General features: G+C 45.5%; 50 protein-coding genes and 2 pseudogenes. 33 read left to right on the top strand and 19 right to left on the bottom strand.

The genetic code is table 11. From position 1 onward, the window contains the following. Positions 1-410: 410 nt before the first annotated feature. The 3 genes from AB4503_RS19105 to AB4503_RS19095 all read left to right on the top strand — a co-directional run bounded on the left by AB4503_RS19105 (position 411) and on the right by AB4503_RS19095 (position 4,222). Positions 411-2,303 carry a PTS mannitol transporter subunit IICBA gene (locus AB4503_RS19105; RefSeq protein WP_017066361.1) on the top strand — a complete coding sequence of 631 codons (1,893 nt, stop codon included), beginning with the start codon at positions 411-413 and terminating at the stop codon, positions 2,301-2,303. A gap of 183 nt (positions 2,304-2,486) precedes the next feature. After that, positions 2,487-3,635, top strand: a complete 1,149-nt coding sequence (locus tag AB4503_RS19100) for a mannitol-1-phosphate 5-dehydrogenase (protein ID WP_372115569.1) — start codon at positions 2,487-2,489, stop codon at positions 3,633-3,635. Positions 3,636-3,685: 50 nt separating this feature from the next. Beyond that, positions 3,686-4,222, top strand: a complete 537-nt coding sequence (locus AB4503_RS19095) for an MltR family transcriptional regulator (RefSeq protein WP_372115568.1) — start codon at positions 3,686-3,688, stop codon at positions 4,220-4,222. A 261-nt stretch (positions 4,223-4,483) separates the two neighbouring features. Here the strand turns inward: AB4503_RS19095 and nagB are convergent, their stop codons facing one another. Both nagB and AB4503_RS19085 read right to left on the bottom strand, forming a co-directional pair. Continuing rightward, on the bottom strand, positions 4,484-5,284 hold the full coding sequence (gene nagB, locus AB4503_RS19090) for a glucosamine-6-phosphate deaminase (RefSeq protein ID WP_017057618.1): 801 nt from the start codon (positions 5,282-5,284) through the stop codon (positions 4,484-4,486). Between the two features lie 606 nt (positions 5,285-5,890). Then, positions 5,891-6,244 carry a DUF413 domain-containing protein gene (locus tag AB4503_RS19085; protein ID WP_017061517.1) on the bottom strand — a complete coding sequence of 118 codons (354 nt, stop codon included), beginning with the start codon at positions 6,242-6,244 and terminating at the stop codon, positions 5,891-5,893. Between the two features lie 154 nt (positions 6,245-6,398). On the opposite strand from AB4503_RS19085, the gene AB4503_RS19080 reads away from it, so the two are divergent. Further along, positions 6,399-7,289, top strand: coding sequence for a LysR family transcriptional regulator (locus AB4503_RS19080; RefSeq protein ID WP_017061518.1), 891 nt, complete (start codon positions 6,399-6,401; stop codon positions 7,287-7,289). Positions 7,290-7,472: 183 nt separating this feature from the next. Here the strand turns inward: AB4503_RS19080 and AB4503_RS19075 are convergent, their stop codons facing one another. Further along, complete coding sequence (locus AB4503_RS19075) at positions 7,473-7,676, bottom strand: hypothetical protein (protein WP_017061519.1); 204 nt, start codon at positions 7,674-7,676, stop codon at positions 7,473-7,475. Positions 7,677-7,912: 236 nt separating this feature from the next. Between AB4503_RS19075 and AB4503_RS19070 the strand changes: the two genes are divergently transcribed. The 3 genes from AB4503_RS19070 (at position 7,913) to AB4503_RS19060 (ending at position 10,355) form a co-directional block, all read left to right on the top strand. After that, positions 7,913-9,289: an AlkA N-terminal domain-containing protein gene (locus AB4503_RS19070; protein WP_372115567.1), complete on the top strand. Its 1,377-nt coding sequence runs from the start codon at positions 7,913-7,915 to the stop codon at positions 9,287-9,289. 25 nt (positions 9,290-9,314) lie between these two features. Further along, a complete protein-coding gene (locus tag AB4503_RS19065; protein WP_017061521.1) occupies positions 9,315-9,797 on the top strand; it encodes a methylated-DNA--[protein]-cysteine S-methyltransferase in 483 nt (160 codons plus the stop codon). A gap of 171 nt (positions 9,798-9,968) precedes the next feature. Then, the gene (locus tag AB4503_RS19060; RefSeq protein WP_017061522.1) at positions 9,969-10,355 is read left to right on the top strand and encodes a hypothetical protein; all 387 of its coding nucleotides are present in this window, start codon (positions 9,969-9,971) and stop codon (positions 10,353-10,355) included. A 14-nt stretch (positions 10,356-10,369) separates the two neighbouring features. On the opposite strand, the gene nhaD is transcribed toward AB4503_RS19060, so the two are convergent. Then, complete coding sequence (gene nhaD, locus AB4503_RS19055) at positions 10,370-11,809, bottom strand: sodium:proton antiporter NhaD (protein ID WP_017061523.1); 1,440 nt, start codon at positions 11,807-11,809, stop codon at positions 10,370-10,372. A gap of 109 nt (positions 11,810-11,918) precedes the next feature. Here nhaD and AB4503_RS19050 point away from each other — a divergent pair. From AB4503_RS19050 to AB4503_RS19040, 3 genes and pseudogenes are all read left to right on the top strand, one after another. Then, positions 11,919-12,145: pseudogene (locus AB4503_RS19050) on the top strand (YjiH family protein); the annotation flags it as partial. A gap of 744 nt (positions 12,146-12,889) precedes the next feature. After that, the gene (locus tag AB4503_RS19045) at positions 12,890-13,276 is read left to right on the top strand and encodes an MAPEG family protein (protein ID WP_017061526.1); all 387 of its coding nucleotides are present in this window, start codon (positions 12,890-12,892) and stop codon (positions 13,274-13,276) included. Positions 13,277-13,284: 8 nt separating this feature from the next. Further along, complete coding sequence (locus AB4503_RS19040) at positions 13,285-13,809, top strand: hypothetical protein (protein WP_017067247.1); 525 nt, start codon at positions 13,285-13,287, stop codon at positions 13,807-13,809. A gap of 42 nt (positions 13,810-13,851) precedes the next feature. Here the strand turns inward: AB4503_RS19040 and AB4503_RS19035 are convergent, their stop codons facing one another. Further along, a complete protein-coding gene (locus tag AB4503_RS19035) occupies positions 13,852-14,487 on the bottom strand; it encodes an START domain-containing protein (RefSeq protein WP_372115566.1) in 636 nt (211 codons plus the stop codon). 49 nt (positions 14,488-14,536) lie between these two features. On the opposite strand from AB4503_RS19035, the gene AB4503_RS19030 reads away from it, so the two are divergent. Then, positions 14,537-14,659 carry a hypothetical protein gene (locus AB4503_RS19030; protein ID WP_017061529.1) on the top strand — a complete coding sequence of 41 codons (123 nt, stop codon included), beginning with the start codon at positions 14,537-14,539 and terminating at the stop codon, positions 14,657-14,659. Here AB4503_RS19030 and AB4503_RS19025 read toward each other — a convergent pair. Beyond that, a complete protein-coding gene (locus AB4503_RS19025; RefSeq protein ID WP_017067245.1) occupies positions 14,656-15,132 on the bottom strand; it encodes a YHS domain-containing (seleno)protein in 477 nt (158 codons plus the stop codon). The two genes, AB4503_RS19030 and AB4503_RS19025, sit on opposite strands and share 4 nt — an antisense overlap. A 110-nt stretch (positions 15,133-15,242) precedes the next feature. On the opposite strand from AB4503_RS19025, the pseudogene AB4503_RS19020 reads away from it, so the two are divergent. Beyond that, positions 15,243-15,697 (top strand): annotated as a pseudogene (locus AB4503_RS19020) (helix-turn-helix domain-containing protein). A gap of 232 nt (positions 15,698-15,929) precedes the next feature. Further along, positions 15,930-16,808, top strand: a complete 879-nt coding sequence (locus AB4503_RS19015; RefSeq protein WP_372115565.1) for a 6-pyruvoyl tetrahydropterin synthase family protein — start codon at positions 15,930-15,932, stop codon at positions 16,806-16,808. Positions 16,809-16,933: 125 nt separating this feature from the next. On the opposite strand, the gene AB4503_RS19010 is transcribed toward AB4503_RS19015, so the two are convergent. Continuing rightward, the gene (locus AB4503_RS19010; protein WP_372115564.1) at positions 16,934-17,974 is read right to left on the bottom strand and encodes an acyltransferase; all 1,041 of its coding nucleotides are present in this window, start codon (positions 17,972-17,974) and stop codon (positions 16,934-16,936) included. A gap of 122 nt (positions 17,975-18,096) precedes the next feature. After that, a complete protein-coding gene (locus AB4503_RS19005; RefSeq protein ID WP_048610304.1) occupies positions 18,097-19,053 on the bottom strand; it encodes an AEC family transporter in 957 nt (318 codons plus the stop codon). 176 nt (positions 19,054-19,229) lie between these two features. Here AB4503_RS19005 and AB4503_RS19000 point away from each other — a divergent pair, with 176 nt between their 5' ends. Both AB4503_RS19000 and AB4503_RS18995 read left to right on the top strand, forming a co-directional pair. Continuing rightward, positions 19,230-19,823, top strand: coding sequence for a TetR/AcrR family transcriptional regulator (locus AB4503_RS19000; RefSeq protein ID WP_029235279.1), 594 nt, complete (start codon positions 19,230-19,232; stop codon positions 19,821-19,823). 192 nt (positions 19,824-20,015) lie between these two features. Further along, entirely contained in the window at positions 20,016-20,864 is an 849-nt protein-coding gene (locus tag AB4503_RS18995) for an alpha/beta hydrolase (RefSeq protein WP_136974025.1), read from the top strand. Between the two features lie 319 nt (positions 20,865-21,183). Here AB4503_RS18995 and AB4503_RS18990 read toward each other — a convergent pair whose 3' ends face one another. Together AB4503_RS18990 and AB4503_RS18985 are read right to left on the bottom strand one after the other, a co-directional pair. Continuing rightward, positions 21,184-23,724, bottom strand: a complete 2,541-nt coding sequence (locus AB4503_RS18990) for a glycosyl hydrolase family 18 protein (RefSeq protein WP_372115563.1) — start codon at positions 23,722-23,724, stop codon at positions 21,184-21,186. A gap of 398 nt (positions 23,725-24,122) precedes the next feature. After that, on the bottom strand, positions 24,123-24,587 hold the full coding sequence (locus AB4503_RS18985) for a DUF2850 domain-containing protein (protein WP_372115562.1): 465 nt from the start codon (positions 24,585-24,587) through the stop codon (positions 24,123-24,125). A gap of 307 nt (positions 24,588-24,894) precedes the next feature. Here AB4503_RS18985 and AB4503_RS18980 point away from each other — a divergent pair, with 307 nt between their 5' ends. Beyond that, the gene (locus AB4503_RS18980; RefSeq protein ID WP_004732754.1) at positions 24,895-25,176 is read left to right on the top strand and encodes a pyrimidine/purine nucleoside phosphorylase; all 282 of its coding nucleotides are present in this window, start codon (positions 24,895-24,897) and stop codon (positions 25,174-25,176) included. Positions 25,177-25,404: 228 nt separating this feature from the next. Here the strand turns inward: AB4503_RS18980 and AB4503_RS18975 are convergent, their stop codons facing one another. After that, complete coding sequence (locus tag AB4503_RS18975) at positions 25,405-26,277, bottom strand: pirin family protein (RefSeq protein ID WP_372115561.1); 873 nt, start codon at positions 26,275-26,277, stop codon at positions 25,405-25,407. A 157-nt stretch (positions 26,278-26,434) separates the two neighbouring features. Between AB4503_RS18975 and AB4503_RS18970 the strand changes: the two genes are divergently transcribed. Beyond that, positions 26,435-26,719, top strand: coding sequence for a hypothetical protein (locus AB4503_RS18970; protein WP_017061541.1), 285 nt, complete (start codon positions 26,435-26,437; stop codon positions 26,717-26,719). 25 nt (positions 26,720-26,744) lie between these two features. Here AB4503_RS18970 and AB4503_RS18965 read toward each other — a convergent pair whose 3' ends face one another. Continuing rightward, a complete protein-coding gene (locus AB4503_RS18965; protein WP_102321386.1) occupies positions 26,745-27,935 on the bottom strand; it encodes a GGDEF domain-containing protein in 1,191 nt (396 codons plus the stop codon). Positions 27,936-28,250: 315 nt separating this feature from the next. Here AB4503_RS18965 and AB4503_RS18960 point away from each other — a divergent pair, with 315 nt between their 5' ends. The 6 genes from AB4503_RS18960 (at position 28,251) to manA (ending at position 35,488) form a co-directional block, all read left to right on the top strand. Further along, entirely contained in the window at positions 28,251-28,589 is a 339-nt protein-coding gene (locus AB4503_RS18960) for a DUF1840 domain-containing protein (protein WP_017061543.1), read from the top strand. A 406-nt stretch (positions 28,590-28,995) separates the two neighbouring features. Further along, entirely contained in the window at positions 28,996-30,390 is a 1,395-nt protein-coding gene (uhpT, locus tag AB4503_RS18955; RefSeq protein WP_171733551.1) for a hexose-6-phosphate:phosphate antiporter, read from the top strand. Between the two features lie 147 nt (positions 30,391-30,537). Continuing rightward, positions 30,538-31,146, top strand: coding sequence for a transcriptional regulator UhpA (gene uhpA, locus AB4503_RS18950; protein ID WP_017061545.1), 609 nt, complete (start codon positions 30,538-30,540; stop codon positions 31,144-31,146). Continuing rightward, positions 31,146-32,642, top strand: coding sequence for a signal transduction histidine-protein kinase/phosphatase UhpB (gene uhpB / locus AB4503_RS18945; protein ID WP_017065060.1), 1,497 nt, complete (start codon positions 31,146-31,148; stop codon positions 32,640-32,642). Before uhpA ends, uhpB begins: the two co-directional genes overlap by 1 nt. Before the next feature lie 8 nt (positions 32,643-32,650). Beyond that, entirely contained in the window at positions 32,651-33,991 is a 1,341-nt protein-coding gene (locus tag AB4503_RS18940) for an MFS transporter (RefSeq protein WP_372115560.1), read from the top strand. A gap of 291 nt (positions 33,992-34,282) precedes the next feature. Next, entirely contained in the window at positions 34,283-35,488 is a 1,206-nt protein-coding gene (manA, locus tag AB4503_RS18935; RefSeq protein WP_372115559.1) for a mannose-6-phosphate isomerase, class I, read from the top strand. Here the strand turns inward: manA and AB4503_RS18930 are convergent. The 4 genes from AB4503_RS18930 to AB4503_RS18915 all read right to left on the bottom strand — a co-directional run bounded on the left by AB4503_RS18930 (position 35,485) and on the right by AB4503_RS18915 (position 38,965). Continuing rightward, a complete protein-coding gene (locus tag AB4503_RS18930) occupies positions 35,485-36,009 on the bottom strand; it encodes an N-acetyltransferase (RefSeq protein WP_065583568.1) in 525 nt (174 codons plus the stop codon). The two genes, manA and AB4503_RS18930, sit on opposite strands and share 4 nt — an antisense overlap. 96 nt (positions 36,010-36,105) lie before the next feature. Further along, a complete protein-coding gene (locus AB4503_RS18925) occupies positions 36,106-36,363 on the bottom strand; it encodes a YdcH family protein (protein ID WP_009846137.1) in 258 nt (85 codons plus the stop codon). 201 nt (positions 36,364-36,564) lie between these two features. Next, positions 36,565-37,554 (bottom strand): rhodanese-related sulfurtransferase, encoded by a 990-nt coding sequence (locus tag AB4503_RS18920; RefSeq protein WP_017065056.1) that lies wholly within the window; start codon positions 37,552-37,554, stop codon positions 36,565-36,567. Positions 37,555-37,816: 262 nt separating this feature from the next. Then, on the bottom strand, positions 37,817-38,965 hold the full coding sequence (locus AB4503_RS18915; RefSeq protein WP_372115558.1) for a PLP-dependent aminotransferase family protein: 1,149 nt from the start codon (positions 38,963-38,965) through the stop codon (positions 37,817-37,819). Between the two features lie 115 nt (positions 38,966-39,080). Here AB4503_RS18915 and AB4503_RS18910 point away from each other — a divergent pair, with 115 nt between their 5' ends. The 7 genes from AB4503_RS18910 (at position 39,081) to AB4503_RS18880 (ending at position 47,071) form a co-directional block, all read left to right on the top strand. Continuing rightward, positions 39,081-39,950 (top strand): GyrI-like domain-containing protein, encoded by an 870-nt coding sequence (locus AB4503_RS18910; RefSeq protein WP_017077027.1) that lies wholly within the window; start codon positions 39,081-39,083, stop codon positions 39,948-39,950. A 246-nt stretch (positions 39,951-40,196) separates the two neighbouring features. After that, a complete protein-coding gene (locus tag AB4503_RS18905) occupies positions 40,197-41,534 on the top strand; it encodes an MATE family efflux transporter (RefSeq protein WP_102393066.1) in 1,338 nt (445 codons plus the stop codon). Positions 41,535-41,754: 220 nt separating this feature from the next. Beyond that, positions 41,755-42,513 (top strand): ATP-binding cassette domain-containing protein, encoded by a 759-nt coding sequence (locus AB4503_RS18900; RefSeq protein WP_017061554.1) that lies wholly within the window; start codon positions 41,755-41,757, stop codon positions 42,511-42,513. Beyond that, complete coding sequence (locus AB4503_RS18895) at positions 42,510-43,361, top strand: ABC transporter ATP-binding protein (protein WP_372057731.1); 852 nt, start codon at positions 42,510-42,512, stop codon at positions 43,359-43,361. The genes AB4503_RS18900 and AB4503_RS18895 overlap by 4 nt, the downstream gene beginning before the upstream one ends. A gap of 48 nt (positions 43,362-43,409) precedes the next feature. Further along, positions 43,410-44,912 carry an ABC transporter substrate-binding protein gene (locus AB4503_RS18890; RefSeq protein WP_372115557.1) on the top strand — a complete coding sequence of 501 codons (1,503 nt, stop codon included), beginning with the start codon at positions 43,410-43,412 and terminating at the stop codon, positions 44,910-44,912. 13 nt (positions 44,913-44,925) lie between these two features. Then, positions 44,926-46,662, top strand: a complete 1,737-nt coding sequence (locus tag AB4503_RS18885; RefSeq protein ID WP_372115556.1) for an ABC transporter permease subunit — start codon at positions 44,926-44,928, stop codon at positions 46,660-46,662. 160 nt (positions 46,663-46,822) lie between these two features. Then, positions 46,823-47,071, top strand: a complete 249-nt coding sequence (locus AB4503_RS18880) for a hypothetical protein (RefSeq protein ID WP_372115555.1) — start codon at positions 46,823-46,825, stop codon at positions 47,069-47,071. A gap of 99 nt (positions 47,072-47,170) precedes the next feature. Here the strand turns inward: AB4503_RS18880 and AB4503_RS18875 are convergent, their stop codons facing one another. The 3 genes from AB4503_RS18875 to AB4503_RS18865 form a co-directional block, all read right to left on the bottom strand. Beyond that, positions 47,171-50,026: an FAD-binding and (Fe-S)-binding domain-containing protein gene (locus tag AB4503_RS18875; protein ID WP_372115554.1), complete on the bottom strand. Its 2,856-nt coding sequence runs from the start codon at positions 50,024-50,026 to the stop codon at positions 47,171-47,173. Positions 50,027-50,442: 416 nt separating this feature from the next. Continuing rightward, complete coding sequence (gene lldD / locus AB4503_RS18870; protein WP_065583579.1) at positions 50,443-51,582, bottom strand: FMN-dependent L-lactate dehydrogenase LldD; 1,140 nt, start codon at positions 51,580-51,582, stop codon at positions 50,443-50,445. A gap of 201 nt (positions 51,583-51,783) precedes the next feature. Continuing rightward, positions 51,784-53,478, bottom strand: coding sequence for an L-lactate permease (locus tag AB4503_RS18865; RefSeq protein WP_372115553.1), 1,695 nt, complete (start codon positions 53,476-53,478; stop codon positions 51,784-51,786). A gap of 233 nt (positions 53,479-53,711) precedes the next feature. Here AB4503_RS18865 and AB4503_RS18860 point away from each other — a divergent pair, with 233 nt between their 5' ends. From AB4503_RS18860 to AB4503_RS18850, 3 genes are all read left to right on the top strand, one after another. Further along, on the top strand, positions 53,712-54,629 hold the full coding sequence (locus AB4503_RS18860) for a LysR family transcriptional regulator (RefSeq protein ID WP_372115552.1): 918 nt from the start codon (positions 53,712-53,714) through the stop codon (positions 54,627-54,629). An 11-nt stretch (positions 54,630-54,640) separates the two neighbouring features. Next, positions 54,641-56,701 carry a prolyl oligopeptidase family protein gene (locus tag AB4503_RS18855; protein WP_372115551.1) on the top strand — a complete coding sequence of 687 codons (2,061 nt, stop codon included), beginning with the start codon at positions 54,641-54,643 and terminating at the stop codon, positions 56,699-56,701. Positions 56,702-57,073: 372 nt separating this feature from the next. Then, a complete protein-coding gene (locus AB4503_RS18850) occupies positions 57,074-57,493 on the top strand; it encodes a substrate-binding domain-containing protein (protein WP_371722282.1) in 420 nt (139 codons plus the stop codon). Positions 57,494-57,671 lie beyond the last annotated feature (178 nt).

The following is a 57,671-nucleotide window of genomic DNA, read 5'->3' as shown; positions in this document are numbered from 1 at the left end:
ATGTAGCTCAACCTGTAATTAAATTACAGGTATCGCGATTTTGCTCATCTGGGTGCATATTTTATATACGTGACACGATGTTCTTTTATACGGTTTATATAGATCTTAGATGCTATATTTTATTAAATGTGACTTCAATCACTATTTATTTTTAAGTATTACAAAATAAAGTGTGATCTAGATCGTGTGTTGATGATATCTATTCTCATTAACTTGGCTTTGTAATTTAAATTCATGGTGTTTTTGTGATCTAAGGTGTGCTTGTTAACCCGAAAGTGTTTTTCGTGTGTGATGGCTATCACGAAAGTTGGGCTAAGGTGCATTTTGGAAATGTTGTGATACATTTTAATCGACTTTTGAGTACACACTTTCGGTCATTTGACCAACCAATACATTACGGGGTTCTACCTATGTTATCACCAGAAGCAAAGATTAAGGTTCAAAACTTTGGTCGTTTCTTATCCAATATGGTAATGCCAAACATCGGCGCATTTATTGCGTGGGGTTTCATTACTGCACTATTCATCCCAACGGGTTGGTGGCCTAACGAAACGTTAGCATCAATGGTTGGTCCTATGATTACATACCTACTGCCACTATTGATTGGTTACACCGGTGGTAAAATGGTTGGTGGTGACCGCGGTGCGGTAGTGGGCGCTATCACAACAATGGGTGTTATCGTTGGTACTGATATCCCAATGTTCATGGGTGCAATGATTGTAGGTCCACTAGGTGGTATCGCAATTAAGAAATTCGATGAAGCTGTTCACGGTAAAGTGAAGAGTGGTTTCGAAATGCTAGTGAACAACTTCTCTGCGGGTATCATCGGCATGATCTGTGCGATCATCGCGTTCATCGTGATTGGTCCTGCGGTTAAGATTCTGTCTGGCGGACTTGCGGCTGGCGTAAACGCAATGGTAGAAGCGGGTGCACTACCTCTAGCATCTATTTTTGTTGAACCTGCGAAAATTCTATTCCTAAATAACGCAATCAACCACGGTATCTTCTCTCCACTAGGTATCCAGCAATCTGAAGAGATGGGTCGCTCTATCTTCTTCCTAATCGAAGCAAACCCAGGTCCTGGTTTTGGTCTTCTACTTGCTTACATGGTGTTTGGTAAAGGTAGCGCGAAGCAATCTGCTGCTGGTGCATCTATCATCCACTTCCTAGGGGGTATCCACGAAATTTACTTCCCTTACGTTCTAATGAACCCACGTCTAATTCTTGCGGTAATCGCAGGTGGTATGGCGGGTGTATTCACTAACGTAATGTTCGATTCTGGCCTTATCTCTCCAGCATCTCCAGGTTCTATCTTCGCAGTCTTACTGATGACGCCAAAAGGCTCTTACATCGGCGTGATTCTATCTGTTATCGCAGCAACGGCAGTATCGTTTGTTGTAGCGTCAATCCTTCTTAAAACATCAGCGCAAGATGATGAGGAAGATTCACTAGAGAAAGCTTCTGCACAAATGAAAGACATGAAAGCGTCTTCTAAAGGTGCAGCAGCAGAAGCAAACGTAAACCTAGCGGATGTAAAAGCAGTTTATGTAGCGTGTGATGCGGGTATGGGTTCAAGTGCAATGGGTGCAGGTCTACTACGTAAGAAAGTAGCAACAGCTGGCCTAGACATTGAAGTAACCAACTACGCAATCAACAACCTACCGGCTGATTCGCAAATCGTTATTACGCATAAAGACCTAACAGACCGTGCTCGTAGCACTGTGCCAGGTGCGATGCATATGTCTCTAAGCAACTTCCTAGACGGCGGCGTATACGACCAACTAGTTGCCGAGCTTGTCGATGCTCAAAGTGGTGAAGCGAAAGTAGAAGCTCCGGCTCCTGCAGCAGCTCCAGCGCAAGAAGGCAACAAGCTTGCACTCACTGACGACAGCATCTTCCTTGGCCTTAAAGCGACTCAAAAAGAAGACGCAATCAAGTTTGCTGGCGAACAATTAGTAAAACTTGGCAACGTATCACCAGAATACGTAGATGGCATGTTTGCTCGTGAAGAGCTTGTGTCTACTTACCTAGGTGAGTCTATCGCAGTACCACACGGCACAATCGAAGCGAAACAGTACGTACAAAAAACCGGCATCGTTTTCTGTCAGTACCCTGAAGGTATTCAGTGGGGCGAAGATGAAGATGATATCGCGAAGATGGTTATCGGTATTGCCGCACAAGGCGATGAGCACAACATGGTGCTGATGGCGATTACCAATTCACTCGATGATGAAGAAGCTGTGGAATGCCTACAGAACACAACAAACCCTGCTGATGTTCTACGTATTCTCAACGGAAACTAAAAAGCTCTAGTCAAGCTCCTGAGTGAAGGAGGCCGGTATCCCCCTACTGGCCTCATTTTCGGTCTTAATCTTTCTAACAAGATTCAGTCTGAATAGCTTACTGCTTAATGCCTAGGGCACATCGTCAAGGCATGTTGTTGAGCAGTTAGCTATCTAGATTCAAATATTTATAAGGTCAAAATTATGAAAGCGTTACATTTTGGTGCAGGTAATATCGGTCGTGGTTTCATTGGTAAGCTTCTTTCTGATGCTGGTATGAAGGTTACGTTTGCTGACGTAAATGAAACGGTTGTAAATGCGTTAATTGAACGCCAAGAATACCCAGTTAAGATTGTTGGCGAAGAGTGTGTTGTCGAAGTTGTTAAGAACGTGACAGCAGTAAACTCAGCAACAAGCGAAGTAGTAGATTGCATTGCTGAGTCTGATCTTGTGACGACTGCAGTGGGCCCTACGGTTCTTAAAATCATCTCTAAGTCTATCGCTCAAGGCATTGAAAAGCGTGCAGCAGCAAACAACACTGCACCAATGAACATCATCGCGGCAGAGAACATGGTTCGCGGTACTAGCCAGTTAAAAGCAGCCGTGTTAGAGCACCTTTCTGATGAAATGAAAGCGTTCACTGAAGAGCACATTGGTTTTGTTGATTCTGCGGTTGACCGTATTGTTCCACCGGCAGAAGCGGGCGAAACAGATCCTCTAGCGGTAACGGTTGAAACGTTCAGCGAGTGGATCGTAGACCAAACACAATTCAAAGGTGAGATTCCAAACATCCCAGGTATGGAATGCACTGACAACCTAATGGCTTTCGTTGAGCGTAAACTGTTCACGCTAAACACAGGTCACTTGGTAACGGCATACCTTGGTGTCCTTGCAGGTCACGAGACAATCAAAGACTCTATCGAAGATGACGTAATCCGTGCTGAAGTAACGGCAACGATGGAAGAGAGTGGTGCAGTTCTGATTAAGCGTTACGGCTTTGATCCAGAAGCACACGCTGCCTACATCCAAAAGATTCTAGGTCGTTTTGCTAACCCGTTCCTACGTGATGAAGTAGACCGCGTTGGTCGTCAGCCAATTCGTAAACTGAGCCCGCAAGACCGCCTAGTTAAGCCTCTAAACGGTACATTAGAGTACGGCCTACCGAATGCTCACCTAGTAAAAGCAATCGCTGCTGCGTTCCATTACAAGAACGAAGACGACCCACAAGCGGTTGAACTTCAAGCAATGTTCGCAGAAAAAGGCTTTGCTGAGACATTAGCGCATTATTCTGAGCTGAATAGTGACTCAGAAGTTGTTAAACTAGCGGAAGAAGCTTATCTAGCATTGAAATGATAAACCATCAAAGTGCCACACCAGTGGCACTTTCTTATTGTCGAGCCGTTATGCCAATACAAACAAGCCATGAAACTGAATTACTCGAAGCCCTTTCGGAAGCTGAGAGTGCTAACGCCTGCCTAATGGCTGCTTATGATGCATTGGACGACACGGTAGATGCCGTATTAAAAAACATCTTTAAGAAAGACGACACTGCAATTAAGTTCGTTGTCGAGCCACTTCTCAACAGTGGTGGGCCGTTAGGCGAGATCATGATTCGTGCTAAGTTGCTACTCGGACTTGGCGTGATCAGTAAAGAACTCTACGACGATCTAGAGGTTTTCGTTACCTTGAAAGAGTGGGCGAAAATACAGGGTGAAGACACCAGCTTTACAGAAGTTGATGTGATATTTGAGCTCAACAAGGTGCACGCGATTCAGCGTATTATGCCTATCGAATATGACGCGGAGATGGTGGAAACGATGTCTGGCCCAATGCTTGAAATGTTCTTGGGGCGACATAATCAAAAGGTGAAGTCGACGATCGTATTAGCTATCACTGACATTATCACTACCCTATGCCGAGATAACGCGCTGAGCTCTTAGCTCTAGTTTGCAGCTCTGCTTATCTTGTTTCACATCCTACATAACTTGTAGCTGTTCGTTCGTTTCAATACAAAGATTAAAATGATGGCGGTTTCTCTCGTTGGAGAAATCGCTTTGTTGTTTTTGTGCTTCTAAAAAATATCCGAAATATCTTCCCATTAAATACAAAAGCAGCAGGCACAAAAAAAGCCACATTCAGTGGCTTTTTCTATTCAAGACGCTCTCTTTATAAAAACGCCCTGCTATTCAAGACTATAGGAATTATAGGTCTTGGATGTTCTCAGCTTCTAGCTCTTGGAAGTAGCGTAGAGTCTTAACTTTTAGCTCTTGTTGAGCTGGCTCATCAGCAACGATGATAGCTTTACGGTGCATCTGTAGAGCTGTAACAGTCCACATGTGGTTTACAGAACCTTCGATAGCCATTTGAAGCGCTTGAGCTTTGTTGTGGCCTAGAGAAAGGATCATAACTTCTTCTGCATCTAGAAGAGTCGCAACACCGATAGTTAGTGCGTATTTAGGAACTTGGTTGATGTCGCCATCGAAGAAACGAGAGTTCGCGATACGAGTGTCTTCAGTCAACGTTTTGATACGAGTGCGTGAAGATAGAGAAGAACCTGGTTCGTTGAATGCGATGTGACCGTCGATGCCTACGCCGCCCATGAACAGGTTGATTTTGCCGTATGAACGGATTTTCTCTTCGTATGCTGCACAGTGAGCATCGATATCTTCAGCTTTGCCGTCTAGCAGGTTGATGTTTTCTGCTTGGATATCAACGTGGTTGAAGAAGTTCTCGTGCATGAATGTGCGGTAAGACTCTGGGTGGTTAGGGTCGATGCCAACGTACTCATCCATGTTGAATGTTACAACGTGCTTGAAGCTAACTTCGCCAGCTTTGTAAAGTTCAATTAGCTCAGCGTAAGTAGTTAGAGGTGTGCTACCAGTAGGAAGACCTAGTACAAATGGACGCTCAGCCGTTGGAGCGAACTTGTTGATTGAATCTGCGATATGACGAGCAGCCCATTTACCTACTTTAGCTTTGTTGCTTAATGGAATAAGTCTCATTGATTTTGCCCCTAGAAATAAAATTTTATAGTGTTCTGAAACATTAATTCGCATTATAAAATAAGTTATCCAGTTCCGCTATTGTTTTAGGCCAAGTTTTTGCTTTTTTCGTCGTAACTGTGACTGGAACTCTCAAAATTGCACAATTATTGTATGGATATTTGGTGGCGTTAAACAAGATTAATACGTTTGTCATATACAGCAATGTTGATCTAATTCAGCACCTGAAAGGGTTGGTGTGTTTCTATGCCTTGATACGATTATTGCAATAATGGCATCGCTCGAACCATTGACGAATTTTGGTGCATTAACGTGTTTCGAGTATAAACAAGCGTTGAGCGTATAGTTGAAACTAGAAAAATAATGATGGCAATGGAGCGCTATCGTGATAAAAGACAGGGGCAGGATGAAGAACGATGAATCTCAGTGGGATGAATACCCATAAGATTGAACGAGAGCTGTGTTTTAGTCACGCTATCGCTATGAATTATATATAAATATTGGTAAAAATGGATAGGTTGGCTAAACTTACCAATTACAAAGAAGATGTGTGTTTGAAGGCAAAAAAAAGCCCAAAGTGATGAGGTATCACTTTGAGCGATTTTACTAATCTTCTAACACTAACTCACTTTCGTATTCTTCCCTAGATACGTCGCCGCGTTTGCAGCCGTTTAGGGTGTGAAAGCGACGGCGTCCACGAGCCAGTTGAATGTACTTCAACCAAACACGCTCTAACTTGGACTTTGCCTTATGAGGGTGAGACAACACTTTAATGAAGTGTTTTTCTTCTGCATTGATTGGTGCTAGTTCACCAGTTTCAAGTGCAAGCATAGTGTCACCAAACAAGGTTAGGATTTCCTCTTCTGAAAGAGTAAAATCACCCGACTTAGCGAACCCTCTCGGGAATTTAATGGTGTCATAAAAACGTTTTTTTCCGTGTCGGAATTCGGTCTCAGACATATCAGCCTCAGTAATGTGGTTAGATAGAAATTAGTGTTTATTGCTCACGCGAAAATATTGTTAAAAGGCTAAAATAGGAAACAAAATGTTTTTGCCTTTACGATAAACAATCCTAGATCGGCTAGTTAGCAGATTTATTACAGAGATGTATTTGATGGATGTGAAAGTATTTAGAACCTTTCTTGAGGTTGCAAGGGTGCGCCATTTTGGGCGTGCAGCTGAAAACTTGTATTTAACACAAGCGGCGGTGAGTGCGCGGATCAAACAGCTTGAAGGCTATTTTGATACTCAGCTCTTCATTCGTGACCGCAATAACATCAAACTCACATCTTCCGGTGAACGTTTGATTGGTTATGCCGAAGTGATGGTGTCCACCCTACAACAAGCCAAATTTGAGCTGTCGTTAGAGAGTGGTAAAGCCTTGCAGTTAACGCTGGGCGGCACGCCGAATATTTGGGATGCGTATCTGCAAAACTGTTTAAGTGTGGTAACCGACTCTTTTGGTGGTTACGGCTTTATGGCAGAGGTGATGGGGCGCGAGCAACTGAACCGTAATTTGTTAGAACGAACCTTAGATATGGCTTTCGCGTTCGATCAGATCAAAGCAGAAGAGCTGAACTGTAAAAAAGTCGCTGACTTGGTTTTGGTGTTGGTATCAACGCAGCAAGATGATCTGGAATCTGTATTTCAACATAAGTATGTTTATGTGGATTGGGGAACGCGCTTTGGTTCTGAACACGCAGAACGTCACCCTAAAGTGCCAGCACCGTACCTACGTACCTCTACAGCCCGTATCGCCCTCGATTTCATTTTAGAGAAAGGCGGCAGTGCGTATCTTCCGGTGTCTCTAGTCGAACCTTTTATCGATTCGGGTCAGCTGCACAAGGTGAAAGGGGTTGAAGACTGGTATCTCCCAATTTATCTGAGCTACCGTAAAAGCAGTACCTCGGTTGATGCGATCATGCAGGTTGAGAAGTTGGTTAATGAGATTGACCCATCGACGGCTTACACATTGCAGCAAGCCGCTGAACAAGCACCTGAGTAACGGCATTCGCGGTAAGCAGTGGCTTTGCTGATTAGATTCAATAAAAAATGGCTCCCAACTAATTGTATAGTTGGGAGCCATTTTTGTTTTAAACCAGAAATGTACTTCTTTTCGGAACTAGAGATCGTTTCTAATTCCATAAATATCGTTTAAGCCTGGTATGTGTAGCCTTTATTAAAAGCCCTATAGGTTCATTAGATTCTCAATAGACTCTTCAAGAGAGTGTGACATGTACGAATGGATTTGATTGCCATCCGTTGCGTCAATCTCGATCATAGAAATCCCGTTGTCCGCTTTGTCTTCAAGAAAGCTTAGAGACTGCTCGACTGATTGACTGGTGAGAACCTGTTGATTTGATAAAACAATACGACATGTGTGTAGAACCATAGCCTTTTCCTTTTTATATTCGATAGGTCTCTGCATCTTGGCGTGCTAAGTACCGATCGTTGACGTTGTGAGAAGAATGTCCTCTCTAGGTTAAATTTAGTCGAATTGAATAAAATTAAAACCCTTTTTTGTGATTTATCTGACCTTCGCTTCCGAAAGTGGCTAGCGACAATGGTGGTTCACGGTAAACTTTTAGGTATCGGATCAAACGCTATGGTAAGTGGGAAGAGTACGGCATGTCGAAAAAGATCAATCACAACAGCAGCTTAACCAGTGAGCAGTGCCATTTGGCTCGATATGCACGAGATGCTCGCTTTGATGGGATGTTTTTTACAGCGGTGAAAACGACAGGAATTTTTTGTCGCCCGATTTGCCCAGCCACACCACCCAAAGAAGAAAACGTCGAATATTTTTCCCATCAAGCTAAAGCATTGAAAGCGGGATATCGTCCTTGTTTACGTTGTCGACCAGACAGCGCACCTTTTTCGCCGGCTTGGAAGGGCGTCGAAACCACTTTCTTACGTGCGATGCAGTTGATTGATAATGGCGCTCTGAATTCAGGATCTATCGTCGACCTTGCAACGCGGTTAGGTATTTCAGATCGTTATTTACGAACCTTATTCGACAATTACATCGGCGTGTCACCCAAGCAATATAGTCTGTACAGTCGATTGATGTTTGCCAAGCAGTTGCTGCACACCAGTAGCATGAGCATTACTGATGTCGGCTTTGCTAGTGGCTTCAATAGTACGCGCCGTTTTAATGATGCCTTTCAAAAAGAGCTGCAGCTTTCGCCAAGCCAAATTAGGCGAGCGAAGCCAAGTGACACTCAGAGTAATCATATTCAGCTTGGTTTTCATGGACCCTTAGATTGGAACCACTTGTTGAGGTTTTATCGACGAAGAATGATTGAGGGCTTAGAAGGCGTTGGCGAAGATTATTATAAGCGCACGGTAAATGTGAACGGGTCAAAGGGTTGGTTCAAGGCGACTTTAGCCAAAGATAACCGCTTGGATATTGAATTCGAGTTGGATGATATAAGCCAATTAAGAAGCTTGATTGCGAATATCCGCCGTATGTTTGATCTTGATGTCGATATTGCCAAGGTTGAGACGTTCTTTACGACTATCGATCCTAACTTGGTGGCTAAGAGTGGTATCCGTATTCCTGGCGTGTGGAGTGCTTGGGAGGCAGGCGTGAGAGCGATTCTAGGACAGCAAGTTTCGGTAACCGCGGCGATTGGTCAGCTTAACTTATTGGTCAAAGAGCTTTCTGATGAACATGAGAAAGCCAGCTTCCCAACACCAAAACAGATAGCGGACGCTGATGTTAGCTTCTTGAGAATGCCGGGAAGCCGCAAAGAGACCCTAAAGCGTTTTGCCGAATACATGGTCGACAATGAAGCTGAGCATCCTTCCAAATGGATTGAGCTAAAAGGGATTGGGCCTTGGACTATTCAATATGCACTGCTTCGCGGGTTAAGCGAACCTAATCATCTGTTGGTTGGTGACTTGGTGGTGAAGAAGTTTATTGAGCATCGCCCCGCCATCAACACGGAGAGTGTTTCGCCTTGGGGTAGTTACGCCACGTTCCACTGTTGGAATCAGTCTTAATCGGAATACTAAGCTAGGAGATATCATGGACAACCGTTTTACTTACTATGAGAGCCCATTGGGAACCGTGACGTTACAGGCGAACGATGAAGGCTTGCTCGGCCTTTGGTTCGAGACACATACCACCAAGCCGGAACCGTTGGGTGTTCAAGATGATAGCTTTCCGATCTTTGCATTGGCTATCGAGCAGCTTAATCGCTATTTCTCGGGCGAAGCTATTCAGTTTTCTGTGCCGATTGCAGCCAAGGGCACGCCATTTCAGCAGTCGGTTTGGCAGGCGCTGACGACCATTCCTTATGGAGAGACTTGGAGCTATGCACAACTGGCCGATGCGATAGGCAATCCGAAAGCCGTTCGTGCTGTGGGTTTGGCGAATGGCAAAAATCCGGTTTCAGTGATTGTGCCGTGTCACCGTGTGATTGGTAAAAACGGCAAACTGACGGGTTATGCAGGTGGCGTAGAACGTAAACAGCACTTATTGGTGATAGAGGGAAGAGAGCAAGACTAGCAAGCGATTTAGCCATGAGCCTGTCGAGATGCTGGCTGAATATCTCGTACTACTTAATGGTGAAGGCGAGTGGTTCTTAAAATATGACTTTGCATTAAAATCAACGCTTTCTGGGAAGTATCAATTTGGTTGCATATTCTTTGACTATGTTCTCTAGGCAAGGATGCCCAAATGAATAGATTCCCCTTACTAATATCTGGCTGCAGCTCTGCATTATTGCTGACAGGTTGTTTAACTGATACCAGCCGACCTTTCGAGGTTCCACAGCTTGCTCTGTTCAAAGGTATGTATGAGAACGCAGATAATGACAGTTATCTACTTTTTGAATCCGGGCAAGTGACTTATCAAACAACGGATAATTCCGTGACTCGAACCTATCGTGTTGATGATGACTTGATCACCATTGAATTCAATTCTGGAAGCAGCCGAACTGACTCTAGACTAGTGATGCGCATTCAACAGAAGGGCGAGATGCTAACTTGCAACCAATGTCCAGCGATACAATTGAGTAACGTCTGGACACTTGTAGATAAGCCTGTGAAAGACAGTTCGAACTAGAAAAGATCTCCGAATTAAAAAAGATCGCCATTAAGCCATAGGTGTGCAGCGATACTGACGGCATAGCCAATCATGATCACTGGCATCCATTTCAAGTGGCCAAAGAAGGTGTATTTGCCATGCGCCGCGCCCATTAACGCCACACCTGCCGCACTACCAATAGATAACAAGCTGCCGCCAACGCCTGCGGTTAAGGTGATCAGTAGCCAGTTACCCATCGACATTTGAGGTTCCATCGATAACACGGCAAACATCACCGGAATGTTATCGACAATCGCAGATAAGATCCCCACCATGATGTTGGCCCAAATTGGATCCCATTGGCTATACATCACGCCAGAGGCAAGCTCCAAGTATCCCAGTAGACTCAAGCCACCTACACACATTACCACGCCGTAGAAGAACAGCAGAGTGTCCCATTCGGCATGGGACACTCTTCGAAATACATCAAAGGGCACGACTGAACCGAGTCGCTTCAATGCCCCCCCATCATTGTTGGCAATCGCCACCGCTTTTTTCTTCGCCAGTGAATTTGGTAAGGTCTTACGCAAGAAATAACCAAAGAACTGTAGATACGCCAGCCCCATCATCATGCCCATTACTGGAGGGAAGTGGAGTACGGCATGGAAAGCAACCGCAGTGCCGATGGTCATGATGAACAACAACACGATGCGTCTTGCACCGCGTTTTAATTCAACGTGCTGATGCACCGTGTCGGGTTGGGTTGTGGGAACAAAGTAAGACATGATCATTGCAGGGACGAGGTAATTCATCACTGAAGGAATAAATAAGGGAATGAATTCACTGAAGCTCACATAACCAGCCTGCCACACCATCAACGTTGTGATGTCACCGAATGGGCTGAACGCGCCGCCAGCGTTAGCGGCTATCACGATATTCACACAGGCTAGGTTAACGAATTTAGGGTTAGATCCTGCGACTTTCAGAACCACGGCGCACATCAATAGAGCTGTGGTGAGGTTGTCGGCGATCGGTGAGATAAAGAAGGCCAGAATACCGGTTAGCCAGAACAGAGAGCGGAAATTAAAGCCTTTGCCCACCATCCACGCTTGCAGCGCATCAAACAGTCTTCTCTCTTCCATGGCGCTGATGTAGGTCATGGCGACGAGTAGGAAAAGTAACAGCTCAGCGTATTCCAGTAAGTTGTGTTCGAGTGCTTGCTTAGCGACTTCAACAAGGTTGTGTTCTTGGTAGATAAAACCAATGATTATCCAGATCAGTCCTGCTGCAAGTAACACTGGCTTAGATTTTCGGAGCTTTAGGTACTCTTCCATCATCACCACGATGTAGGCGACAACGAAAATGGTCAGGGATAGGTAGCCAGCGAATGAGTTGGTGAGCTTGAGTGGTTCTCCCAACTGAGAAGTGGCAGCACCTGCTACCGAAGAAAAGAGTAACAAAGAGAGAACAGCAGAAAGCTGGATACCTAACATGGATTACGCTCCGAAGTTAATAAGTTATTAACACGGGTAAAAGCGTAGACCTAAATAAGCATGTGGGGTGTGATAGATATCTTAATAATTCAATAGATTATAGTGAAAAAGAAAGACGGTGGCGAAAGTATTAGCTTTGATGGATACTCCTGGCAACTCAGGCTTAGCATTGATTGCGTCGCTTCAAAGTACTGATGCTGGCGCGGGGCGATCGTTAACTTCTTCTCTTCAGGTACAGTACTGTTCACCCTTCCAGTTATGGATGGTTCTTTGGCGGTAACTTCGTCAATTGGCCTAGCGGTTGCTGTGATGTTTATCTTCAAGTTTGTTGGTGCAATACATGGGACGTATCATGGGACCAATTGGTACTGAAGGTCGCTACATCCCGGTGATGATCGCGATTTCGGTATTGAATGCGTTTGGTGCAATGTTCTTGATGAACATTATTTTGTAACGTGACTTTGAACGGTTAGCTGCGAACAGCTTTCAGACGTTACAAAAAAGGAAACCCCGTTTGGCTTTCACCAAACGGGGTCTATTCTTTTCGTAGCCATCCTGCTACTGCGCGTTACTTATCTTTCAATAGGTAACTGGTGCTCCCTGCATCGTTCCTTGACGTGGCTAAATCCTTTAACCTATCCAATTCATCGCCGTCCTAGCGGTGTCCTTGCAAACTCATCATCCTGATAAGCGACTCTATCCTAGAGCATAACTTCCTTGCTGATAACTCATCCTAAGCCATCAAATCTTCATCCTGAAGATACCTAATCCGTTAGGCTTTTTCCTGTTCCTGCCAACTCCCTGTCGACATGTGTATTAAACACTGCAGAGGCTTTGCTCACAATCCACCCTAAGAAATAAATGTACCCACTGATCGAAAGAAATATGCGTGGATTCATACAAAACAAGGGCTTGGGTTTGTATTTTAGGAATTTTCTGCGAAGCTTGATTGTGATCTCTTACGTTCGGTGTGAGAGATCTCTTACAAGTACTCGGGTGCGATTTTCATTTTATCTCGGCGGGTGTTGTCGAACAGATAACAAAGAACACTGAGTAAACACAAAATAATAGGGAAATATGATGGTTACAGCACTTTACGCAGCCTTGCTGACGATCGTAATGATTTGGTTAGCAATAGAGGTGATCAAGCAAAGGCGAATCAATCTTGTTGCTCATGCTGATGGCGGTGTCGAGTCGTTACAGATAGCACGTTCGGCACAAAGTAATGCTATGGATTACATCCCAATCACCGTTATTTTGATGGGATTGTTAGAGATGAATGGCGCCGGTGTGTGGCTGATTCATGTCATTGGTGTGGCGTTTATTCTGGGGCGTGTGATTCATGCGAAAGGGATCTTAGCGAAGAACTTCAAAGGTCGAAAAGTGGGTATGGTGTTAACGCTTATCTGCATGATCTCTTTGATTGTCCTAAACTTAGCTTACCTACCTTTTGATAAAATGTTCTAGGGAGCATTATGGCGTTGCGTCTTCCTCCTGCTTGGGCGATTGTCCTCGCAGGCTTGATACTCAACATCATGGCGATTGTCATGTCGAGCTTGGTGCTCGATAAAATTGAAGCTGAGAAAGCGGAGTACAACGATCGCAAATACGGCAATGTGTACTCAATACAGCTTGCTTGGAATACGATTGAAACCCTAGAGCGCAAGCGTGAAGCGATTTTGATTCACCTTGATAAACTAGAAACGGTGCAGCCGACCACGGTTCTCGACGAAGCACTGCGTGGGCAACTTAGGCGTTGGGTGAGTAGCGAAGTGCCAAGTATCTCTTTGGCTCACTTACCGAAACTGATGATGCTGATAAACAGTGCACAAGAAGCGCAACGAACTCGAATCGATGATTACTATTTGGATAACCTGACCTTGGTTGAGTTAATCCAAAGGCTTGATGAGAAAATGGCTTTCTATAAGAACATCGCCCTGTTTCTTCAAGTATTTGGCTTGGCGCTTATCTTAGCTCGCGACCTCGCTAGAAGACCTTAATCTTTAACCTTAATGCCTCCATTTACTTATCGACTTGTATCGTTAGCGAGACTCATTTGGCAGGTTAGGGTGCTGTTGGCCTTGGTACTTTGGTAACTGTTCTTTTAGCCCCTTAAACGTGCTCAGTGCACTGCCTATCGATAACTTGTTCATCAACCAATTTGGCAAGATGCCCCCTGCGTTCGCATACGCGGTGTAGGTGATGTAGGTATTGCCATTAGTCAGCGGTTGCAGTGTCCAAAGTGCGTCCACATCGTAGATTCGAATGTACCCCGACTCTTTCGCCAAATAGTTCGACGCATCCTTTATCGACAAAACAAACTGCCCACCCTCGATGCTGTATTTTGAGTAGGTCACCATGTCTCGATCTCTGGCAGGCCACGGTGCTTTGAATTGGGTATAGACGATGTTTTCATCTTCAGATATCTGCATCAACACACGGCTTTGCGATACATTATCTATCCAGTTTGGCACGTTCTCACTGTCTTCCAATAACAGTAAAAAACCGGAGTAAGTGGTGGGCGTTTGCATCTGTGCTCGTATTTCGACCAAGCCTTCGCTGTGTGGCCTTTTATCAATCATGATGCCATCTTCACTTTTGATGAACTGCCATGGGTTGGCATAAGTCAGTGTCGATAGGGCGCAGAGGCCGAGTACCAAAATCTTAGGTAATGTCATTATTCTTCCATAAAAAGAAAAGCTTATCTGCTAGGAGTATAGAATAGAAATGGACTTAGTAGGTGTTGCCAATCGCTTTGGGTTGGCCTCTTTGGGGAAAATCCCAATGAAAACAGAAGCGTTCGGTCGCTTCCGTTTTATTCTTGGGCAATGGATAAGCGCTGTAGGCTAGAGCTTATAGGCTTCTACGGTTTTGATGGTTGTCCAGTTGCTGTTGGCGTCTTGGATGAACTCTTGTGTATTCTCCAGCCAGCGTTTCTGAACCGATTTGTCTAAGTTCAGATACAACTTTCCATCTTCCACCTTCCAAGCGAGAGGGTCGGTTTCAAACTTCTTACCCATGGCTACTCCAAACGCGCAGTAACCGCCATATTGAGGGGCATAGGCTTCTGGATTGGCTCGAAATTCATCTCTGTTTTCACTGCTCGCAAAGTTATAGATCGCATTCTTATAGGTCGCTGTGAACTCAGATGTGCCTTTTACTGGACCTTCATTGGCAAAGTAAGCGACAGGATCATAGCCTTTAATTGCGAGGTTATTGCTGTCGACACTCATATCAAGGTCTGCTGCCATTAACGAAAAGCTGGTGCCTAGTAACGCGGCCATTAGAGTGATTTTTTGACTGGTCGATTTCATGTGTGACATATCAAGTTCCTTGTCAGTGTTGGTTATCTTGTTTGAAATAATTTAGCCCACTCGTCCGGTCTATAGAGGGACAAAAGAACTAAAAACTAAGCGAATCGTTCGGAGGATGCATGGATCTGCTTTCACAACTAATGGAACACTTCTCGATACGCACTGGCGTTTTCTATTCTGGAAACCTGTGTGGAGTATCGTCATTTAACGCGCAACAAGGTAAAGAGGGCCACCTTCATGTATTGAGCGCGGGGGAGTTGAGCTTGTCTAGCGCTCACACGGAACACAGGCATTTGTCGCAGCCTTGCATTGTTTATTTGCCGAAATGGCGTCACTGGCCGCGATGTCTCGTACTCAGTTTATTGAAGCGTTCAAACGGGAAGTGGGTGAAACGCCGGGAGATTATGTGCAAAAGTGGCGAGTCTCTGTTGCTCAATCTCTGTTATTGCAAAATAAGCCGATCAATTGGGTCGCTGATGAAGTGGGTTACAATAGCTATTCAGGATTCTCACGTGCTTTTCAACATGTTGCCGGAGTGTCGCCGCGCCTTTGGCTAAAGCAAAATGCGTCGTGAAACGGCAGGCAATCCCCACCCGATTTATGGCTATTCGTATCTGGCTGGTCTATGTTTTAGCGGAAATTGTATGTAGTTTGTTCTTTTATCGGAAGAGGGTGTAAAAAGGTGGACTTTATAAGCTCGTTGTAACATCCTGCCCGTCCTATTTTATCTAGACACCAATGAGACGAAGTGCCTGCTGAACATTATTCAGCCTCCCGTATCTCATTAAAGTATTAAGGAGTTCAACTTGAACCTATTTGTAAGAGACCTTACCGTTATCGATTCTTCATACATCTGTGAACACAGAGGGGTCGTAGGAGATAGTTGGATTTTAGATGTCACCATGTCTGGTGAACTTAATGAAATGAGCATGGTGCTGGATTTTAGCAAGGTCAAAAAGCAGATCAAACAGCTTGTCGATGAGCATGTTGATCATCGTTTGCTGCTGCCAATGCAGAGCGCTGCAATTGTTCTTCAAGCGAGCAAAGCGGGCTACTCCAAGGTTGATGTGTTGCGTGGTGACAAGAGTCTTCATCTACATTGCCCTGATGAAGCATATTGCCTCATTGATGCAGAAGCGATCACCATCGAGAGTGTGACCGCACACGTTTACAATACTCTTCGCGATAACCTACCAAGTAACGTCACAGGGTTAGAGATCACCCTACGTCATGAGAACATTAATGGCGCGTTCTACCACTACACCCATGGTTTAAAAAAGCATGATGGCAACTGCCAACGCATCGCGCATGGTCACCGTTCTCCAGTAGAAATCGTGGTCGATGGTCAGCGTGACGGGCAACGTGAACAAGCATTTGCTCAGCGTTGGGAAGACATTTATTTAGGTTCTAAAGAAGACCAAGTTTCAGTTTCATCACTTAACCTGAGTGAAAACGCGAACAGTGTTAATGATGAAAGTCACTATGGCTTCCGCTACACTGCGCCACAAGGCGAATTTGAGCTAGCGATTGCTAAGAGTGAGACGGAAATTTTACCGACAGATACCACGGTGGAATTACTTGCTGGCTATATTGCGGATCAAGTTGAACCGAGCCTAGCAGAGAACCAATCACTACAAATCGTCGCTTATGAAGGTGTTGGCAAGGGCGCAATGGCGTTCCGATAACACTCCAGCGAGTGACACAGTCTCATTACTGACATGATGAAATAAAGGCAAGATAATCCGTTATCTTGCCTTTACTTTTTGTGACTCTTTAAAACTGATTTAGCTGATGATGTTAGGCACAAACACTAACGAAGCAGCACGCGTCGCAGTGGTGTTTTTTCGATTCCAACAACCAACCCGAAGCTCAACAATACGGTGCCAAAAAATACCGTAACGTCTTTTGTCAATTCCGTAATGCCTAAGACTCCACAGACATTGAACAGCACGATAATGATCAGCAAATGGCAAACGTAGATGCCTAACATACGATTCGAGATCGCGCGAACCCACGCATAGTCGCCGATGTTTGGATTAGCCAAAAGCCACATAAATACGCCCATTCCCCATAGTGCCGTACCAAACAAGAAATCATTCATGTTGAATCCGACGTCGAACGTGGTGAGCCATGATGCCTCAGCAAAATGAATCAACATGCCTAACGCTAATAACCCCAACGCTTTAGTTGATGACACCTTCCATTGATTCTGACGAATAAGGAAACCTAAGGTCACCATTAACGTGCTAAAGAACGGGCCATTACGCGTGAAGAAAGGTGCTTCTAACCCGGTTAGCGTTGCGTAGCTGCCCGCTAAAACACCATAAACGTAAAGTACAATGGCCGCTGGTAATAGCAGTTTGTCGAGTTTCATTTCGACTATCAAAGCAATGATCAAAACTGCACAAACCAGAGCGGGAATAAACCATAAATGAACCAATCCACCCTCTAAGAAAGAGTTAAGTGGCGTGTTCATTAAGAAACCCCAATAGCCTTGGCGCTCACCTAGGTAACCAAACTCTTCTACCTTCGCGAGGTTGAATGGCATCACTAAGCAAATGATGCTCCATGCTAACCAAACCTTAAGCAGTGGTTTAGAGTAATTAATGACGGTTTGCCACGCGGAGGCAGTCAGCTTGGGCTGAATAAGATAACCGGAAATTAGGAAAAACAGAGGTACCGCAAAACGAGCGGTTTGGTTGAGTACATAACCGATCCAAGGCACTTCATCTATTTGCCAATAAGTGAGTGCCACTTGGCCATGTAAGCCAATGATCGCCAAGATAGCAATCACTCGACCCAACTCAATACTGGCGATGTGTTGTGAAGGCGTATGTTGAACGGAAGACATATCAGATCTCTAAGAAAATTTTCGTAGAATCTAACAGCCTTTTTATTGAATCAGTTAGCGCTAAATCAAGGGTTGCGACCTTTGTTTTAAGGCTTGTATTGATTATTTGAAGCCTGTCGCAGCTATATTAAATCCATTGCAGTAAGTACAAAAATACCGAGAGTACAAGTGATAAGAGAAACAACAGTAGTAAGCGCGATGATGTTAGCCGCCAGTGTTGAGTTTCCTCCCATCGCACGAGCCATAACGTAGCTTGCCGCTGCTGTTGGTGCTGCGCTCATCAAGAAGATAAGCCCGAGATCGAGCCCTTCAAATCCTAAGTACCCAGCCGCCAGTGTAATCAGTAACGGTGAGGCAATTAACTTGTAGCTAGAGGCGAACCACGTCGATAACTTTTCTTGTTTGAGCGAGCTGATGTCCAGCGACCCACCGGTACACAGCAGTGCCAAAGGTAACGTCATGTTGGCAAAGTACTGACCAGCATCAGTGACCATTTTTGGGATAGGAATCGAAAGCGCATAGAAGACGACCGCTAAGAAAATAGCGATGATCAATGGGTTCTTGGTAATCGACTTAGCGATCACTTTAATCGCTTTCGCACCAGTGTCTTCGCCTTTGGGTGTCAGTGCAATCACGGCTTGAATGTTATACAACACGGTTAGAGATGCGACATAGATAGCCGCCAATGCCACGCCTTGGTTGCCATAGATATTAGCCACATAGGCGAGGCCGATGATCGCGGTATTGGCGCGGAATCCACCTTGGACAATCACACCTTGATCTTTCGAACCTTTAAATACTAATTTGGTTGAGAAAATCGTGAACAAGAAAAAGACAAAGTTAGCGATGACGCCAAACGCAACTAACGCGCTACTGGCTGAAAAGTTGTGATTCGATTGAACAATACTCAGAAATAGCATCGCGGGCAGGGTGACTTGAAATACCACCTTAGATGCGACATCAATGAAATTGTCATTGATTAAGCCGATTCGCTTGAGCATCACACCAAGAAACAGCATTAAACAGATAGGGCCTGTTACCGACGCCGAAAACGCAAACTGTTCCCAAAGTGTGTTCATTCTCTTTCCCTAGTTATTAAACTCAATAATCGGTTAACTCAAATTCCTTTGAATACTGTCGCATTTTTCCACAGTTCTTTGATAAGACAAAATGAATACCTAGGGTTAAGTAAAAAATCTTGAAAAAAAGAACGAACGTGCTAAAAATAATGTATCAGATTTATTATTGGTGAATAATGAGTAAGGGAAAGATAACCAAAGAGTATATTTTGAGCCATGCATTCGCGCTTGCAAGTGAGAATGGGCTTGAGAGTTTGACGATTGGCGAGTTAGCCAAGCAGTGTGGCATGTCTAAGAGTGGCTTGTTTGCACACTTCAACTCTAAAGAAAACCTGCAACTCTCTGTACTCGAGTATTCCAACGCCATATTCACCGAAAGAGTCATCATTCCCGCAAGAGAGCTGGGAGATGGTGATATTGAAGCGAAATTGAAACAGCTGCTCGACAATTGGCTGGGCTGGAACCATTCATTCCAAGGCAGTTGCATGTTTATTGATGCATGGAAAGATGCGGGCAGTGAAAGGTCTGTGATTCAGAAAGCACTGCAGAAAACCATTTCAGTGTGGATTGACTACTTGACGATTCAGGTAGCAAAAGCGGTTGAGAGCAAACAGTTCAGAGCCGATTTAGACCCGAAACAGGCAACCTTCGAGTTATACGGTCTTTATTTGAGTGCGAACTTGTTCTACTCGTTACGAGGCCAACAAGCGAGCCACACCCATTTTTGGAGTGGTGTCGAGCGCTTGGTAGCCAGTTGGAGAGCGGTTTAATACATACAGCAGGTTAACTCGCAAATCATGTGACTTTGCTTAACTAAGGTTTGCAAAAGATTTTAACAGAAGTGGCGGCAAGCAATCATAAACAGCGCTATCGTCATTTTTTATACTAACAAATAGCACGGTCGTTCGATTTTCAGGGCCGAGCTCGATCCGCCAATGATGATGGCGATACAAGGACCGGTCATGAGTGACAAAATCTACTTTAATACATCGAACAAATTCAGCTTCAAGCGCAGCTTAATTGGCGCAACAACCAATCTTCATTACATCCTAGCGCCGAGTCATGCGAAGAAAACAGCACGTAAGTTGCTGCTCACTCCAATGCGTACTGAGCAGAAAAATGCTGATCCCCAAGGGCTTATCAAGAGTGAAATCAAAGGTCGTGATGGCGTTATAAAAACCTATTCTTTAGGTACCGGACCTGTTTGGGTGCTGACTCATGGTTGGTCTGGCACTGCGAGTCAGTTTTTCCCTCTGATGGAACATATTGCTGCTAAAGGTTTTACGGCTCTGGCTTACGATCATCCTGCTCATGGTGGCAGCGATGGTGTACATGGTCATATTCCTGCGTTTGTGAACGGTCTTGAAGCGATTCTAGATTCGGTAGGTGAGGTAGCTGGTTTGGTCGGCCACAGCATGGGTACGGCTTCTGCGTTGGAATGTAAGCACGTTAAATTGGAAAACAAGCCACTATTGCTGATTGCACCTGTACTGGATTATCTAGAAAACCTATTTGGCAGCGTCACACGTTCTGGTTACTCAATGAAACTGTTTGAAGCGGTAGTCGGAGAAGTAGAAGAGCAGTTTAACTATCCAATTCAGTCTGTTGATCCCTATGGAAAGCTAGCGCTTCGTGAGTCTCAAACGATCATCGTTCATGATGAGCAAGACAAGTTTACTAAGTTTGATGTGTCTCAGCGTGCTGCTAATGAAATGGGTCGCGTTACTTTAATTGCGACTCAAGGACAGGGCCACGGGCGAGTAATGAAGTGCCCACAAGTATTTGAGAGCTTTGATAACTTAATTGGCTAAGTCTAATACCAATCGTAGTAAATAACTGTTCACCCTAGCTTGTTAAAAATCTCGATAACGTCGTTAGATTTTTTGACTGTAGAATAACTACTTATCGAAACTATTTATTGAAAAGAGCAGCCTTGTTCTCAAGCTTTTTTCCTGCGCTATTTTTGAACACTTACTTACTGTGATTGGTATAACGAGCGCAAGTCAGTAGAACGCCAGTAAAAAGATCGTAAGCTCAAAGCTAAGAAAAAAAACACTAAAAAGGCCAACCAGATATTCTCTGGTTGGCCTTTGCTTTTAGTTGCTTAGTTAGCTTTAACTAATCTTGTCCTTAGTTAGCACAGCTTGCTGGGCCGATCTCTTTCCACACGCCCCATTGGCCTGTCGTTGTTGGATCTTCACCGGTTGTCCACCATTTCGCTTCCCAAACCTTACCGCCTTGAGTCACTTGGTCGCCACCAGTGTAGACTGCACTTGAATCCCAAGCGTTAGTACACGAGCCACCGCCTGTGGTTTTCTTGAGGACTTTCACTGAAGTAGCCGCGACTGATGTATCGGTACCATCACTCACTGTTACAGAGAAGTTCAGTACTGTGTCTTGCGCGTATTCAGCCGCGACAAAGCTTACTGAAGCGCCTTGTACTGTTGCGTTGATACCTGCTGGTACATCCCACGTGAAGGTTAATGTGTCTTGATCCGCATCGCTAGACGCTGACGCATCAACCACAACAACGTCACCCGCATTGACTTCAGCCGGAGCCGTAAGCACAGCAACTGGTGCTGTATTGACTGGGCCTGTGTCTTTAGGAGTTACCGTTACAACAACGGTGTCAGTTGCAGTAGCGCCTTCGTTATCAGTTACCGTTAGGCTGAACGTGAGTGCTTCTTGTTGCGCGACTTCAACCACATCGAAGCTTACAACAGCCGCATTCGCGTTCGCCAGCGTTACTGCCGTGCCGCTTACTTGTGACCAAGCATAGCTCGCGATTGTACCGTCGCTGTCTTTTGAAGCGCTGCCATCTAGAGAAACAGAGGCTGGGCCTTCAACTGATTGGTCTGCGCCTGCAGCTGCCGTTGGTTTACGGTTTACAGGATCTGTTGTACCGCCAGCAAGGCCTTCATGCATTGCGTTGAGGATGTCGCCGTTGTCTGCATCAATTTCCCAAGAGAATAGACCCGCAAGGCCAAGGCTACGAACGTACGCGCCTTTTGCTTTTACCGAGCGGTCATCATCAAATGTGATCAGCTGACCTGAAGTGCGGTTCCAAACGTAAGGCGCTTCTGCCAATTCGTCGTAGCCATATTCGAAGCCGTTGATGCCTTGGTTATTCGCTCCAAGCATGTTTGCTTTAATGCCTTTGTAATCAATAACGCCATCTTCCCATACGCCTTGCGCAGAGCTACCTTTCAGTTTGCCGTTACCCACCCCTGTCATAGGGTCGCTAGGATCGGTGAGTGATGATGGTAATACGCCTTCCCAGCCACGACCGTACATCGCTGTACCAACCACAAGTTTGTTCGCTGGAACGCCTTGTTCAAGTAGCAATTGGATGCCGTTGTCTGTGGTGTAAGCTGGGCCTGTGTACTGTTCGCCATTTTCATCAAGACCTGTGCCATCACATTGACCAGGACGCATGAAGTTACCGCAGTTTAGTGCTGTTTGGTGACCTAACACGTTGTTCCAACCGCCGTAGAAGTCGTAAGTCATTGCGAAGATGTAATCCATGTATTGGATAGCATCGCCGTAGTTCACGTCTTCAATCTTATCGTGACCAACACCGATCGCAGAAGTGAGCTCGTAAGTACGACCGTTTTCCGCTTCTAGCTCATCTAGCATTACGCGAAGTTCTGCCATCAGTGCAATGTAAGCTGGGCCGTCATTTACAGGATCACCAAGGTCTGGAGCAGCACCGCCACCACCAGGGAATTCCCAATCGATATCCACACCGTCGTAGAATTTCCATGTGTTAAGGAATTTCTTAACAGACGCTACAAAGGTGTCACGGTTGGCTTTAGTTGTGAAATCAAAGAATGGGTCAGACAGCGTCCAACCACCAATCGATGGGATGATCTTCAAATCAGGGTTACGCTGTTTGAGCGCCATCATCATTGCGTAGTTACCCTTGATCGGTGAGCTGTATTCGTGGCCCGCTTGAGGGAAACTCTTCTGGAAAGCAGCCCATGGGTCGTGAATCACTACTTCGTAATCATTAACACCCTGACAAGCTGTCATGAGGGCGTTGTAGCTGTTTCCACCTACCGATTTTACTGATTCGTTAGGACCACAAATTGGGATGAAGCCGTAAAGGATGTGGGTCAAGTTATCAGCAGGTAGGTTATCTACCGTGTAGTCACGACCATAAATACCCCACTCAACAAAGTAAGTACCGACTACCGTGTTTGGATCTGTGTTGTATGACTTGTTGTTTGGATCCACATTCATCGCAAGTGGCGCTAAGTGTGCGCCATCTGTATCGGCAATCGTGATTTTAGCGGGTGCGCTTTTGCTACAACCTGTTTCGTCACACGCTTCTATTTCCATTTCGAATAAGCCGCCTTGGCCATATTCGAATGAGGCCGTGGTTTGGCTGCCAGTGATTGGGCCAGTGGCTACTTTAACGCCATCAAAGTAGATGTTGTACGTGTTTCCTGACGTTCCGCTCCATTGGTTGAACTTAACGTCGACTTTTGCTTTGTCGTGATATTTAACCATCTGGTTGTAGCCAGAGGTGGTTTCCATCGCGAGTTCAATTTTAGAAAATTGCAGGTTGTTGGAACCGTACATGTCGATGCTAGGTGCTGTTGGAGCAGCTAATGCTGTACCAGATAGCGCTAGAGCAATGCTTGCAGCACAGGTATTTATACGAATCATACTATTTCTCTCATTCCTTGAAGATTACGAGAACCCAATGGCCCCATAAACGGCTCCAATCAGTTTTGAAGGAGCTTCCCAGTCAGTATTCGAGAGAGTTTTAATTTCATAACTGAAAATAAATCCGTTTTCGATGGACAACTAAAAAATTGTATCTTGTTACAATTCTGTTGCTTAATGAATGAGAGGCTGAGTCCATGTTTTATAAAATAAAACATCCTTCAGTAGGAAAATCTCACAAGTGAAAATTCACGACATGAAGTTATGAAAAGGTGCGACAAACTATAAGAAAATACTGTGGATTGAAGCTGAATCACAAAGTGAAGTATGTTGAGCGAGCGGGGTCGATCGACGGGTAAACTTGAAGACGAATGCTTATGGCAGTATGGATAAGAGGGTTATCTTTTGAATTGCTCAGCTAAGGAAGCGCGTCGTTGTTGCATGACACTATGGGTATCACCAGTCGCAGTATCTTCGTAGCCTTCTTTAATAAATTGCTGAGATGGTACGCTTGGCTCTAATCGCTTTAAGCGAGGCGAATCGTAAGTACCACTGATGGTGTAAACGGTGGTTCCAGAGCCAGTGTTGATCGTGACGATCTTCCCGTCAAAATCGAATGAGGTAGTGATAAGACGATGATTCATCATCACACCGTTTTCAGAAAGTGTCAGGATGTCGGTGTTGTAAGGTGGCGCCGCAATCTCTATCCATGTGCCATAGACGTTGCTTGGGCTGACAGATTGCTGGTGGGCTTGGTAAGCAAAATAGCCGGCGGTGAGGGCAACCATAAAGCCAGCTAATAGGAAGCTGTAGAGTAACGAGTTGGCAAATAAATCTCTGCTTTTGATCGACTTTTTTGCCATTATCTCTTCATTTTCCCACTGATATTATTTTAGATTCTATTAACTAAAACCTTAGTTTGCAAAAATTGTTATAAGAGTTAGAAGCAGGATCGAATGTTCCAATAAATTTGGTTGCGTTGGCGATTTTTTGCCTGATTCCTTGGTATTTACGTTATCAATGAAAGCGAATTCAAGAAATGCCTAAGCTATGCGTATTTATTTCTTGTAGGACAGTCTCGAATTGGTTAAAACAATTATCACCTAGATTTACGCATAGGCTCATTCGTTGAGTCCAATAATTGCAATTTTGAGATAACAAGGAAGTACAATGATTAAAGAAAACACATACTTTGAAGGTGGCGTTAAGTCGTTAGCGTTTAACCAAGCTGGCGCTGATGTGAGTGTTGGTGTGATGGCAGCTGGCGAATACACATTCGGTACTGCGGCTCCAGAAAAGATGACCGTTGTTAAAGGTGCTTTAATTGTAAAGCGTGTTGGCGATGATGAATGGACGACATACCAATCTGGTGAGTCTTTTGACGTTGCGGGTGATTCTTCATTCGACCTGCAGGTAAAAGAAGCGACAGCTTACCTGTGTGAATATCTGTAACTCGCTCTAAATTCGTTTAATTAGGGCACTGTTGGTCTCTGATTTAATAGAAAAAAACCACGCTCTAGGAGCGTGGTTAAATAAGTGATAGTAACCGGCAGTGGATAGTGTCACTTGTTTTTGCAGTCATCAAATGGATGACCAAATCGTTGTTCGTTGCAAAATCTCTTCAATCTTCAATCTTCAATTCAAATCTCAATTCAAAGCTCAAAGACAGACATTGGTAAATCAGTAAGTCTCAAATACGCCGTCGTTGTAATCCTGAATCGTCTGTTCAATCTCTTCCATTGAATTCATGACGAACGGACCATAGTGCACAACAGGTTCATTAATCGGTTCACCAGAAAAAACCAGTACACCTGAATCTTCTAAGCTGTCTAAAGAAAGCCAGTCAGCTTTGGTGAGCAGGGCAAGCTGACCTTGCTTGATCACTTTGTCGCCGATCTTAATGCTGCCTCGGTACACATAAGTCATGGCATTGTGATTAACATTAGTCCCTAACGTCACTTTTTGCCCAGCATGAGAGCGCCAATCCGCAACGATTAATGGCACACCTGTTTTCTGCAATGGACCTTGCGCTCGTAAAGCCTCTGAATCATCGTTAGTTTGGTTATGCAGTTCAAACCCACCGGCTATCACTCTCAATAAACCACGTTGTTCGCTTTGGTGTTCTGTAATGCTTTCACTCTGGAAGTCGTGATATTGCGCGGGCAGCATTTTGTGTGACGCAGGCTGATTTATCCAAATCTGAAAGCCATGCAGTGCACCTTCTTCCATCATTGGCATTTCGCTGTGAATGACACCACGGCCTGCGGCCATCCATTGAGCGCCACCGCTGCGTAGCTCTCCAACATTCCCCATATGGTCTTTGTGTTGGAAGTGACCTTGGAGCATGTAAGTGAGCGTTTCTATCCCACGGTGAGGATGTGGAGGAAAGCCGCCAACATAGTCTTTGCTTTCATCCGACTTCAGTTCATCAATCATTAAAAATGGAGAGAAACGTGCGTTATTAAAACCTGCGAGTCGTTGGATTTTGACGCCATCACCATCTGAGGTGGCATGTGCTGTAATCACATGATCTACTGCTCTTACATTCGTCATTTTGAAACCCTCATAAACTTGAATAGCTGTAGTTTATGTAATTTGATTTAAAAAGAAGATGGCACAGCGTTGAGTGACTTATTCGAAAATCTTGAACAGGTAACAATATGAAATTATGTCTATACTCAATAGAGAGTATATCGCCAAGGAGGCCGCTATGGCAGTTCAGCAAAAACATGGCGAAAGGCATGGTCGGATAGGTTTTGATAACGACTTTACAACGGAGCAAAGCCAGCGCTTTACTGAGGTTGCAAACAGCGCAGTTAAACGCCGCGTGAAAAAACGTGAGATAGAAGCGCCGTTTATTCAGTCAGCTAAGCAAGCCGCTTTTAAAACCGTGGTGAGGCGACCTAAAGGGAATAACCCAAACCGAACACGTCAAGTCATATGGATTATTATGATCGGGTTAGTGAGTCTTTGGCTTATGTACCTTGCAGGTTAGCAGCGCCGCTCCGTTATAGGAATGGCTAGCGTTGGCGCGTTTTTAATAGCGTAACATTGTTCCCTTCGATCTTCGCTTCAAAGCAATCTTCAAGTTCAGATGAATCCGGTGCTGAGCTAACAAGGCTCGTTGGTAGTTCTTCTATCAGGGTCGATACTGGGTTGTCGTGATAATAAGCATATCGGTTTTTTCCTGAATGCTTGGCAACATACATCGCTTTATCAGCACATCTCGTCAGCTCATGTAATTCTTGGGCATCTTGCGGATACAAAGCAACCCCAACACTTAACGTCAATTCCTTGATTCTCTCGTTTGTTTGGCAGCCGCTTTCGAACAGCCCGCAGATCCTATCTAGAATGCCGTCTAGATCTTTACGAGTTGGCACATCGTAGAGCATCAGAACAAACTCGTCTCCAGCAAAGCGCGCGATGGAATAATCGTATTCATGGCTTTTTCTGTCTCTGGTTCGAATGTTGTTGCTCAAGCGATTGGCAAAATGCTGTAAGACACTGTCTCCCACATCGTGCCCGTAGCTGTCGTTAATGCCTTTAAAGTCATCTATATCCAAAAAGACCAATGCCGTAAGTGATCGCTCACTATCCACGGTGGCTAGTTTTTCTGTCGCCCAGCGTTCAAAGCTCCAACGGTTTGCCAAGCCGGTTAACTGATCTCTGTAAGCGAGATCTTCAATGCCTTCTTTATACAGGCGTTGAATATAACTGACGGCTTTTGTGTAGTAATAGGCGGATGTGTGGCACACCAAGCTCATGGTAAATAAGCTAAGGAAAAATCTGTGTGTGCTGTTAAATGGTAAAGAAAAATTGTTGGGCATTGCTGTAATCAAGGTGCTGATGAACAGGCAAAACGAGGTGCTGAAGATTATGCCAATTCTGAAATCATTAATGAAAATGACCGCGGCCAGAATTGGGTAGAGCCAGAGGATGCGATCTGGGATGGCGTGACTGTACAAGAATAGGATGACGCCCTGAACTAGAAGAACACCACTCAGAATCAATTCGGAATACTCAGGATTGATGACTTTTCTTACATATAAAGCGTTAGAAATGGCAATGATGGCGAAGCACAATTCGAATATTGACAGCGTGTAATGCTCGCCTTCGAAGTAAGCCCAAGTATAGAAAATGAATAACGCAGCGGCAGTCAGTGAAAAGGAGTGGACAATTTTTTGCTTGCGGGTGGATCGTATGTCCGCCATTTCTTCTAGGTGCCTGCCGACGAGCCTTTTCATGTGATCTGTGCCAAAGTTTTTGATAATGGTGTTAATAGTAGATTAAATAACAAGCTATGCAGAGGCTTAGATGTCTATTTAGTGTGACTACTATCAAGGTTTCATATGAAAGGCTGTTCAATCAATTCCAAATAGTGATGTATATCACCGATGGTGCTGGTCATCTCTAGAAGATTAGATTTAAGCATCAAACTTGTAACCGTTGTTTGATGTTTATCTACTTGCTTTCCAGAGAGTTACTCCACATAGTTTGTAAACGACCAAAATTAAGAAAGGCTCATTATGTTAATTACCTTTAGTTGTAAAGCTCATGCTAGTGTCACGATGTTTGGTGAAGTCGGCCTCCAGTTCATCAAGATGCTTGGGCATAGCGGCTCCATCCCAGGTGCTATGGATGCTTCAGAGGTTCCTCAAGCTCTGGATAATCTACGTGCTGCTATTGCAGCAGAGCAGAGCAAGTCCGTAGAGCATGAAAATACTGATGACGACAATGAAGAAGAGGTGGTTGAAGCGCCTGTTAATATCGGTAGTCGAGCGTTCCCACTGGTTGAATTATTAAAAGCTGCCATCAAAGATGAATGTGAAGTGATGTGGGAAGACGGTAGCGGCAAGCGACTGTAGTACGATTCACGCGAAACGTAACAAGCCTATTGAATCTATTTTAATCAGAATGAATGCTGAACCAGTATCGGACACACCATGACCATGGAGTTTTATGGTGATGAACCGATACTGGTGTTTTTTTAGTGAAGTAATCCACTCGTTTCTGTTTATTTACAAGGTTCGTCAGCCCTGAAATGAGTGACTTTTGTTATCGTAATATCAATCCATAACAGACCGTAAACAAAGTGATGCTGTTCACGCTTTCTTGACTCCCAATTCTGAACTAAGAATTTTTCCTAGTTATTCTAAGACCCTCTCTCATGCGGTCGATTTTTAGACTCCTTATTATTTCACGGTCAACTAACAAACAATGTATGGCCGCAATTATGCCGTGCAGACCTCACAAAAAATAAGAGAGTTCACAATGTTAAAGTTCCTAGATCAGGTTCGAAAACCGACGCTGGATCTTCCGGTCGAAACTAGAAGAAAAATGTGGTTTAAACCATTCCTACAATCTTACCTCGTCGTGTTCATTGGTTATCTAACCATGTATTTGATCCGTAAGAACTTCAATGTCGCGCAAAACGACATGATTTCTACTTATGGATTATCGATGACGGATCTAGGTCTTATCGGTCTGGGTTTCTCTATCACTTACGGTATCGGTAAAACCGTCGTTTCCTATTATGCCGATGGTAAAAACACCAAGCAGTTCCTGCCATTCATGCTTGTCCTTTCTGGTATCGCTATGTTGGGCTTCAGCTTCAGTATGGGCGGTGGCAGTGCTAGCTTATTCTTGATGGTTGCCTTCTATGCGTTGAGTGGTTTCTTCCAAAGTACCGGCGGTCCTTCAAGCTACTCGACCATCACTAAATGGACGCCTCGTAACAAGCGTGGTTCTTATTTAGGCCTTTGGAATATGTCGCACAACGTGGGTGGTGCAGGTGCCGCTGGTGTTGCTCTGTTCGGTGCTAACTACCTTTTTGATGGCAACGTGATCGGTATGTTCGTGTTCCCATCAATCATTGCGATTGTGGTTGGCTTTATTGGTATGCGCTTTGGTAATGACTCTCCTGAAGCCTATGGTCTAGGTACGGTTGAAGAGTTGTTTGATGAAGAAGTCAGCGAAGAAGATACGGCTGCTGAAGAAAATCAAATGACTAAGAAAGAGATCTTTGTTGAATACATCCTGAAAAACAAAGTGATCTGGTTGCTCTGCTTCGCGAATATCTTCTTATACATTGTTCGTATCGGTATCGATCAATGGTCTACCGTTTATGCGTATCAAGAGCTAGGTCTATCAAAAGAAACCGCGATTTCAGGCTTCACTCTGTTTGAGGTTGGTGCACTGGTCGGTACGTTAATGTGGGGTTATCTGTCAGACCTTGCGAACGGACGCCGTGCTTTGGTTGCTTGTGTATCGCTTGGCCTGATTATCGTTTCGCTAGAGTTCTACCAGCATGCAACCAGTGAGTTCATGTACCTAGCATCACTGTTTGTGCTTGGTTTCCTAGTATTTGGTCCTCAGTTGCTGATTGGTGTTGCTGCAGTAGGTTTCGTGCCTAAGAAAGCAATCAGCGTTGCGGATGGCGTGAAAGGTACATTTGCTTACTTAATTGGTGACAGCTTTGCCAAACTTGGCCTAGGTATGATTGCAGACGGCACACCTATTTTTGGCTTAACGGGTTGGAAAGGCACGTTCGCAGCGCTTGATACGTCAGCTGCCATTTGTATCGTGTTACTGCTATTCGTTGCGGTTGCGGAAGAGAAGAAGATTCGCCACGCTAAGAAAATACACTTATCGTCTCAAAACGCGTAGCGAGTCTCACGTGCTTTATTGGTTTAAAGCACGTGAGATCATACCAATCGTTAGTTCGATTCAGTATCATCTCTATTAATAAACTTAATTTTAGATAGCTCCTGTTGGGGCTATTTTTCTTTCTTACTCTTAATTTTGGTTAATATCATGATTAATGTTGCGCTTGTTGATGACCACGTCATTGTTCGATCTGGCTTTGCTCAATTACTCAGTCTTGAAGCTGATATTACGGTCGTGGGGGAATTCAACTCTGCGGCAGAAGCGCGCCTAGGATTGCCAAGTTGTCACCCTGATGTCGTGATCTTAGATATCTCAATGCAAGACGAAAGTGGCCTGAGCTTATTGGAAGAGATTCCATCAGGCATTGCCAGTATCATGCTGAGCGTACATGACTCTCCGGCGATGGTTGAGAAGTCATTAGAGTTAGGAGCCAAAGGTTATCTCAGCAAGCGCTGTAGCCCTGATGAGTTAATCCAAGCCGTACACACGAGCGCAAATGGTGGCTGTTATCTCACGCCCGATATCGCCATAAAGCTTGCGACGCCCATGAAGAATAAAGCCTCTTTAAATCAGCTCACCCGCAGAGAAAGCGAAGTGTGTCAGTTATTGGCGACAGGGCTCGATGTAAAATCTATTGCCGTAGAGCTAGGGGTTAGCCATAAAACGGTGCATGTACACCGTGCCAATGCGATGGACAAACTCAATGTTAAGAATAATGTCGAGTTAGCGAAACTGTTTACACAAGACCAGTACTAATGCGTTCTTACCTAGCCACCTCCCTGTGTGGGGTTTTTATGGCTGGTTGTGCATGGTTCTGTTTGTGGGTTATTGCCTTCTATTTTATTAATGACCCTGAGTTAGCCATTCTGCTTTTCCCGTTTTCACTTCGATTGGGAATGACGCTGCACACTCGCACTCACTATTGGCCTGCTATCTATATTGCCGAGTGGGGGCTTGCGATCGCTTTAGCTCTGCTGCTTGATGAACCCCAATGGCTGACGATACTCATCGCCAGTGGATTGAGTATTCCTGCCACGCTAATTGCCAAGCGTTATTATTCTGGTGACCAGAATCGTCACTTGTTAGTGATGGCGAGCTTAATCATGGTCACAGCATTTATTAACGTTGCCGTGGTGGGTTCTCATGTTTCTGCTGTTTACATGGTGTGGTTGGTGAGTATTACTGGCGGATTGATGCTGGTGCCGATGTGTTATCTGGTCTGGAACTATCTATTCCAAAACAAGTGGGCACCATTGAGCTCTTACTTAATCAATAATGTCGTTGAGTTCAAAATCCGTCATATTGCTTTATATAGCGTGTTGTTGGTCGCCAGTATTTTGATACAAACCAGTTTGCCTGATGAGCTAAGGCGCTTTGCCCCGTTCTGTATGGCGATCCCTATTATCTTGCTCGCCGTTCGTTATGGATGGCAAGGTGCTCTGCTTGCAACAATGTTAAATAGTGTCGCGTTGATTGCAGCCCACAGCGGAACATCCAAACTCGAAATTACCGACTTACTCTTGTCTCTATCTGCTCAAACCATCACAGGTATACTGCTTGGTTTAGCGGTTCAAAAGCAGAAAGATCTCAACTCCAAATTGCGAAGTGAACTCTCCAGAAATCAAAACCTTTCACGTCAGTTAGTTACCGCTGAAGAGTCGGTTCGTCGTGATATTGCGCGTGAACTGCATGATGAAATCGGCCAAAACATCACGGCAATTCGTACTCAGGCAAGCATTATTAAACGTGTCGACGCGGCTGAGATGAGCGTTCGCTGTGCGGGTACCATTGAATCATTATCTTTGAATGTTTATGACACCACCAAACGTCTACTTACAAAATTAAGACCTAAGATGCTGGACGATCTGGACCTAAAAGATTCCGTGGAACAGCTTATTCGAGAGATGGAGTTTTCGGATCACGGCGTTGATATTCAGTTAAATTGGCAAGGTGATTACTCGTGTTTGAGTGACACGCTTAAGGTCACTATCTTCAGGCTGTGCCAAGAATCTCTAAACAATGCCTCTAAATACGCCAACGCGAGCGAAATCAGAATTGAACTGCTTTTAGGTGACCAGGCTTATCTTCAGATATCAGATAATGGCATTGGTTTTACAGCGCAAGATCTTCTCAAAGGAATGGGTGTTCGCGGTATGCAAGAGCGTGTTCAGGCGCTCGGCGGCAAGATGACAATCAACGCTAATGGCTCATCTTCGGGTACCAATATCAGCGTTACATTACCTAAAGTGTGAGAACGAATATGTTTGGATTTCTGCGCTCAACAACGTCAGAGAGTGATGCTCTAACTGATGATGAGGTCAATCAGAGTTATCGCTATTGGCGCCTTCACATCATGATAGGAATGTATGTCGGCTATGCGGGTTTTTACTTCACTCGTAAAACCTTTAATTACGCCGCGCCTGCAATGATCACCGATCTAGGTTTGGACAAAGGCGATATCGGCTTAATTGGCACGCTATTTTATCTTTCTTATGGCTTATCGAAATTTATCTCAGGCACGATATCGGATCGGTCGAACCCTCGTTACTTCATGGGGCTTGGCCTAATCGCGACTGGTCTGATAAACATCGCGTTTGGCTTTTCGAGTTCGTTAGCGGCTTTTATCTCGCTATGGGTACTGAATGCATGGTTCCAAGGTTGGGGCTGGCCATCGTGTTCTAAGTTATTGACGACTTGGTATTCTCGCTCCGAAAGAGGCTCTCGCTGGGCAATCTGGAATACAGCACACAACGTGGGTGGGGCGCTAATTCCTATTCTTGTGGGTTATCTGACGCTGCAATTCAGTTGGCGAGCGGGGTTTATTTGGCCGGGTGTGATTGGCGTGTTTATCGGTCTTATCGTTTGTTGGCGTTTGCGTGATAAGCCCACCACCATGGGACTTCCGACGGTAGGGAAGTGGCGCAGTGATCACCTGGAATTAGCGCAAGAGAGCCATGGGCAAGGGTTAAGCTATCGAGAGATCCTGAAAACCTATGTGTTCAGCAATAAGTACATTTGGTTGCTCGCCTTTAGTTATGTGTTGGTTTACATCGTAAGAACGGCAGTTAACGACTGGGGCAATTTATACCTCACCGAAGAACACGATTACAGTTTGATCAACGCCAACGCTGCCTTGTCTCTGTTCGAGATAGGAGGTTTTGTTGGTTCACTTGTTGCTGGGTGGGGATCGGATAGGTTGTTTGGTGGCAACCGAGGCCCGATGAACATCTTGTTTGCGATTGGCATCTTCCTTTCGGTTTCGGCTTTATGGCTTATGCCTTTAACCAACTTTGTGTTTCAAGCGGCTGGGCTATTCTGCGTTGGCTTTTTTGTTTTTGGCCCTCAAATGCTTATTGGCATGGCGGCGGCGGAATGTTCACATAAAGACTCTGCCGGGGCGGCGACAGGTTTTGTTGGCTTGTTTGCTTATATGGGAGCAGCACTTTCTGGTTACCCATTAGCGCTCGTTCTAGAAGCTTACGGCTGGAGTGGGTTCTTCATTACCATCTCTACTTGTGCGGCCGTTATTGGCTTGCTGTTACTGCCTTTCCTACAAGCTCAATCACCTCAGAAAAGTGCAGAAGCTCGCTCTGGTTTTTAAGGAACGATAACAAGATAGTCACTAGTGTTTGTATTCAGATGCTTGTATCGCTGCTGTAATCAGTGCGATACAAGCCGCTATCTTATTCTCAGCGCTTTCTACTCGTGATATTCAAATGTGACTATTTTCACGCTTTTCATCGGTCTCACCTGTTTCTAAGAATTTTTCCTATTGCGTCTAAGACCTCATCTCATGTGGGTTCTAGCCGAGCTCTGTAGTCTTTCTAATTATTTACGTTATTAGAAATCAGCTCTCTGAATTGTGTTCAAAGGGCTCACTACGGAAAACGCCATGTCACTCAGCCACCTCTCAGAACACTCATTTTTCCCAATGGAAAACACCATCCAAAATTATGCATGGGGGAGCATTTCTTCTATACGTGAACTGTTTGGCTTTAAGAATGAGTCACAAGAACCACAAGCGGAAGTTTGGATGGGAGCGCATCCGAAAGGTTGCTCAATGGTCAAGCTGGACCAACATTTAGTGCCTCTATCTGAGCTGATTAACAAGAATAAATCGGCCTACCTATCAACCGATATTGCGCAGGCGTTTGGTGAGCTACCATTCTTATTTAAGATCTTAGCGGCAGAAAAGGCGCTGTCGGTTCAGGTGCACCCAAACAAGCGACAAGCTGAAATTGGCTTTGCGAGAGAAGAGCAAGCAAGAATCCCTCTAACCGCAGGGCATCGTAACTATAAAGACTCAAACCACAAGCCTGAATTGGTTTACGCGGTCACTGAATACCAAGCGATGAATGGCTTTCGAGAGTTCGATGAAATATTAGGTCTGTTCAGAAAGTTAGATTCGAGCGAGCTGGCTAGTTTGGTTGAACAGTTTGGCAATAACCTTGATTCTCTAGGTTTAGAGACGTTTTTCCGCGATCTATTAACGTTGAATGAACAACGTAAACATCAAGCATTAGAGCAACTTCTGACTTACGCGGCTGCTCATCAAGACCAAGCGGAGTTCGCTTTGGTTATTGAGCTTAGTCATCAGTATCCAAACGATATTGGTCTATTTTGTGTTCTGCTTCTTAACTTGATCACATTGAACCCGGGTGAAGCGATGTATTTGAATGCAAACACTCCGCACGCTTACATCAAGGGGACTGGGCTCGAGATTATGGCCAATTCAGACAATGTGCTGCGAGCTGGCTTAACGCCAAAACACATTGATGTCGCTGAGTTGGTTGCCTGCACAGAGTTTACACCAATCCCGTTCGAACGCTTGTTGTTAGCACCTTCAAAGTTAGGTCAATGTGATCGCTATGATATCCCAGTTAGTGACTTTGATTTCAATATTTTTCATCGCCCTCAGCAAGAAGAAGTCATCACAAGCGGCGCTGAAATCTTAATGGCAATCGATGATGATTTATCGCTAATGAGTCAGAAAGGCGAGCACCTGACACTCACCAAAGGGCAATCGGTATTTATCCCAGCTTATATTGGTCATTATGTACTGAGCAGTAATGGGCGAGTGGCTAGGGCGTTTAATTAGAGATGGTGTTTGTGGTATAGATTGAGCTCCATCCCCACAAAATCATCATCTCCTTCATCAACAACGTGATAGCCAAGCGATTGATAAAAGTTAATAGCACGAGCATTACTTTTAAAACTCGATAGAGTGACTTGACTAAGTTGCTCTGCCATAGCTTTTTTATGTATGAGAGTCATGACTTGCTTGCCAAGCGAACGACCTTGGTACTGGGGGAAAATGATCAGCAAATGAATATGGTATGCGTTGTCATAAGGTTTAAAGCAGGCGAGCCCCACTCTTTTATTTTCGCGATATACCCAATGAAACCAAGATGGATGGTATTCGTTTAAAAGTCGTTGACGTTGAAAGTCGTCATCCCAGCCGAAAACGCTATCTACGTGTATGAAGATACCTTGTTTAACACACGCAAACAGTTCATCGAATTCAGAATTTGAAGCGAGTTGGAGTTGTATGTTCTCTTCTTTCATTGCCACTTTTACCGCTTCCTTATCAAACGCCTTTGAATAAGCAAACAGTAACATAATTGAAGAAGCCGAATTAGCTTAGATTTGCGAAGTGATGAAACCAAAAAGCCATGCGTGATGCATGGCTAAGAATAAAGTCTTGGATTGATTTTTCTATACGATCTTAAGCGCGTGATGGCGTGTGAGCTGTTTGTGTAGCGAGTCTTTTAGCTCCATGCGTTCTACTTTGAGGTTGTGCATGCTGTCGTCATCGATAGGGCTGCCAGAGATTTCTAGCTGACGGATGTCGTAGTCGAGTTGGTGGTATTTCTGCATGTCTGCTTTGAATTTTTCGTCGTCGTGGTTGAGCTGAACAATGTCTAATTTAAGATCTGGGAAATCTAAGATAAAGGCATGGTTTTCATTGAGCATTGGCACTTCCTCTCTAGTCGAATTATTAACAGTATAGAAGCAATTTTTCGAAAGAAATGTGGTTCAAAACACAAAGCCGTAAAGCGATCAAAAAAGGGCGTAAACTCGTAGGATTATCCTCGAACTTGCGCCCTTTTGTATGTATATAGCTAACTATTTATAGTTATATGTTTAGAACTATAAGAGTTTAAAGCAGAAAGTTTACTTTGCTTTCTTACCAGAGCGTTGCTGCTCTTTGTGTGCAAGCTTCTCTTTTTTGCGTTGCTCGATAAGGTGAGCAGCTTCGCCGCCTACGTGGGTTTCGCCACGAGCATTCGACAGTTGAACTTGCTTTTCACGTTCACGGAAACGGGCTTTCTGCTCGTCGCTGTGCTTATCAATACACTTAGGGCAGCTTACGCCTTTCTCGAAGTGTTTAGAGGCTTTGTCTTCGTCAGTGATTGGCAGGCGACACGCGTTACACACATCGTAACCGCTCTTTTCTAGCTGGTGGTTTACTGCAACTCGACCATCAAATACGTAGCAGTCGCCTTCCCACATACTCTCTTCTTCAGGTACCTCTTCTAGGTACTTAAGAATGCCGCCTTCAAGGTGATAAACCTCATCAAAGCCTTGCTCTTTCATGTAGGCTGTTGATTTTTCGCAACGAATACCGCCAGTACAGAACATCGCAACTTTCTTGTGCTTCTTAGGATCAAGGTTGTCTTCAACGTATTGAGGGAATTCACGGAAGGTTTCTGTGTTTGGGTTTACAGCATTTTTGAAGGTGCCGATGTCCACTTCGTAGTCGTTACGAGTATCAACCAGAATCACATCAGGATCAGAGATCAATGCGTTCCATTCGTTTGGTTTCACGTAAGTGCCGACAACGTGGCGTGGGTCGATGCCCTCAACGCCCATGGTTACGATCTCTTTCTTAAGCTTAACCTTGGTGCGGTTGAATGGTTGTTCTTCGTTGAACGACTCTTTGTAAACAACATCAGCCAAGCGAGAATCTTGTTTGAACCATTGAAGAAGGGCGTCGATAGATTCGCGCTTACCTGCAACGGTACCGTTGATGCCTTCACTCGCAAGTAACAAAGTACCGCGGATTTGGTTGGCTTCTAACACGTCGGTTAGTGGCTGGCGAATTTCTTGGTAATCATCAAGTGCTACGAATTTATACAGAGCACATACAACATATTGAGACATGGTTTTTCCTTTCTGCGAGCTGGAACGTAAATCCAGAGCGGTTGCCTGTTTTGATCAGAACTGAGTATTTCAACTTAGTTCTGTCTTGTTGGCTTATTAAAATCAGCCGCAGTATAACCAAGGCGGTACGGGACAAAAACCAACCAAAGGTAGGGCTATTTAACGCCTTTTTTATTGTGGATTTATGGTTTGAGGAACGAAAAAGCCCTGCTGTACAAATACAGCAGGGCTTGGTGTTGAATCTGTCTTACTTAATCAGCGATTACGCTTGGTTAAGTACTTCCGCTAAGCGTTTTACCGCTTCCGTCAATTCTTCTGGCTTGGCGTTGGTGAAGTTTAAGCGCAGTGCAGCTTTTGCTTCATCAGCCTTTGGATAAAATACTGGGCTTGGTACAACCGCCACACCATTCGATAATAGAGTTTTAGCCAATTCGAAGGTGTCGCACTCTGGGATCTCAACCCAAATGAACATCCCGCCATCGACGGCTTTTAACACGCAATCTGCAGGCAGTTGTTTCTCTAGCTCTGAGAACAGCACTTCATAACGAGACTTGTACAGGGTGCGAATGTTCTCCATGTGTACGCCAAAGTCTTCATGTTTTAGAAGACCAACAAGCAGTGCTTGCATGGGTACACTTGAGTGTAAGTCAGCGCCTTGCTTCACTTTGATCAGTGGTTCAAGGTAGCTGCGTTTACCTGTTACCGCGCCAATACGTAGACCTGGCGATGCAATCTTAGAGAATGAACGAAGAACGATAGAGTTATCAGGGCAGAACGAAGAAACCAACGGCAGTTCTGTACCTGTGAAACGCAGCTCACGATATGGTGCATCTTCAATGAATGCCACGTTGTATTTGATACACAGCTCAGCGACTTTTTGACGAGTTTCTGTTGCCCAGCACACGCCGGTTGGGTTGTGGAAATCAGGCACGGCATAGAACATCTTCGGTGATTGCTGTGCAAAGCACGTTTCCAGTTCATCTAGGTTCGGGCCAAATTCAGTTTGAGACACGGTCGCAATGTTTGCTTGAACTAGGCCAAACACCTGCATCGCACCTAAGTAGCTTGGCGCTTCCATCACAACCACATCACCTGGGTCGACATACGCACGCGCAATCAAATCCAAACCTTGCTGAGAGCCAGTACAAATCATTGCCGTGTGTGATTCTGGCAATTGGTAGCTTTGTGTTAGGTGGTCAAGCAACGGGCCGTAACCGGCAGTAGAACCGTATTGGAAAACTTCAGGCATGTTCGCTAGGTTTTCTAGCGTTGGCTTCATTAAATCGATAGGGAATGTTTTCTCGTCCGGTAAACCACCGGCCAATGAGATGACATTTGGATCACTTGCGGCTGCGAGGATCTCCCGAATGTATGAAGATTGAATCTGTTGTAATGACTGTGCGATTTCCATGTGTTGTGTCTCGTCGTTTATCGTTTTTATTCTATCGCTTGATATTACACGGCAATTGTAAAAACAAGCGTGTCCGTTTATGCTCTTAAACATGTCCATTTATGCTATTTAAACGATGTCACGTCAACACATATCGCGAATCAATGATGTCCTGTTCCATATTCACCAAGACATCAGTCAGCCTTTGTCTGCCAAAGAGTTATCTGAGATAGCGGCCTATTCAGAACAGCACTTTCATCGCACCTTTAAAAGCGTGGTCGGGGAGTCGTTGCATCAATATATCCGACGCACTCGAATGGAGTATGCAGCCAACCAATTGATGTTTGATACCAGCTCGTCAGTGGTCGAGATCGCCCATAAATGTGGCTTTAGCTCGGTGTCTTCGTTTAGTCGAGCATTTAAAGCGACCTTTAATATGTCGCCCGGAGAATGGCGTAAGCATGATTTACAAGTAGCAGAAAAACCCTATTTAAAAGATCCCGAAGTGGCGGCGGGCTATTTGAATGTTGCGCAGCGAGTGTTACCTGAACCTAAGATTATTGAAGTGCCTGAACGGATGGCGGCCTATGTTCGACATACGGGATATAATCGATCCATTCGCAATGCGTGGTTGATATTGAAAGCGTGGGCGAATTCGGAACAGCGTGATTTCTCGAGCCAATTTGGTTTGCATCACTCAAACCCTGCTTGGGTTGAGATGGATCAGTGCCGCTATGTGGCGTGTATCGCGATTGATGAGCCGATTAAGTATCGTAGCGTAGTTAATCAGATGGTGATTCCGGGCGGCTTACACGCTGTGTTTCGACTAAATGGCCGCTATGGAGAACTGCTACCACAGATCAGTATGGTGTTAGAAAAGTGGCTACCCACATCTGGTTTCAAACAGCGCTCGACTCCCGCGTATGTGCATTATCATCAGAATCATTTTCTCAACACCGATGAAGTGTTCGAACTCGACTTCTACCTTCCCGTGAGCTTTTACTGAGCCTTTACTAGGTTAACCATTGAGTTGGCTCAGTAATTGGTTTTGTTGTGTTTTGTCGAGCGTGATTTTACTCATTTGTTGTGGCTAATTTGCTCGCTCAATGACAGAAAGGCCTCTTATGTTGATGGTGCGATAGGAGAGAAGCTTGTTGATAAACGACTCTAAGTAAATGATGACAACGTACGGATTAAACGATAGCATCCCGCTCTAATTGCAAATAGTTCTTAATATCACCCGCTAGAATATATGACCATTACCCACAAAGATTATCTGAAAATTGCCTTCCCTTTCATCATCTCAACGGTGACACAGCCTCTACTAGGTGCTGTGGATACCGCTGTTATCGGCCAACTTGGTATTGCTGAACTGATTGGCGGCGTGGCGATCGGCACCATCATTATGAACACCATGTATTGGTTGTTTGGTTTTTTCCGTGTCAGTACCACGGGCCAAAGTGCGATGGCACTGGGTAAGGGAAACCGCACTGATTTGGCGGGTAGCTTGATGCGTCCGTTTGTGCTGTCTGGTTTAGTGGGTTTGATCTTTATCTTGATACAACCACTCATCTGGCAAGGCGCAATGTGGGTGATAGAGCCTGAAGCCAATGTAGCCGAGCACGCGCATATCTACTTCAGTATTTTGATTTATGGCGCGCCTTTCGTGTTGCTTAACTACACCATTATTGGTTGGTTAATGGGACAGGCGAAAGCCAAAGACGTTCTTTATACACAAGTGTTTGGTAATGTGTTGAACATTGTCTTGGATGCGGTGTTTGTACTTTATTTCGATTTGGGTGTCGCAGGTGTGGCTTACGCAAGTTTGATTGCACAAGTTACCACCTTTGCGATTGGTGTGACCTTGGTGATGAAGACCAGCAATATTTCGATCTCTGAGTTCTTGCAAGGCTCGAAGATGACCAAGAAAGACCTATCGACAATCATCTCTTCGAATACCGATCTATTGCTTCGCACCATTTGTATCTTGGTGTTCTTCAACATGATGGCGCGTACTGGCTCTAAACTGGGTACCGATGTTCTAGCGGCTAACGCGATCTTGATGCAGGTGACCTTCATTGTCAGCTATATGTTTGATGGTATTGCCAACGCATCGAGTGTGTTTGCAGGTAAGGCGGTAGGACAGAAGAACCCTTCAATGCTTGATCGTGTTTTAAGGCTTAACTTCCAATGGACGGCAGGTTTCATTGCCGCGCTGACGCTTTTAACTTTGATTTTTAAAGATATGATTGTTTTCTTGTTTACCGATATTCCAGCGCTGGTCACGCTGTACCAAGAGATGGCTCCGTGGTTAATTGTGTTCCCGCTAGTGGCTGGCTTTGGCTTAACGGTTTACGGCATCTTTACCGGAACGGGAACCACGCGTCCGGTTAGAGACTCAAGCATCGTGACTTTGTTGGTATTCTTAGCGGTACAGGCATTCACCATCGATATTTGGGGCAATCATGGTTTGTGGCTTGCGTTTACTCTGTTCTATCTTGGGCGTATTGCGTTCCTGTATCCGTTCATCGCACAAGTTAAGCAGAAGTGTTACCCAGTCAAAGATGCAGTACAGGGTGCCATTAACTAAGCTGTCTAATTGCCATCTTTAATGCATTATTAATATTTTATGAAAGCGCTTTACTATTTTTATACGATAAATTTGGTGAGCGCTTTTTTGTATGTAATGACTCACTATAAATGGTCAATAAAATTGTAAGTAAAACGCGATACAGTTCAATGTCCGCTTTTCATCGCCTCAGCTAAATGATAATGTTGTTATGTTATAACATCTATCTGTGAGTATCTGCGTGAACGCCCCACTTTTGTCTGTTGACCACCTAACGATCAAAACCTCTTCGAGAACCCTTTTCCAAGATATCCACTTCGATGTTTATCGCGGTGAGCTGTTGGCGATCATGGGACCGTCAGGCATTGGTAAGTCGATGCTTTCTCGCGCTATTGCCGGGTTTCTGCCAGAGACGATTGAAGTTGAAGGTCATATTTCTCTATCTGGTGAAGCTGTGTGTGGTTTGCCTATGTTGCAAAGAACTGCCACACAGCGCCCCGCAGTTATCTTCCAAGATGCGCTTCAAGCTTTGAACCCTCTGGTTTCAATAGAAGGTCAACTCTGCCTTGCCTTGACGGGAACTCGCACTAAGCTTAAATCAAAAGAAAAAATTCAAATTACCGAGTTGCTGAATCAACTTGGTTTTCCTAATCCAGAAACCATCTTGCCGTTGTACCCGAGCCAAATTTCGGGTGGGCAACGCCAACGTGTGTGTATTGCGATTGGCTTGCTGAGTAACGCCGATATTATCATCGCCGATGAACCAACCAGTGCGTTAGATCCGGTGACAGAGCAAGAGATACTTAAGCTGATTCGACACAATGTTAAACAGCGTCAAATTGGTGGTTTACTCATCACCCATGACCTGCATAGCGCGTTGGCGTGTGACAAGCTGTTAGTCATCGATGATGGTGGTGTGGTGGCTTACGGTGCACCGAAACATGCACTTGAGTCGAGCTCTCACGCTTTCTGCTGTTCATTGAGAGACTTAATCGAATGAGCTCGACCTTATCACTAAACTCAGAAGCCTCGCCATTAATGCCAGTGACTGATTCAGAAACACAAACACCGATAGAGATTAAGTTCGACAATGTGAGTGTTCACTACTACTCCGTACCAAGTTGGTTGGGTGGTAAAGCGTTCAAAGCGCTACAGAACATAGACCTTAATGTTGAAGACAAAAGCCTAGCAATTGTTGGGCGTTCTGGTGCCGGTAAATCAACGTTAATTGAACTGCTATTTGGCCTTAAAGCGCCAACCGTTGGTCAAATAAACTTGTTCGGTTATTCGCTCCCAATTCGCGATAGCAAAGCGCAAGCAACGGTGTGTCGCTTGATTCAATTGGTGCCTCAAGAGCCCCACACTAGCCTCAACCCTTACTATACCGTTCGACAGATCTTAGCCGAACCTCTAAGTAACTTAGATGTTTCGGGTAATCATGAAAGCATTATTGAAGAGACGCTATTGGACGTGGGCTTACCTGCCACTTTGTTATCACTGAAACCGAATCAACTTTCTACAGGTCAAGCTCAACGTGTGGCTATTGCTCGGGCTCTTGTCGTTAGACCCGCAGTGCTGGTGGCCGATGAACCTACTGCCAGCCTTGACCCAGTGAATCGCCAAAGGTTGTTGGACTTGGTTAATTCATTGAAAAAGAAGCGTGATATGCGCCTTATTTTGGTTACGCATGATCTCGGTGCGGCAAAAGCCCTTTGTGAAGAAATACTGGTTCTCGACCATGGTGAAATGGTCGAGCACGGACCGACCGATCAAGTGATGAGTAAACCTGCTCATCCTGCGACTCAGATGCTGATCGAGTCTCAGCCTCTTTCGAAATCTACTTGTTAAACACAACCTTATTTATTAAAAAAATACAGCTACAGAGAAAAAATAACTATGCGTTTTAATTCAATCAAATTGGCTTGCGCACTTGCGCTAGCGCTGCCTTTGACAGGCTGTTTTGACTCTAAACCAGAGTCGAGCGAAGCCGCGGTCAAATCTGAAATCCGTGTTGCGATGATGCAGCCACCAAGAACGGGCCTATCGCCACTTTCTGATGATGCGTTTAAGTTATCGCGTTGGAGCACGGCTGAAACGTTAGTGAACTTGAGCCCAACCTCAGAAGCAGAACCAATGCTAGCGACTGATTGGAAACATCTTGATCCACTGACTTGGCAGTTCACGATTCGCCAAGGCGTTAAATTCCACGATGGCTCTACATTAACCGCAGAATCCGTAGTGAACTCTTTGCAGAAAGCGCTTGAGGCGGCACCTAAGCCACGCATTCTAGATGGTGTCGATCTCGAAGTGAAAGCGATGGACAACTACCGCGTAGAGATCAAGACCAGCTTTGATGACCCTCTTCTACCAAGCCGTTTATCAAGCCCTCAATTAGCGATTCTTGCAGCAAGTGCTTACCAAGAAGATGGCCGTGTTAGCCCAATGGGTGCTGGTACGGGCCCGTTTGAGTTGACTGAAATTAACGGTACAACCAGCGCGAAGCTAAAACGTTTCGATGGCTACTGGGGTGAAAAAGCGCAAGTTGAATCTGTGATTGCAGAATACGTTCCTAACGGTTTTGCTCGTGCTGCGGCTCTAAGAACAGGCACGGCAGACATCGTTGAAGCAGTGCCCGTTTCACAAATCGCGACCATTGATCCGAACCTACTTTATGAAGTGGCAATGCCTCGTACCAATACGCTTTACCTGAACAACAAGTCAGGCGTATTTAGCGATATTGAACTGCGTAAGGTAGCTGCAGCTGCAGTAGACCGTGAGCAGATCGTGAATACTGTTTATGAAAACCACGCGGATATCGCGCAAGGCCTATTAGGTCCTGCTCTTGCTTGGGCTGAACCAATTCGACCGGAAGGTCAAGCAGTAGACAAGACGCTAAAAGCGAACGGTGAAAGCATTGTTATCGGTACCTTTACCGACCGTGCAGAGCTTCCAGAAGTGGCAGCACTACTGAAACAACAACTTGAAGCGGCTGGTTTCAAGGTTGAGCTGGATATTCGTGAATACGCTCAGATCGAGAACGATGCGCTATCTGGTAAGTTCGACGCGTTTATCCTTTCTCGTGCAACGGTTCTAGATTCGGGTGACCCAGTGGCTTACATGATGAGCGACTTTGGTTGTAAGGGTTCATTCAACCTTGGCCAATTCTGTTCTCAAGAGGTAGACCAAGCACTGACTCACGCTGATCTGCAACCACTAGGTGCACTGCGTCAGCAAGCGATCATCGAAGCTGAGCAAAAAATCTTGAACGATTTTGCTGCGATTCCACTGCTTCACGAACGTGTGATTCAAGGTGAAAGTGAGCGTGTAAGCAATGTGGTTCGTGACCCAAGTGAGCGTCGTTTAGTTGACCAAGCTACACAGATCAAACAAGTGAAATAGGCTAACTAAATAGATGTTATCTGCTGAGACTCTGCGTCGAACCTTATTTCTCTTGACGCCTTGGTTATCAAGAATCGCCTCACTGATTGTGGTGGTGATTCTTGTTGGCTTGATGCCTGACATTGCAGGCATCGACCCAAGCCAATCCATTCTGCGTGCGAGGGCGGGGCAACAACATCTGCTTACGCCTGAAGCTTTAGCAGCGGTACGCGCTGATCTTCAGCTTGACCGTTCGGCGAGCGAGCGCCTGAACGACTGGATAGGAAGTGCTTTTTCGGGTGACCTAGGTAAATCCTGGATTGATGGATCTTCGGTTGCGTTAGGTATTCAAAAAACAGCGTCTACATCTCTGTTTTTGATGTCTAGCGCACTGGTGATGACTTTCGTGCTGTGCGGTGCAGGCTTGCTTTCTACTTTGCGCAGTTGGAAGAAGGGCAAACTAGGGCAGAGTTACAGCAGTTTAAGCACCGTATTAATATCCTTGCCAGAGTACGTGGTGGCCTCGGTATTAATACTGGTGTTCTCAATCTGGTTAGGTTGGCTACCACCGTATGGTTGGCAAGGCTGGCAAGACATTTGGTTACCGAGTTTAGCACTCGCACTGCCTGCCAGTGGCCTACTTAGTCGTCTACTCAGAGACAGTTTACAACGCGTTTTAAATGAACCTTGGGTGATCACTTGGCTCAGTGCCAACGTTCACTCCAACCAAATTATTCGCTTTGCGCTGAAAAGAGCGCTGAGCAGCCTGATCCCACAAATCGCGATGATCGTGATTGGTTTGACTGGTGGCGCGGTCGCGGTTGAGCTTATCTTCTCGATTCCGGGTATCGGGCGCATGATTCTAGGCGCAGCTAAGGCGCAAGACTTGCCGATGCTGCAAGGCGGCCTGTTGGTGCTGCTACTGTTTTCAATTGCTGTGAGCAGCATGAGTTTGTTTGTTCAACAGCTGATTCTGGGTCATAGCCTGAAAAGCGGTAAGCTCATTAGTAGCCACTCTTCGTTTCGTTTTACACAAAGCCGCACCAAGCGTGCTGTTGCTTTTTCAATATTCTCATTCCTGATTGCAATTGTAATTTGGGCTGCATTTCGTGACCCATACACCAGTCAGTTTGCGCGCTTAGCGGATCCTAGTTGGCAAGCGCCATTGGGTGCGGACGGCATTGGCCGAGACTTGTTGGCGAGAATCGGTTCGGGTATGGTTTCGACCTTCCAAACCGGTATCTTGGCGACGCTTTTGAGTTTGGTGACGGGCATCATCATGGGCTTCAATACTCGCTTTAGCCAAGGTCTTATCGAGATAACTAAGGGTATCCCTTACATCATTGCTGGCCTGTTGGTTGCTGGTTTAACGGGGATGAATCCGAACAGCGCATTAATCGCGATTGTATTGGTATCTTGGGCACCATTAGCAGCTCACTGTTCAAGCTTGATCGTGGAAGCAAAGGCTCAACCTTATACGCATCTCGCGCCATTGTGGGGCACCAGCAAGCTTCGAATCTTCCGTTTCTACTTGCTTCCTTATGTATTGCCACCGTTACTAAGACACGCGATGTTGAGGCTGCCAGTAATCACATTGAGCCTGACCTCGCTTAGCTTCATCGGCTTGGGAGCTAAGCCTCCTGCACCGGAATGGGGTTTGATGATTGCTGAGAACTTGCCCTACATTGAGCGCGCGCCAATCGCTGTCATGGGACCAATTGTTGGTCTGATCCTGTTAGGTGCTGCAATTAATATGATGTTTGATGATTAACGAAAAAGAACAGGCTGCTTAAGTTTTCGACGTGCTATTCGATTGAGTGTTCGATTTGGCATTTATGTTGTAACCTTGAGCCTGTTTTTTTGAATTGGCTTTCGGATCGGTTGTCGATCGGTTTTTAGCTTAGTTAAGTGTTCAGCGTTAAGGATTCAACATGTATCTCGTTTTGTATTGCCACAATATTGGTATGACCGACTTTTCCTTTTTTGAAACGGAAGACTTTGACAAAGAAGAGGGCTATATCGTGCGAGGTAAATGGCCGAATGAGAAAGCGTTTCGTGATTATTTAACCAAAGAGTTTGGTGACATGAATGAGTTCCAAGTGATCGACTTAATCGCCAAAGGTGCAGAAGCAGAACACTACCCGCCAGAAGAGTTGATGCGCCTAGCTCGTAACAACTAGCTAAATAACTTTTATCAAACGAATAAAGAAATGGCAGCCTGATTCGGCTGCCATTTTCGTTTTAGGTTAAAGCTAATACCTTTTACATCGTGAATGATGCTACTGCGCCACTTCATCCACCAAGTACAAGATTGATTGATACGGAATGCCACTGTGATGTGACAAACCGATCTCACAGGTTCGACTGTTACTGAACCCACGAGTACAGTTGCTCGGCACTTGCTCCTTGAGTGGGTGTACTGCCGCTTCATTCAGCTCTGGCGTGGTAAAACCTTTATCACCCGCCCAACCACAGCATTGAATATGCTCAGGAACAATCACCTCTTCGGTACAGGCTTTAGCAAGGCTCAACATCGCGCCGTCCAAACCCATTCGACGAGAGCTACAAGTCACATGCAGCATCACGGTTTCTTGCAGCGGCTCAAGTGTCAGGTGCTCAAGCAAGTATTGGTTCACAAACCCTGTCGGCTCTAGCACTTCTAGTGGCTTGGTGAACTGTTCAATACTGCGTTTAGCACATGGGCTGGTATCCATCAATATTGGGTATTCACCCTGACGACTGGCTTGCCATAGCACTTCTTCCAACTGCTGAGCCTTCGACTGTGCTAAGTCGGTCATTCCTTTGCTGTCGTAAGGCATGCCACAGCATTGGTCATCTAGCTTCTTCGGTAGAATTACCTCGAATCCTGCCTTGTTGAGCAAAGACATGGTCACTTCAGTAAGAGGACGTTGGTCGCCCGCATCACTTTGTTGCCCCATGGTTCGACTGGCACACGAAGGGAGGTAAACCACTTTCTTCGCGTTGTTCGATGTTTCGGCTGTCATTGGTGAAGCCGTGAGGGAGTGATTGTTGGATTGCGGCATCTCTGGCATCCAAATCGGTGTCGCGCCTTTGGTCACTGAGCGTAGGCCATTGGTAAGCTTGCCGACCGTGTTGGCGCCCAGAACCTTACTCGCCACTTGGTTGGTTTTGAGGCCAGCCTTGGTCAGCTTAGTGGTGGTCGAGAAATGATCCGCTGTCCACTTAGCGATTGGCGTAAATTTCTCGTACTTGGCAATACGAAGCTTTTTAATCAAATCACCGGTGTTGATTCCCACTGGACAACGTTCGGCACACAGGCCGGTTGCGGCGCAGGTATCAATGCCTTGGTATTCAAAGGTTTTCTCTAGTTCGCTTGCTTCTATCTCTTCACCCGCAGCTCGGCGGCGTTGTAACTCGCGGTACAGCACGATACGTTGGCGTGGCGATAGAGTTAAGGTACGAGACGGACAAACAGGCTCACAGAAGCCACACTCGATACAGCGGTCGACAAGGTCATCGGCAGCAGGCATTGGCTTCAAATTGGTGATGTGTGAATTCGGGTTGTCGTTGATGATAACGCCGGGGTTGAGCAGTCTTTCTGGATCAAACAGCGCTTTGATCTGTTGCATCAAGGCATAGCCGTCTTTGCCCCATTCCAATTCCACATAAGGCGCCATGTTACGACCAGTACCATGCTCTGCTTTTAGAGAACCTTGGTATTTCACCGCAACCAGCTCGGCAACATCGTCCATGAAACCGCCGTAGCGATCGATTTCTGTTTGACTGTCGAAGCCTTGAGTAAATACAAAGTGCAGGTTGCCTTCGAGGGCGTGACCAAAAATGATCGCTTCGTTGTAGTCGTATTTGTCGAACAGCTCTTGTAGCTCTCGAATACCGTTAGCGAGGTTTTCGACAGGGAAAGCCACGTCTTCGATGATAACGGTTGTGCCAACTTCACGAACGGCTCCAACTGCTGGGAACATGCCTTTTCGGATGCCCCACAGAGTCGCGACTGTCTTCGGATCGGACGTGAAAGGGACTGATTCAACAATTGTGTATTCAGTCAATGCATCCAAAATTGATTTACATTGTAAATCTAAGTCCTGCTGGGAGCTGGCGTGTGATTCAACCAAAATAGCCGCGGCTTCTAAATCCAAGCTAGGCATAAAGGCGGGCATACCCGGTTTATCAGCCACTGAACGCAGTGCTCTGCCATCCATCAATTCAACGGCAGCAACTGGTGTTTTTGATAGCGTAGTCACAGCTTTACTTGCTTGTTCGATGTCAGCAAACACCAACAGAGCCGAAGCTTTGTTCGGGTGTTCGATAACGGTGTTGTAGGTGATCTCTGCGATGAAGCCTAGCGTGCCTTCTGAGCCAATCATCAGGTGTTTGATGATCTCAATTGGATCGTGGTAATCGACCAAGGCATTCAGAGCGTAGCCAGTGGTGTTTTTGAGGCGGTACTTGTGGCGGATTCTGTCTGCGAGTTCTTGGTTTGAAGCTGTCTGTTGATGTAATTCGACAATGCCTTCAAACAGTGCTTTGTGTGATTGCTTGAATGCCTCAACACTTGCGTTGTCAGCCGTATCAAGCAGGGAGCCATCACTCAATACGATTTTCATGCTCTCAACGGTACGATACGAGTTTTGCGCAGTACCACAACACATGCCACTGGCGTTGTTCGCGGCAATACCACCGATTTTACAGGTATTGATAGAGGCTGGATCTGGGCCGATTTTACGTTGGAAAGGGGCGAGGTATTTGTTCGCATCAGCGCCAATCACACCCGGTTGCAGGATGATCTGATTGCCGTTATCGACAATTTCATGACCACGCCAGTCGTCGGTTAGGGTGATGAGCACCGAGTCTGAAACCGCTTGTCCTGACAGGCTGGTACCCGCGGCACGAAAGGTAAAATGAATATCGAGTTCACGGCAGCTTTGAATGGTGAATATCACTTCGTCTAAGTTTTTAAGCCTTAGAACCATTTTCGGCACCAAGCGATAGAAACTCGCATCGGTGCCGTAAGCCAATCGCTTTGCCTCTTGAGTGACAATGCGTTCTGTTTCTATTTTTTGAGCCAGTATCGCTTCAAGCTGCTGATAAGTTTGTGCGTCTATTACTCGCTCATGGGATGTGTTTGTCTCCATCTTTGCTTCCTTGTGCTTCTTATTTGGCACTGTTCAGGGCGTGTTGACCTTTCGTGGTTAAATTTTGTTCGAGATAAAAGCGTTTTAATCGCGGCGAGGGGGAAGTAGCCTAGTCACTCTAAGCAAATTCCCCTCAACAAAGAGTAAAACGCTTTTAGCTGAACCCTTCGGGCAGCGTTTGCTGGCCATTTCTACTACGTTATCGGCTTCTCATGTAGGCTAGCTACACATCGACGCCTCTGTCTTGTATAAATACCCAGCAACTCGCTGCAAAAATTAGCTCGAAAGATCAACACGCCCTAGCTTTTATTTTATTTTCCAGTGCTTAAACGGTGTCACAACGGTAGTGGGATTGCTGTGACACCGATTGAACTTCAGCCTAAGTAGACCAAAGCATGAGTCTGAATCGTGGAGATTTAATCTAACCCCACCAAAGATTCACGAGTTAAGTCTTTGATTGTCCTCGCGCCTGTTAATGTCATCGCAACGCGCATCTCTTTGTCGTAAAGGTCGAGTAGATTCTCAACGCCGGCTTGTCCTTGCGCTGCTAATGCGTAAACGAAAGAACGGCCAAGCAAGGTGCAGTCTGCGCCCAATGCCATCATTCGAACCACATCCAAGCCAGTACGAATGCCAGAGTCGACCAAAATTTTGGTGTCGCCTTTAACTGCATCAGCAATCGAAGGCAGCGCTTTGGCACTTGATAGAACGCCGTCAAGCTGGCGGCCGCCGTGGTTTGAAACCACAATGCCGTCTGCGCCAAATCTCACCGCATCCTTTGCATCTTCTTCATCAAGAATGCCCTTGATGACCATTGGACCGTCCCAGAAATCACGAATCCACTCTAGATCTTTCCATGAAATCGACGGGTCGAAGTTATCACCTAACCAACCGATGTAGTCTTCCAGCTTGGTAGGAGAACCACGATAAGTAGATATGTTGCCTAGGTCGTGTGGTTTACCCAGTAAGCCGACATCAACTGCCCAGCTAGGATGACGCATAGATTGGAATACGCGGCGTACTGCTGCATTTGGACCACTCATTCCTGAGTGCATGTCACGGTAGCGAGCGCCGGGTACGGGCATATCCACGGTGAAGACCAGTGTTGTGACGCCAGCGGCTTTAGCGCGTTCAAGAACGTTCTTCATGAAGCCACGGTCTTTTAACACGTAAAGTTGGAACCACATTGGGCGTTCAATCTTAGGTGCAACTTCTTCAATCGGACATACCGACACGGTCGACATGGTAAAAGGGATGCCTTTGTTGTCGGCGGCTTTTGCTGCTTGTACTTCACCGCGTCTTGCGTACATACCCGTTAAACCAACAGGCGCTAGTGCGATTGGCATCGCTAGCTTCTCGCCAAATAGTTCGGTTTCCAAATTTAGGTCCGACATGTCGTTGAGTACGCGTTGTTTTAGCGCAATCTCAGCTAGGTCAGCCGTGTTGCGACGTAGGGTATGTTCTCCGTAAGAGCCACCATCAATGTAGTGGAAAAGAAACGGTGGTAATTTTGCTTTTGCTGCGGCGCGGTAATCAGTCGATGCGGATATGATCATAATTTCAGTCCTAAATTCTTGGGATGTTGCTCTTCTTTGAGAGCTTGGTTTGGGCTGCTTTAATTCGGGAAAATGGCGTTAATACCCATGGGTGTTGATGTGCTCTAGTATCCATCCCGGAACTCATCAACTGTCTTATTAGACGGTGTCGCTGTCGGGGAATTGAGTATTAACGCCAAGTGCTTTTGAACGACTTATGGTTTACATAAGTGCGTCGGTCATTTTGAATCCGTAGATAACCACTAGGCCGATGATGCCTGTCATCACCAAGTAGTAGAACGTTGGAATGATTGTCTTACGTAGGGTTGCACCTTCGCGTCCTAGCAAGCCAACAGTTGCTGATGCCGCTACCACGTTGTGAATCGCAATCATGTTACCTGCTGCTGCACCAACGGCTTGTAGAGCAACAACCACCGCACTAGAGATGGTCAGAGTCTGCGCTACTTCGAATTGGAACTGGCTGAACATCATGTTTGAAACTGTGTTCGAACCTGCAATGAAGGCACCTAACGCACCAACCGTTGCACTCAATGCTGGGAATGCGCTACCAACGAGGTCAGCTGCGAAGTTTGCCGTGGTTACGGGCATACTTGCTAAATCTGCGCCGTTCACACCAGAGTTAATGAAGATACGAACCATTGGGATGGTGAACACCAACACAAAGCCTGCGCCAATCAGAGTCTTGCTCGATTCACCGAAGGCTTTAGCCAGTGGCGTTGCGCTGCGAGATTGCATGAGAACAGCAACCAGCGCGACGAAGACCAAGATACCGCCCGGTAGATACAGAGGCTGAATCGCAGTGCTCACACCGGTTTCACCAAGGATGTTGCTGAACGATAGGCTAACGCTCTTCAGTAGGCCTTTGAATTCAGGGTTCACGCGGCTCGCAACCAAGGTCACCGCTAGCAGCACGTATGGTGCCCATGCCATCGCCATGCTCATCTTCTTATGGCCTTGATTATTGTCGTCAAGGTCGATTTTCAGAGAACCTAGCCATTCTGCAGGCCACTTGTCTTCGCTCTCAAAATCCCATTTTGATTTAGGTACTAGGAAGCCGCGTTTTGCTGCTGTTACAACAATCGCAAGGCCAACCAAACCACCAATCAGTGATGGGAACTCAGCACCTAGGAAAACACCCGTTAGTGCGTAAGGAATGGTGAAAGCGGCACCTGCGAACAGTGCGAATGGCAGGATATCAAGACCTTCAGTCCAGCTTTTGTTCTTACCGAAGAAGCGAGTCAGCATCATCGCCATCAATACAGGAATCATCACACCAACGCAGGCGTGGATGATCGCAACACTTGATGTGATATGTTGTAGGTAAGCATCCCATGTTGAACCATTGGCAATCAGGCTTTCACCGATGTTGTGCGTATCCAAACCTTTGTTTACGCCAACAATGATAGGTGTACCAACCGCGCCAAACGATACCGGCGTAGATTGAATCATCATGCCCATCAGTACCGCAGCTAATGCTGGGAAGCCGATTGCAACGAGTAAGGGAGCGGCGATTGCAGCGGGTGTGCCGAAGCCAGATGCGCCCTCAATGAATGAACCAAAACACCAAGCAATGATGATCGCTTGTACACGACGGTCTGCTGATATGTCAGTAAATCCGTTGCGGATGGTGGTGATAGCTCCGGTGTGTTTCAAAGTGTTTAATAAGAAGATGGCGCCGAACACAATCCAGAGAACCGACACTGTAATGCCGAAGCCTTGGAATACAGAAGCCAGCACGCGAGTGCCAGACATGTCCCAAGCAAGTAGGGCGATAGCAACGGTTAAGGCAAATGCCACAGGCATCGCTTTTTTTGCAGGCCAGTTAAGGCCAACCAGCAGAATCGCTGCAACAACTATTGGTGAAAAGGCCAATAGAGCTAGTAGAGTTTCACTCATGGGTACTTCCTCGTACTGTTTTCAAACGTTCATGTTTGAAGTAGATAACACGTTATGGTTTGTCATTTTTGATTCGCTATTGGCCTCTAAGCGGGAACCATTTAGGTGCGAATCTTGTAATTGGAATGACTCTTTTGTAATTGTTTTGTTAATTTGGCGTGAATTTACCCCTTTATTTTTTATTGATATAGGGAAATAATGAAAATAATTAATTCCAAAATTGGCATAATCAGATGCGAGCAGACGATTTGATCCTGTTTTCACAGGTAGTAGAGCTGGGCAGTTTTAGTAAGGTTGCAGAGCAAAATAACCTTACAAATTCGGTAGTTAGTAAAAGAATTGCGCGTTTAGAGGAAGAGATTGGCGTGCAATTATTATATCGAACCACGCGTAAATTGACCTTGACTGAGGCGGGCAAGGCAATGTTACACGGGGCCAAAAATGTGAAGCAGGCAGCTCAAGAGGCTATGGACGCAGTTTCAGGCTTTGGTGAAAATGTCAGCGGTCATATCAAAATGTCAGTGCCTACTATCTCTGGAGATTTGATTCTGGCAGACGCCGTTGCTGAGTTTTGTAATATGCATCCAGGTTTAACAGTCGATATGTCACTGGACAATCGCTTTGTTGACTTAGTAGAAGATGGTTTGGACTTGGTGATTCGTACCGGTTACCTAGAAGACTCCAGCTTGATTGCGCGACATATACTGGATTCTCAATGGGTGGTGTGTGCCTCGCCCTCTTATATTGCCAAGAACGGTAAACCGATGCAGCCCAAAGACTTAGTGGAGCACAATTGCTTGCAATACGCCTATCAAACAACGGGTGCTAGCGAATGGCAGTTTCTGCATAGTAAAGATGGCTGTACCGACAATGACAAATATATCGTGCGTGTTGCGGGCTCTTTTTCGACTGACAATGCGACCGCGTTAAGAAAAGCGGCGCTGGGTGGGCATGGTGTGGCGTACGTACCACGTTGTCTGGTTTATCACGACATTCGCAATGGTCAGCTGGTGGATATCTTCCCTGATTTGGTAGGCAAAAAGTTGGGAATTTATGCGGTGTACCCTTTTACTCGCCAGCCACCAAACAAGATTAAGTTATTGATTGAACATATCAGAACGCGCTACTTGACGATTTCTCACTATTTTTAATAAGGATCACGATGAGCTATTTAAAAGAGTATCCATATCCAATCACCAATAAACAGATCGTCAGCGATGACTACTTTGGTCAGATAATCGAAGACCCATATCGTTGGATAGAAGACGACAGAAGTGACGAGACCGCGAAGTGGGTGGCGAGTCAAAACGCAATCACGTTTGATTACCTCGCTCAAATCCCGTATCGCGCGGAACTGAGAGAGCGACTGGCAAAAGCACAAGACTACAAAAAGAGCTCGCAGCCGTTTGTCCGAGGCGACTACACCTACTTCTATAAGAATGATGGCTTGCAGAACCACAGCATTCTCTATCGTCAGAGAGAGGGACAGTCGGTTGAAGTATTCCTAGACCCGAACACTTTCTCGGAAGATGGCACGACGTCTCTGGGCTCGGTGTCGTTTTCGAAAGACTATAGCTTAGTGGCGTACAGTATTTCTGAGGGTGGCAGTGACTGGCGTAAGATCTTCGTGATTGAAACTGAGACTAAGCAGCAGCTCGAAACGGAAATTACCGACGCCAAATTTACTGGCATTTCTTGGTTAGGCAATCGCGGTTTTTACTACTCCAGTTACGATAAGCCTGACGGTAGTGAACTTTCAGCTCGTACAGAACAACACAAGCTGTACTTCCATGAGTTGGGCACAGAGCAAGCTAGCGACAAGGTGATCTTTGGCGAAAGCAACGATGAGCAACACCGCTATGTATCCGGCTACACCACCGAAGACGATCGATACTTGATCATCCTCGGCAAGGAGTCGACATCAGGTAATCGACTGTTCTATATCGATTTAAAATCATCAGAGCAGTCTTTGAACACACTGATTGATCATGTGGATAGCGATACGTATCTCATCGATAATCAAGGTGAGAACTTCATTCTATACACCAACCTTGATGCGCCGAATGGCAAGATTGTGAGCTTTGATAGCGGCACTGAGCAGTGGAGAGATATCATCTCAGAAAAGCCACAGCCATTAGACATCAGTACTGGCGGCGGATACTTGTTTGCCCACTACATGGTGGATGTGGTGTCGAAAATTGAGCAGCTGGATTACCAAGGCAACCTAGTTCGGGAAATCCATTTACCTGGGTTGGGAACGGCCAGTGGCTTAGGTGGTAAGAAAGAGCAAACTCAGCTTTATTACACCTTTACCAACTATGTTACGCCGCCAACCATTTTCTCTTTTGATATTGAGTCGGGCAGTTCAGAAGTTTATCAGCGCTCTGAGTCACCGTTTGAATCGGATAAGTTTGAGTCTAAACAGGTCTTTTATACCTCAAAAGATGGCACTCAGGTTCCGATGCTTATCTCTTATAAGAAGGGACTAAAACTGGACGGTAATAACCCAACCATGTTGTACGCCTATGGCGGCTTTAATGTCAGCCTAACGCCTTCTTTCTCGGGGACGGTGGGCAGTTGGTTAGAATTGGGTGGCGTGTACGCAGTTCCCAACCTGAGAGGCGGCGGTGAGTACGGTAAGGCGTGGCATAAAGCGGGTACTCAGCAGCAAAAGCAGAATGTGTTTGATGACTTCATTGCTGCTGCGGAGTTCTTAATCGCCGAGAACTATACCAGTAGTGACAAGTTGGCGATTCGTGGCGGCTCTAACGGTGGATTGCTGGTGGGTACGTGTATGACACAGAGGCCGGAGCTTTTCCAAGTGGCTCTACCTGCTGTTGGGGTGCTAGATATGTTGCGTTACCATACCTTTACGTCTGGCGAAGGTTGGGCGTACGACTATGGTACCTCCGCGCAAAACAAAGAGATGTTCGAATACCTGCTTGGTTACTCTCCGGTTCATAACGTTGTGCGCGGTGTCGACTACCCAGCAACTTTGGTCACGACCGCGGATCATGATGACCGCGTGGTGCCCGCACACTCTTATAAGTTCATTGCAGAGCTACAAGATAAGCATGAAGGTAGTGCGCCTGTGATGATACGTATCGACGTAAATGCGGGCCATGGCGCCGGAATGCCACTGAGTAAAGCGATCGATCTCACTGCTGATATCTACGCATTTACCCTGTTCAATATGGGAATTGAGTCCCTAGATTCATTTTAGCGAATACTTGATTTTAGATAACTGGGTATTTTACTCAGACCAAAAAGCCTCAAAATCTGCCTTAGATTTTGAGGCTTTTCATATATATGAAAACCAATCAAAGCTGCATCGTATTTCCTTCACTTTCACACTCTGTTTTCCGTGATAGCCGCCACCAATACTGATGAAATGAAAGCGATTTCAAGCTGATATCTCACGCAATATCAACCGTAACCTGTTGATCTTAAATCAGTAGTTTTCGTCATGGATATTCTAAAAGTTTCATGGCATTTAGGCTGATTTATCAGTGTGAACAGCAACCAACTTTTCAACGCTTTCATTGCTTAATATTTCCCTGTTCGATGAAAACTCAAAAAATAATAGGGAATTACAATGCAAAAATTTAAGCTTTTGCCAATAACAGTCGCAGTGGCGGCCTCGCTTGCTTCACTCTCTTCTTTTGCTGCTGATACTGATATCGAAGCATTAGAAAAACGAATTCAAGAGTTAGAATCTAGGGTTCACTTCTCCGCCTTGTTTACTGCTAACGACCAAACCGCTTACGGGGCGATTAAGGCGCTACACGATCACGGTTATAAAGTGCCAGAAGATGTGTCAGTGATTGGGTTTGATGACTTACCAACGTCGAAGTATTTCACACCCGCGTTAACAACATTAAGGCAGCCAATTGAAGAGATTGGTGAAGTGTGTGCTCAGTCGATCTTGAACTTGTTATCTGGCGAGCGACATGAAGCAAGGTTGCCTCCGATTGATTTAATTGTGAGAGAGTCGACCAAATCTTTGTATCGTTAATTTCAAGACAAGCATCAAGGTGGTGCGCCTGTGATGATTCGTACTGATGTCAATGCGAACCATGGTGCAGGAATACCGCTGAGTAAAGCTATCGATCTCACCGCTTATATTTGCGCGTTCATATTGTTCAATACGGGGCAGGTAAGCTAAAACACTTTTGTCGGGTGGACGACACTTG

This window comes from Vibrio sp. 10N.222.55.B11 (genome assembly GCF_041473705.1).
In the GTDB taxonomy this organism is placed as follows: domain Bacteria; phylum Pseudomonadota; class Gammaproteobacteria; order Enterobacterales; family Vibrionaceae; genus Vibrio; species Vibrio crassostreae_C.
This window is presented reverse-complemented; position numbering and strand designations above follow the sequence as displayed.

What these genes read in the sequence shown, in the direction of transcription:
- AB4503_RS19105 (WP_017066361.1), top strand. Translation starts at nt 411, where the DNA reads ATGTTATCACCAGAAGCAAAGATTAAGGTTCAAAACTTTGGTCGTTTC.
- AB4503_RS19100 (WP_372115569.1), top strand. Translation starts at nt 2,487, where the DNA reads ATGAAAGCGTTACATTTTGGTGCAGGTAATATCGGTCGTGGTTTCATT.
- AB4503_RS19095 (WP_372115568.1), top strand. Translation starts at nt 3,686, where the DNA reads ATGCCAATACAAACAAGCCATGAAACTGAATTACTCGAAGCCCTTTCG.
- nagB (WP_017057618.1), bottom strand. Translation starts at nt 5,284, where the DNA reads ATGAGACTTATTCCATTAAGCAACAAAGCTAAAGTAGGTAAATGGGCT.
- AB4503_RS19085 (WP_017061517.1), bottom strand. Translation starts at nt 6,244, where the DNA reads ATGTCTGAGACCGAATTCCGACACGGAAAAAAACGTTTTTATGACACC.
- AB4503_RS19080 (WP_017061518.1), top strand. Translation starts at nt 6,399, where the DNA reads ATGGATGTGAAAGTATTTAGAACCTTTCTTGAGGTTGCAAGGGTGCGC.
- AB4503_RS19075 (WP_017061519.1), bottom strand. Translation starts at nt 7,676, where the DNA reads ATGGTTCTACACACATGTCGTATTGTTTTATCAAATCAACAGGTTCTC.
- AB4503_RS19070 (WP_372115567.1), top strand. Translation starts at nt 7,913, where the DNA reads ATGTCGAAAAAGATCAATCACAACAGCAGCTTAACCAGTGAGCAGTGC.
- AB4503_RS19065 (WP_017061521.1), top strand. Translation starts at nt 9,315, where the DNA reads ATGGACAACCGTTTTACTTACTATGAGAGCCCATTGGGAACCGTGACG.
- AB4503_RS19060 (WP_017061522.1), top strand. Translation starts at nt 9,969, where the DNA reads ATGAATAGATTCCCCTTACTAATATCTGGCTGCAGCTCTGCATTATTG.
- nhaD (WP_017061523.1), bottom strand. Translation starts at nt 11,809, where the DNA reads ATGTTAGGTATCCAGCTTTCTGCTGTTCTCTCTTTGTTACTCTTTTCT.
- AB4503_RS19045 (WP_017061526.1), top strand. Translation starts at nt 12,890, where the DNA reads ATGGTTACAGCACTTTACGCAGCCTTGCTGACGATCGTAATGATTTGG.
- AB4503_RS19040 (WP_017067247.1), top strand. Translation starts at nt 13,285, where the DNA reads ATGGCGTTGCGTCTTCCTCCTGCTTGGGCGATTGTCCTCGCAGGCTTG.
- AB4503_RS19035 (WP_372115566.1), bottom strand. Translation starts at nt 14,487, where the DNA reads ATGACATTACCTAAGATTTTGGTACTCGGCCTCTGCGCCCTATCGACA.
- AB4503_RS19030 (WP_017061529.1), top strand. Translation starts at nt 14,537, where the DNA reads ATGGACTTAGTAGGTGTTGCCAATCGCTTTGGGTTGGCCTCTTTGGGG.
- AB4503_RS19025 (WP_017067245.1), bottom strand. Translation starts at nt 15,132, where the DNA reads ATGTCACACATGAAATCGACCAGTCAAAAAATCACTCTAATGGCCGCG.
- AB4503_RS19010 (WP_372115564.1), bottom strand. Translation starts at nt 17,974, where the DNA reads ATGTCTTCCGTTCAACATACGCCTTCACAACACATCGCCAGTATTGAG.
- AB4503_RS19005 (WP_048610304.1), bottom strand. Translation starts at nt 19,053, where the DNA reads ATGAACACACTTTGGGAACAGTTTGCGTTTTCGGCGTCGGTAACAGGC.
- AB4503_RS19000 (WP_029235279.1), top strand. Translation starts at nt 19,230, where the DNA reads ATGAGTAAGGGAAAGATAACCAAAGAGTATATTTTGAGCCATGCATTC.
- AB4503_RS18995 (WP_136974025.1), top strand. Translation starts at nt 20,016, where the DNA reads ATGAGTGACAAAATCTACTTTAATACATCGAACAAATTCAGCTTCAAG.
- AB4503_RS18990 (WP_372115563.1), bottom strand. Translation starts at nt 23,724, where the DNA reads ATGATTCGTATAAATACCTGTGCTGCAAGCATTGCTCTAGCGCTATCT.
- AB4503_RS18985 (WP_372115562.1), bottom strand. Translation starts at nt 24,587, where the DNA reads ATGGCAAAAAAGTCGATCAAAAGCAGAGATTTATTTGCCAACTCGTTA.
- AB4503_RS18980 (WP_004732754.1), top strand. Translation starts at nt 24,895, where the DNA reads ATGATTAAAGAAAACACATACTTTGAAGGTGGCGTTAAGTCGTTAGCG.
- AB4503_RS18975 (WP_372115561.1), bottom strand. Translation starts at nt 26,277, where the DNA reads ATGACGAATGTAAGAGCAGTAGATCATGTGATTACAGCACATGCCACC.
- AB4503_RS18970 (WP_017061541.1), top strand. Translation starts at nt 26,435, where the DNA reads ATGGCAGTTCAGCAAAAACATGGCGAAAGGCATGGTCGGATAGGTTTT.
- AB4503_RS18965 (WP_102321386.1), bottom strand. Translation starts at nt 27,935, where the DNA reads ATGGCGGACATACGATCCACCCGCAAGCAAAAAATTGTCCACTCCTTT.
- AB4503_RS18960 (WP_017061543.1), top strand. Translation starts at nt 28,251, where the DNA reads ATGTTAATTACCTTTAGTTGTAAAGCTCATGCTAGTGTCACGATGTTT.
- uhpT (WP_171733551.1), top strand. Translation starts at nt 28,996, where the DNA reads ATGTTAAAGTTCCTAGATCAGGTTCGAAAACCGACGCTGGATCTTCCG.
- uhpA (WP_017061545.1), top strand. Translation starts at nt 30,538, where the DNA reads ATGATTAATGTTGCGCTTGTTGATGACCACGTCATTGTTCGATCTGGC.
- uhpB (WP_017065060.1), top strand. Translation starts at nt 31,146, where the DNA reads ATGCGTTCTTACCTAGCCACCTCCCTGTGTGGGGTTTTTATGGCTGGT.
- AB4503_RS18940 (WP_372115560.1), top strand. Translation starts at nt 32,651, where the DNA reads ATGTTTGGATTTCTGCGCTCAACAACGTCAGAGAGTGATGCTCTAACT.
- manA (WP_372115559.1), top strand. Translation starts at nt 34,283, where the DNA reads ATGTCACTCAGCCACCTCTCAGAACACTCATTTTTCCCAATGGAAAAC.
- AB4503_RS18930 (WP_065583568.1), bottom strand. Translation starts at nt 36,009, where the DNA reads ATGTTACTGTTTGCTTATTCAAAGGCGTTTGATAAGGAAGCGGTAAAA.
- AB4503_RS18925 (WP_009846137.1), bottom strand. Translation starts at nt 36,363, where the DNA reads ATGCTCAATGAAAACCATGCCTTTATCTTAGATTTCCCAGATCTTAAA.
- AB4503_RS18920 (WP_017065056.1), bottom strand. Translation starts at nt 37,554, where the DNA reads ATGTCTCAATATGTTGTATGTGCTCTGTATAAATTCGTAGCACTTGAT.
- AB4503_RS18915 (WP_372115558.1), bottom strand. Translation starts at nt 38,965, where the DNA reads ATGGAAATCGCACAGTCATTACAACAGATTCAATCTTCATACATTCGG.
- AB4503_RS18910 (WP_017077027.1), top strand. Translation starts at nt 39,081, where the DNA reads ATGTCACGTCAACACATATCGCGAATCAATGATGTCCTGTTCCATATT.
- AB4503_RS18905 (WP_102393066.1), top strand. Translation starts at nt 40,197, where the DNA reads ATGACCATTACCCACAAAGATTATCTGAAAATTGCCTTCCCTTTCATC.
- AB4503_RS18895 (WP_372057731.1), top strand. Translation starts at nt 42,510, where the DNA reads ATGAGCTCGACCTTATCACTAAACTCAGAAGCCTCGCCATTAATGCCA.
- AB4503_RS18890 (WP_372115557.1), top strand. Translation starts at nt 43,410, where the DNA reads ATGCGTTTTAATTCAATCAAATTGGCTTGCGCACTTGCGCTAGCGCTG.
- AB4503_RS18885 (WP_372115556.1), top strand. Translation starts at nt 44,926, where the DNA reads ATGTTATCTGCTGAGACTCTGCGTCGAACCTTATTTCTCTTGACGCCT.
- AB4503_RS18880 (WP_372115555.1), top strand. Translation starts at nt 46,823, where the DNA reads ATGTATCTCGTTTTGTATTGCCACAATATTGGTATGACCGACTTTTCC.
- AB4503_RS18875 (WP_372115554.1), bottom strand. Translation starts at nt 50,026, where the DNA reads ATGGAGACAAACACATCCCATGAGCGAGTAATAGACGCACAAACTTAT.
- lldD (WP_065583579.1), bottom strand. Translation starts at nt 51,582, where the DNA reads ATGATCATATCCGCATCGACTGATTACCGCGCCGCAGCAAAAGCAAAA.
- AB4503_RS18865 (WP_372115553.1), bottom strand. Translation starts at nt 53,478, where the DNA reads ATGAGTGAAACTCTACTAGCTCTATTGGCCTTTTCACCAATAGTTGTT.
- AB4503_RS18860 (WP_372115552.1), top strand. Translation starts at nt 53,712, where the DNA reads ATGCGAGCAGACGATTTGATCCTGTTTTCACAGGTAGTAGAGCTGGGC.
- AB4503_RS18855 (WP_372115551.1), top strand. Translation starts at nt 54,641, where the DNA reads ATGAGCTATTTAAAAGAGTATCCATATCCAATCACCAATAAACAGATC.
- AB4503_RS18850 (WP_371722282.1), top strand. Translation starts at nt 57,074, where the DNA reads ATGCAAAAATTTAAGCTTTTGCCAATAACAGTCGCAGTGGCGGCCTCG.